We start from the raw sequence: 57671 nt of genomic DNA on the forward strand, positions 1-57671 counted from the left end.
CGGCGTTCGACGTAATGTCGAGTTCGACGGCTTCGAGCTCGCCCCCCTCGTTTGCGGCCGAGCGCACCCGGAGCTTCATCGGGTGACGGAACCGCATCGCGTAGAACTCTTCCCGCCGGGTTACCTCGACTGCGACCGGAACGCCGGCCTTCCGGTGCAGTGCCAGCGCTATCGGCTCGAGCACCATCTCCTGTTTCGCGCCGAAACCCGCGCCGATCCGGGGTTTGATGACCCGAATATCGCGGATCGGGATGTCGAACACGTGTGACAGTTGCCGCCGCGTATGGTTCGGAACCTGGGTTGCCGTGATGAACGTGTACCGACCGTCCTCGTCCGTGTACGCGATCGTCGTGTGCGGTTCGGGGACGCAGTGTGACTGGTAGGGCGTCTCGGCTACTGTCTCGAGGGTGTACTCCTCGTCTGCTTCGGTGATGGCTGCGTCGACGTCGCCGATCTCTCCCTCGAAGTGCGACTCCAGGTTTCGCTCGTAGTCGGCACCCGACTGCTGGTTTTCGACCTCGTCGTCCTCGAACAACCGAGGCGCGTCCGGCTCCGTCGCCTCCTCCACGTCGAGAACGTAATCGAGTTCCTCGTACTCGACGTCGATCTTGCGGGCCGCCCGATCTGCCGTCTCCGTGTCCTCGGCGGCCACCGCTGCGACCGGGTCGCCGACGAACCGGACGTGCTTCCGGAGCACCCGCATGTCCCAGGGGCTCGGTTCGGGGTACGACTGTCCCGAACTGGAATACAGCGTGTCCGGTACCTCCTCGTCGAACGGCGTGAGGACCGCGTAGACGCCGTCCATCGCTTCGGCCTCGCTTGTGTCGACGTCCGTGACGTACCCGTGGGCGACGTCGCTCCTGACGATCGTCGCCTCCGCGAGTTCGGGGAACCGGTCGCGGAAGTCGCCGGTGTACCGCGCCTCGCCGGTGACGATCTTCCGTGCGTCGCTTTTCTCCTCGTCGTTCGTGATCGCGTCGCGTTCTTCGGGATCCGTTCGGTTGTTCTCTGGCTCGTCCCACTCGAGGGGGTGTTGCTCGTCGTCCGACGCGTCGCTCTCGTGGGTCGGCTCGTCGGGCTTGCTCATCGGTTCTCACCTCCGCCGCCGTCGGCGACGATCTTCGATTCCGCTCCCATGCGGTCTGCGGCGTCCAGCACCGCCTCGACGATCTTCTTGTAGCCGGTACACCGACAGAGGTTCTCCGAGAGCGCCTCGCGAACCTCCGCTTCCGTCGGGTCGGGGTTTTCCTCGAGCAACGCCGTCGACCGCATTACCATGCCCGGGATGCAAAAGCCGCACTGGAGCGCGCTGTTGTCGACGAACGCCTGCTGTACCGGATGGAGATCGTCCTGATCGCCCAGTCCCTCGATGGTTCGGACCGACGACCCGTCGGCCTTCGCCGCCGGCACGACACACGACGTTTCGGGTTCGCCGTCCACGAGAACCGTACAGAACCCACAGGCACCGGTGTCACACCCCCGCTTTGCCCCGGTGTAGCCGCTTTCTCGGAGGACGTCCAATAAACTATCCGTTTTCGATGCCTGGAGCGTGTGTTCGGCTCCGTTGATTTCGAGCGTGACTTGCAATTGGATCACCCGGATCGCATCCGCGACCGTTATGCCTCCCGGTTCGAAGCGAGAGCTTAAAAATCCCTTGCGAGAATATCTCACAATTAAAATCCGTCACACTCGCTGGTCGCCGACGACGACATCGACGTGATCGAAGGAGCCGACGTCGACAAGCCCCCTGTTCGTCAACCGGTATTCCGGGATGACTTCCAGCGCCAGGAACGACAGCTCCATCAGTCCCCCCTCGTGTGTCAATCCAATGTCTCGGGCGGCTGATTCGACGGATTCGAAGACGTCCTTCACCGCTGTCAACTGTTGGTCCGACATCAACCCGGCGACCGGAAGTGCGAGCGAGGTCACTTCGTCCGTGGTCGGGTCGTAGGCCGCGATTCCCCCATCGATGCTTCGGAGATGATTCGCCACCCGCGTCATGGCCTCGTGAGAAGCTCCGGCGACGATACAGTTGTGCGCGTCGTGGGCGACGGTCGAACCCACGGCCCCGCGTTCGATCCCCAGCCGGTGGACGAACCCGCGGCCGATCTCTCCCTGGTTGCCGTGACGCTCGATGACGGCAAGCGGGATGACGTCCGCGTCGGTATCGGCCACCAGTGCGCCGTCGAGGCCCTCAGGGGGTGACGTGGTTTCGACCGGGACGGTCGTTTCCATACGGGCAGTCTGTAGCCCGCCGACCGCGTCGACGACGCGAACCGTGACCGGCCCGGAGCCGGCGTGTTCGATCGCGAGGTCTGCAGGCTCGAGTGGATCGAATCGAACGGTGTCGGTTTCGATCTCCGAAGCGGGGGGCTCGTCGGCACCCTCCGTGGGAATGACCTCGCCGTCGATGACGACGTGGTCGACATCCCAGTCTTCCAGATCGGACAACAGTACCAGGTCAGCGGGAACTCCGGGGGTGATCCGGCCGAACGGTAGATCGTAACTCTCGGCGGTGTTTATCGTCGCCATCTGGACGGCCTCGACGGGGTCGACGCCCAGCGACATCGCCTTCTCGACGACGAAGTCGATCCCCCCCTTTTCGACCAGGTCGACGACGTCCCTGTCGTCGGTACAAAGCGAGAGCCGCCTCGTGTCGACTTCCTCGACCAGCCCGACGAGGTCCTTGAGGTTTCTGCTGGCCGATCCCTCCCTGAGGTACACCCGAAGCCCGGCTTTGACCTTCTCGCGGGCCTCCTCGATCGCGATGCTCTCGTGGTCGTTGTCGAGATGCCGCGCGACTTCCTGGAGGTCGCTTCCCGTGACACGCGGGGCGTGGCCGTCCACGGTCATATCCCGCTCGCGGGCCGCCCTGATCTTCCGCATGACAGTTTCGTCACCGGCGAGCACGCCGGGAACGTTCATGACTTCCCCGAGCGCGACCGTTTTCGGTTCGTCCAGCAGGGCTGCGACCTCCTCCGGGCCGACTGCCGCACCCGCGTCCTGGAGGTGGGACGCCGGCACCGACGACGGAACTGTAAACCGTGCTTTGAGCGGAGTGTGTTCCGCGTCGGAAAGCAGTGCCCGAACCCCGTCGGCCCCGAGGACGTTTGCTATCTCGTGGGGATCGTGGATCACGCTCGTCACGCCGCGTGGAACGACAGCGGCACCGTATCGAGGGAGCGTCACCATCGACGATTCGACGTGCATGTGTGCGTCGATCAGCCCTGGCGCCACGTACGCCGTCTCTATCTCGCGCTCTGCCGGACGTTCTTCGAGCGCAACGATCTCCCCGTCGTCGACCGCAACCGCACCGTCGTCGAGCGTTCCCGCGGTCACGTTGACGAGCCTGCCCCGTATGAGGAGGTCGACGGTGTCACCCATGACGACCACCTGCCGTTTCGCCGCAGCACCTGTAGGCGCTGGTATCCAGCATAGTAAATGCTGGAACAACCGCGCACATATAATTTGCCTCCGGGGAGATCGACGGTGGAAAACAAGACCCAAAAACGCCGGGTGCGATCTCAGTCGGAGCGTTCGGATCCGTCGAGGCCGGCCTTGATCTTCTCTGCGGTGATCGGCATCTCCGAGATCCGGACTCCGACGGCGTCCCTGATCGCGTTCGACAGCGCAGGGGGGACGGTGTTCGTCGGGACCTCCGCGACCGACTTCGCGCCGAACGGACCGGTCGGTTCGTGGGTCTCGACCAGGATCGCCTCGATCGACGGCGTTTCGCTGGCCGACGGGATGTCGTACTCGCTGTAGGCAGTGACTTCCGGGCGCCCGTTCTCGTCGAAAGTGACCCCTTCACCGACCGCCATCTCGTAGCTCATGTGATTGGCGCCCTCGATTTGCCCCTCCGCCATGCCGGGGTTGATCGCGACGCCACAGTCGACCGCGACGGCGAGGTCGTTCACTTCGAATTCGCCCGTGCGCTCGTCGACGGTGACGTCGACGAACTGTGCGGCGAACGGTGGCGGGCTCTCCTCGGTGCAGTGGCTTCCCTTCCCGAGAATGTGTTCGCGCTCGTCGTCGCCGTACGCCGCCTCGAAGCCGACTTCCTCCAGGGGCAGCGACCCGCCGGTCTCCTCGCTGTACACCTCGCTGTCGGCGGTTTCGAGGTTCTCCACCGGCTCGTCGAGGAGTTTGCCCGCCCACTCGAGGATCCGCTCTTTGGCATCCTCCGCGGCCTTCTTCACCGCCATGCCGCTGATGTAGGTCGTCGACGAGGCGTACGCGCCGTAATCGAACGGGGTGACGTCGGTGTCGGCTGCCTTGATGACGATGTCGTCTTCGGGGCAGCCGAGCACCTCCGCCGCGATCTGAATCATCGCGGTGTCTGCTCCGGTTCCGATGTCGACGCCACCGACGTGCAGGTGGAACGACCCGTCTTCGTTCATCATGATCTGGGCCGCCCCGAGTTCGTCGCCCGCCACACCGGTGCCCTGGGCCGACAGCGCGACACCCTGGCCTCGATGGAGGTGTGGCTCGTCGGGCTCATCGTACTCGCCCCACCCGATCGCCTCCATGCCGCGCTCGATACATTCGTCCAGCCCACACGAGCGGATTATCCGATCGGCGCCTTCCCCGCCCATGGCTCCGGCGATCTCGTCGACGTCTCCGACCTCCATGTAGTGTTTCTGTCGGAACGCGATCGGGTCGAACCCGAGATCCCTCGCGACTTCGTCGAGGTGCCCCTCGACTGCCAGGGTTCCCTGCGGGGCGCCGTACCCGCGCATCGCGCCCGTCTGCGGGGTATTCGTGTGAACGATGTCCGCAACGAACCGCACGTTGGGAACCTTCGAGTACATCGGCAGGGGCTTTGCGCCGACGTTGCCGGCGACAGTCATCCCGTGGCTCCCGTACGCCCCGGTGTTCGAGAGCGCGTACAGTTCGATCGCCTCGATGTCGCCGTCGTCGGTAACCGCGGTCCGGGTCCGGAGTCGCATTGGATGGCGCCGCCGCATGGCGTGGAACTCCTCTTTCCGACTCGCCTCGTACATGACGGGCCGGCCGATCGCGAGCGATAGCGTCATCGGAATCGGCTCGATGACCATGGCCTGTTTGCCGCCGAATCCACCGCCGACGCGCGGCTTCTTGACCCGGATGTCCCGGATGGGAACGTCGAAGAGGTGCGCGAGCTGCCGGCGCGTGTGGTTCGGCACCTGGGTGCTCGTGATGACCACGATGCGGTCGTCCTCGTCGGTGTACACCAGGGACGTGTGTTTCTCCAGTTGAGCGTGGACCTGCGGGCTCGATTCCCACTCGGTTTCGTGGACGTGGACGTCGTCACGCTCGAACTGCTCGCGGGCGTCCCCGAGTTCGCCCTCGATGTGCGACATCCGGTTCCGCTCGTAGTCGTGTCCGACGATCTTGTTTTCGACCTCGTCGTCGTCGAACAGTTGCGGGGCATCGGGATCGAACGCCTCCTCCGGATCGAGCACGTAGTCGTACTCCTCGTACTCGATGTCGACCGTTTCCGCCGCGCTATCGGCGGTTTCCTGGCTTTCGGCCGCGATAGCCACGATCGGATCGCCCACGTACCGGACGGTCTCGTTGAGCACGTTCATGTCCCACGGACTCGGCTCCGGATACGACTGTCCCGCGCTGGTGTACTTGTTGTCGGGGACCTCCTCGGACCACGGGGTGAGCACGGCGAGGACCCCGTCCATCTCCTCGGCCTCCTCGGTGTGTATCTCCGTCACCTTGCCGTGAGGGATCTCGCTTCGGACGACCGCCGCGTGCGCCAGGTCGGGGAACTGCTCTGCATAGTCTGCGGTAAACTTCGCGTCGCCCGTGACGAGTTTGGGATCGTCGTACTTCGGCGGCGACCGCGAAACGCTCAGTCGTTCCTCCGGGTCTTTGCGGTTGTTCTCCGATTCGTCCCACTCCAGCAACGGCTCTTCTGCGGTCACTTCCTCTGCTGTACCGCCGTCGGACACTGTATCGTTGTCATCCATGGGTCTCACTCTCCGGTCGTGTGTTCGGTTCCCGTTCGGGACGGTTCGTCGTTCGTCTCGGCCACACCGCCGTCCGCCACGACGGTCGGATCGTCCTGTAGCCGTTCGGCGGCGTCCTGGATGGCCTCGACCGGCTTCTGGTATCCCGTACAGCGACAATAGTTGTCCGAAAGCGCTTCACGTATCTGCTCTTCGGTGGGCGAGGGTTCCTCCTCGAGCAGTTCGACCGCCTGGATGATCATCCCGGGCGTACAGAACCCACACTGGACCGCGAAGTGGTCCACGAACGCCTGTTGAATCGGGTGGAGATCCCGCTGGGTTCCGAGCCCTTCAATAGTCACGATTTCTCCCCCGTCGACCTCCTCGACGGTCGTGCCGCAGGCCATCTTCGCCTGCCCGTCGATCAGTACCTTCGATGCCCCACACTCTCCGCCGTCACACCCACACTTGACTCCGGTGTATCCGTTGTGTCGTAACGCGGTGGCCAGATCTGCGTCGCGAGGGGCTGAAAGGGTTGTAGATTCGCCGTTGATTGTAAGTTCGGTATTCACTGTGTGTACCTCCTGAATGTAAAGGTGAGTTAGAGACAGGAACACATATAACTGAGGGTGAGTTCCCAGTGGCTCCGGACACGTTAACGGTCATGCGTAACCTCTTTGATAACGGCGCATCATCTATGTCCCATGCGGATCGCGCTACTAGGCGGTACTGGAGACATCGGTGAGGGACTCGCACTGCGATGGGCACACGACACGGACCACACCATCGTCATCGGGTCACGGAACGAGGAGAAAGCACAACAACGGGCCGAGGACTACCGCGAAACCCTCGACGAACGGGACAAAAGCTACGACATCGAGGGGACACGGAACGCGGCTGCAACCGAGGGGGCCGACGTCGTCGTCGTGAGCGTTCCCCCCGAATACGCGACCGATACCGTCGGCGCCGTCACCGACGCGCTCGACGACGACGCCGTCCTCGTCAGCCCCGCAGTCCGGATGAACCGTGACGGTGCGGGGTTCCACTACGATCAACCCGAACTCGGCTCGGTCGCCGAAGAGATCGCTGCAGTCGCCCCGGAACAGATCCCCGTCGTCGGCGCGTTCCAGAACGTCGCAGCCGGCGCGTTGACGAACCTCGACGGTGACCTTTCGGCGGACATCGTCGTCACCGGCGACGACGACGAAGCGAAACAGACCGTGACCCATCTCGCGGAAGAGATAGTCGGGATCCGGGCGCTCGACGGGGGGCCCCTGGCGACGAGCGCGCTGGTCGAAAGCGTGACGCCGCTTTTGATCAACCTCGCGATGAACAACGACGGAATGCACGACCTGGGCGTCAGGTTCCAGTAGCCGACGGACGACGTTTTTTTCCGACCCGCAGTCACTCTTGCCGACCCGCAGTCACTCTTCGAGGGCACGTTGTGCGACCTGTCTGGGGAAAAGCGCACACCGTCTCCGCATCGGACTGATCTCCACTTGCAGGATATCCTCGATCATCTCCTCGCGGTCGATTTCGAAGGCCCGTTGGACTGGTTCACCCTGGAGTTCCTCGGTGAGCATCGAAGCGGACGCCCGAGTGATCGCGCAGCTATCGCTTTCGAACCTGATGTCGTCGATCGAATCGCCGTCGTCCGTGAGGGCGATATCGAACCGGAGCGTATCGCCGCAGTTGGGATTTTCCTCCTCCAGCGAACGGTCCGGATCCGGCAGCCGTCCGGCGTTGCGTGGGTTCTCGTTGTGATCGAGGAGTCGTTCCCGGTATATTTCCGCGGGGGTGCACATCCTATATAAAAGTAGATATCCTGTCGTGAAGAAAGTTATCCCCCCTCCACGGCGTCGACGACGGTCGTCACGTCGACCCGAGCGACGACCCGAGCGACGACAGTTCGGTAACGCGGATCCTGAGGGCGAACTCCCCGTTTTCCCCTTCGGTCGACTCCTCGCTCACGTCGAACCCGTGCGTGAGACAGGCTCGCCGGATACTGTCCTTTGCTGGAGGATAGTCGCCGACGACGACCAGTTCCTCGCCCGGCTCCATCGTCTCGAGCCGCCGGCGGACTTCGCGTACCGGAACGGGACAGACCAGCCCGGTGACGTCCACTTTCACTTTTCGATCTTTGAGCCGCCCGCCTATAACGTTCACGTCCATACCGCTTCACGTCAGCTCCAGTCACGGCTTGATTGCTTGCCTCACGGCTTGACCTGCCTGGCAGACTCGCGTGCGTCCTCGAGGTCGAGATCGATCTCGCCGGCCTCGCGGCGGATCTCGTCGGCGTCGACAGCCGTCACCTCGCCGTCATCCATGAGCACGTCGCCGTCGACCATCGTGAAGACGACGTCGTCGCCGTGTGCCGCAAACACCAGGTGCGAGAGGACGTCGTGCAGTGGTGTCGCCCGAGTGATATCGGTCCGGAGCCCGATGACGTCGGCACGCCAGTCTTCCTCGAGTTTACCGAGTTTCTCGAAGCCTGCTGCCTTCGCGCCGTTGACCGTCGCCATCTCGAAGATGTCCTGTGCCGGTGCGGCTGTCGGGTCGAGGCGGTCGACTTTCTGGAGGAGACTGGCCTGCCGCATCTCGGTGAAGGGGTCGAGCGTGTTGTTACAGGGGGGTCCGTCGTTTCCGAGCGCCACGTTGATCCCCCGGTCGAGGTAGTCCCAGATCGGCGCGATCCCCGACGCCAACTTCATGTTCGAAGACGGGCAGTGCGTGACGTGAGTACCCGTCTCCGCTAACACTTCCCGCTCGGACTCGTCGGTCCACACGCAGTGAGCGAGAACCACGTCCTCGCCGGTCAGACCGACCTCGTCGAGCCAGTGGATGTTGCGCATCCCGGTGTCCGCCTCGACGGTTTCGATCTCGCTTCTGTTCTCGCTTGCGTGGGTGTGGATGCGGACGCCGTCGTATTCGTCGGCCAACTCCCGGGCACCGCGCAGACACTCCTCGGTGCAGGAGACCGCGAACCGTGGCGTCACGGCGTACCGGATCCGGTCGTCGAACGCACCGTGGTACTCGCGGATGAGTTCCTCGGTCTCGTCGAGCGCGCGATCCGTCTCCTCGAGCAGCCCGTCTGGAGACCGCCGGTCCATCAGCACTTTGCCCATCAGCCCACGGATACCGATCTCTCCTGCGGCTTCGAACGCCCGGTCGGCGTGGGCGACCGACAGGTGATCGATCGCGGTTGTCGTCCCGCTCTCGACGAGTTCGAGATAGCCGAGTTTGGCGGCGATCTCCATCTCCCGTTCGGTCAAGGTCGCCTCCATGGGGAGGACGTAGTCGAACAGCCAGTCCAGAAGCTCCGTGTCGTCCGCGATCCCTCGCCCGAGGCTCTGGACGGAATGGACGTGTGCCCCGACCGTTCCGGGCATCAAGACGTCACACTCCACCCGTTCGTGGTCCGGATACGTCTCGACAAGCTCGCGCCGTTCCCCGACTGCCTCGATACGCGATCCCGTCGTGACGAGGGCGCCGTCGGGTATCACTGTCGACGCGTCGGCGACCACTGTTCCGGAGAGTAACATACCATCACCGACAATGCGGGGCTCGATTAAAGGCTTTTCTTCCGGCCGGTTTCGGGATGGCGTCGGCAGTTCACTCCGCGGCTTTCTGTCGAACCACCTCACACAGCACTTCGACCCCCGCGACGACGTCCGACCACTCGGTGAACTCGCTTTCCCGGTGGCTGACACCCTCGAGGCTCGGAACGAACACCATTCCGGTCGGACAGACGTCGTCGAGGTAGCTCGCGTCGTGTCCGGCCCCGGAAACCAGCCTGGTACCCTCGTATCCTGCAGCTTCAATGGCTGCCTCGACCGTTTCGACGCAGTCGGTGTCGAACGTGCGTGGTTCGATCCGCATCAGCTCCTCGAGCCGGTAGTCGATCCCCTCGCGCTCGGCTGCCCACTCGACCTCCCGTCGGATCCGGTCGACCGCCGACGAGACGACGTCATCGTCGTGGGATCGGAGATCGACGGTGAGTTCGACAGTCTCCGGGATGACGTTGATCGCGTCGGGCTCCACCTCGAGGCTCCCGACGGTCCCGACCAGATCCTCGCCCCCGCTCGCGGTGAGCCGGCGGACGGCACCGACGACGTCGCTTGCGGCCACCAGCGCGTCTTCCCGTTCGTGCATCGGCGTCGGGCCGGCGTGGTCGGCCATCCCCTCGAAGGTGACGCTGAGCCACGCGAAACCGTAGACCCCTTCGACGGCGGCGACCGACAGCCCACGGCGTTCGAGCCGCGGTCCCTGCTCGACGTGCAGTTCGAAATAGCAGTGCAGGTCCCGCGGCCGACACGGCTCGTCGCCGGCGTAGCCGATCCGTTCGAGCTCTTCGCCGAACGTGTTCCCCTCGCCGTCCGCACGCGAGAGTGCGAACTCGAGGTCGAAGGCGCCGGCGAAGACGCCGCTGCCGAGCATGTCTGGCTGGAATCGGACCCCTTCCTCGTTGCTCCAGGAGACGACCTCGATAGGCCGCCGGGTCCGTTCTCCGGCGTCGGAAAGTGCCTCGACGATTTCGAGACCGCCCAGAACCCCGATCACCCCGTCGTACTGACCGCCGTTGTACTGGCTGTCGACGTGGGAGCCGATCAGTACCGGTGGGAGGTCGTCGCGTTCGCCCTCCCGTCGACCGAAAACGTTGCCCATCTCGTCGATAGTCACTTCGAGACCGGCCTCCCGGAACCATTCGCAGAGTCTGTCACGGGCGCTGCGGTTGGCGTCCGAAAGCGCCGGACGGTTCACCCCACCCTGCTCCGTTGCACCGATTCGATTGAACTCCTCGAACCGATCGTACAACCTGTCTGGATCGATCTCGACGTCGTCCATACCCGGGTCTCGACGCCGACACCCTTGAACGTTCCACCCGGGAGGCAGAACACCACTGTCTGGTCGCCGCGGAACAGTAGTTATATAGTGCCCACCGGAATAGATTCTCCCGTCTACGATGAGCCTAGAGACAGCCAAGCCGCAGTTCGAAGAGTGGGTCGAACAGCACCGCGATGACTGCATCGAGTTCCTCCGCGATCTCGTCTCGATCCCGTCGGCGACCACCGTCGGCGAGGACGAAGAAGAGGTCGCAAAGCGCATCAAAGCCGAGATGGAAGAGTTGGGCTACGACGAGGCGTACATCGACGACTTCGGCAACGTCCACGGCGTGATAGAGGGCGAAAAGGACGGCGCCGTCATGCTCAATTCCCACATCGACACCGTCGGCTACGGCGACCGCGACCAGTGGGACTACGATCCCTACGAGGGCGAAATCGATGACGGAGAGATGTACGGCCTCGGGACCGCGGACATGAAATGCGCCATGGCCTCGATGGTCTACGGCGGCGGCGCACTCGCGAACAGCGACGTCACGCCCGAACACGACGTCTACGTTACCGGCGAGCTCATGGAGGAAGTGAGCGAAGGCCACGCGATGCGGTACGTCATCGAGGAGACCGACATCGACCTCGAGGCAGTCGTCATCGGCGAGGCCTCCGAGATGAACGTAAAGCGGGGCCACCGCGGCCGGTGTGAGCTCAAGATCGAACTCGATGGCTCCTCCTGTCACGCCAGCGCCCCCGAACGCGGGATCAACCCGCTGTATCACGCCTCCAACATCCTCGAGCGGATCGAGGAGCTCAACGAGGAAACGGAAGTCCACGATTTCCTCGGCAAGGGAACGATCGCCGCGACGAAAGTCGAGACGGACACGCCGTCGAACAACGCCGTCCCCGCCGCCGCGACGATCTACGTCGACCGCCGGCTGACCATCGGCGAGGACGAAGACCGCGCTTACTCGGAACTCCAGGACGCGATCGACGCCGCCATCGAGGAGTACGGCGACGAGGTCGAGGCCGCCGTCGAAACCCTGACGTTCGACACCCCCACCTGGACGGGATACGAGATGGAGTCGAAGAAGTACTACCCGACCTGGCTGCTCGAGGAGGATCACCCGCTCGTCCAGGACACCTACGAGGTGGTCGACTCCGTCCTCGACAGCGACGTCGAGATCACCAAGTGGACCTTCTCCACCAGCGGGAACTACACGATGGGCGTCGCCGAGATCCCGACGATCGGGTTCGGCCCGTCCGAGGAGAAGTGGGCACACGCGTCCGACGAACGGGTCGACGTCGAGAACGTCGTCCGCGCGTGTGAAGTCTACGCGGGCCTCGGGCTCGAACTGTAACAGACGTCGATCCCTCGCACAATCGAACTCCTTGCGAAAAACGCTTTTTAAGTCGGCTCGACGACGTGGGTGCCCTCGCCGTCTTCGAGTGCCGCGACCGCTTTGTCGAGGGACGTGATGATCGCCGTCCGGTCGCGGCGCGACTCGCCTTCGACGAACCGGAGGGCCGCCTCGACCTTCGGACCCATACTCCCCTCGGGGAACTGGCCGTCATCGTAGTACTCGCGGAGTTCGTCCGCGTCGACGGTATCGAGCCGTCGCTCGTCTTCGGTCCCGAAGTCGACGTACACGCCGTCGACATCGGTGAGAACCAGGAGGTAGTCCGCGTCGAGCCTGTGGCCGATCACCTGTGTCAGTCGGTCCTTGTCGATGACGGCGTCGTGGCCGGAGATCTCGCCACGGCCGCGTGTGACCGGAACGCCGCCACCGCCGCCACAGATCACGAGGTCACGTTGGTCGATCAGTCGCTTGACTGGAACCTCCTCGACGATTCCCTTCGGTTCGGGGGAGGGAACCACGCGACGGTAGTCGCGATTGCCCGTGTCGCGGACCTTCTTGACCTGCATCCCCTCGGCCCGCATCTCTTCGGCGCGTTCGGCGTCGACGAACGGGCCGATCGGTTTCGTCGGCTCCTCCAGTGCCGGATCCTCGGGATCGATGATCGTCTGAGTGACGATGCTCGCGACGGGGACGTGTTTCCACTTCCGCTCGAGGGCCTGGTACATCTGCTGGGTGAGCATGTACCCGATCTGCCCCTGGGTCATCGCCCCGCACACTTCCAGCGGCTGGGCGGGGGGTTCGCCCTGTTCCTGCTGGAGCAGCAGGGAGCCGACCTGGGGGCCGTTACCGTGGGTGAGTACGACCTTGTAACCTGCCTGCATCACGTCGACGATGCCCTCTGCGGTTCGCCCGACAGCGCTCATCTGCTCTTCGAACGTCCCCTCGGAGTCGGCGGGGTCGATCGCGTTGCCGCCCAGCGCGATCATACACAGTGGTTTTTCCCGTGGCGTCCCCCAGAACTCCGGCGCCTCGACGTCCAACTCGAACTGCGGCGACTCGGAGATGGGCTTGAATTCGCCGTCCTCGCTCATCGTCCGCTTCCGTAGCCGCGGCCGCCCATCGTCAGGAGCATGAGCCCCTTCTGGGCGTGCATCCGGTTTTCGGCCTGGTCGTAGATGACCGACTGTGGGCCGTCCATCACGGCGTCGGTTGCCTCGAACCCGCGCTTGGCGGGCAGACAGTGCATGTAGTTGGCGTCGTCGTTGGCGTTCGAGAGCATCTCCTCGTCACAGATCCAGTCTTGGTTCTGGTCGTGGATCTCCTTTTCCGCCTCGGTCCCGCGCTCGCCGACCTTGTAGGAGACCCAGTGTTTCGGGTAGACGATGTCGGCGTCGCGGAAGCCCCGCTCCATGTCGTGTTCGACGGTGAAGTCGACGTTCGCCTTGTCGGCGTTCTCTTCGGCCTGCTCGACGATCTCTGGGTCGAGTTCGATGTCCTCGGGATGTGCGAGCGTCACGTTTGCACCCATCTTCGTGAACCCGAGGATCGACGAGTGCGGGACGCTGACGGGCCGGCGGACCTCGGGCGCATAGGCGTACGAGATCGTGAAGTTGATGTCCTCGATGCTTCCCTTCCGTTCCCGGACGGTCTGGAGGTCGGCCAGCGTCTGACACGGGTGGTAGGTGTCACACTGCATGTTGTACACCGGGATGTCGGCACCCTCCTGGTAGTCCCGGATGATCTCGGTTCCGCGGGGATACTCGAAGTCGACGGCCCCGCCCAGGACGCGCACCGCGAGTGCGTGTCCGTACCGCGAGAGGACCTTCGCCGTCTCCTTTGCGGATTCGCCGTGTTCCAGCTGGAGCTGGTCCGGCGACATGATGTGCGGGTAGCCCCCGAGCTGGTTGATTCCGGCCTCGAAGGAGTTGCGCGTCCGCGTCGAGGTGTTGTAGAACAGTTCGAAAAGCGAGTAGCCGGTCAACGCGTCGTGATGCGCCCACTGGTCGGCCGCGAATTCGGCCTTCAGCTGGTCGGCGACATCCAGTACCGATTCCAGTTCCGCTTTGCTCCACTCCTGTGTCGTGATCAGATCCTTTCCGCGTAGGTCAGTTTTCATGGTGGTTGCACTCCTGGTGCGAGGCTGTGCACTCTGTGCGTCTCTGCGCCCTTCAATAAAACTTCCGCCAGCAGGGCAACCCAGACACCCCGGTGATACGTCCGCAGTTCGTTACCGTTCGACGCCGCGGCGGAGATACCAGGCTCCATACGCGATCCCGACTGCCAACCCGAGAACGGTGCCCACCTGCCAGTCGATTCCGTAGTAGACGTACCCGCCGAAACCCCCGAGGACGGTGAAACTCGCGATCGCGACGACGGCGATTGCGCGCGGATCTGTCATCGGTACTGTCCTCTCGGAGGGGGATAATCACGTTGCCGGTTTCGGTCAAAAAATGCCCCCTACGTCGAGGGCTTCGTCCGCCTCAGTCGTCGTCTTCGACCTAATCTGCCAGGGTCGGATCCTCAGTGTCCTCGGGTTTGTCGAACAGCGGGCTCGACTCGCCGGGCACGAACGTATTGAGGATCAGCCCGGACAGTGCAGTCATGATGACGGCCTCTCCGAAGAACGTCTGTGCTGCCTGGGGGAGCCCCTGCAGCGCGTCCGGACGGACGGCGACGCCGAGGCCGAGTCCGATGGCCGTCGCGATGATGACCATGTTCCGCCGGTTCATCTCCACGTTCAGGAAGATCAGCCGCATCCCGCTTGCGGCCACCATGGCGACCATGATCAGCACGGCGCCGCCGAACACGGGGTCCGGCGTCGCCGCGACGGTGGCACCGATCTTGGGGATCAGGCCGAGTACAGCCAGCACGATGCCGCCGATAAGGACGACCCAGCGGCTCATCACGCCGGTGAAGTTGACGATCCCGACGTTCTGTGAGAAGGACGTCACCGGGAACGAACTGAACAGCGCGCCGATCGAACTCATGATACCGTCGGCAAAGATGCCGCCGCGGAACTCATCCCGTGTCGGGTTACGTCCCTCGGCTGCAGTAATGCCGGCCATGTCTCCGACCGTCTCCATCGCGGACACGAGGAACAGGAACCCGAAGGTGATTATCGCGATCGGCTCGATCACGAACCCGAACTCGCCGGGGCGCGGAATCGCGAACCAGGACGCCTCGAAGATCGGGCTGAAGTCGACGATGCCGAGCGCAGCAGCGACGACGTAGCCGACCGCGATCCCGATAATGATGCTCAACAGCCGCCAGATCCCCTTCAAGAAGAGGTTGAACAGGACGGCGATACCCAACACCAGCGAGGCGAGCGCGAGGTTCAGCATCGAACCGTAGTCCTCGGCTCCGACACCGCCCGCGGAGTAGTCCATCCCGACCGGGATGAGATACAGCCCGATCACGACCACGATCAGGCCGGTCACCAGCGGCGGGAAGTACGGTTTGATTCGGTCGAACTGCCAGCCGATGATCCCCTCGACGACGATTCCCGTAATCGCAAGCGAGGCGAACACAGCTCCGAGACCGTGTTCGCCACCGACGGCGATGGCAGCGCCGACGAAAGTAAAGCTCGTCCCCATGACGATCGGGAGCTTCGCCCCGACCGGCCCGATACCGTACGCCTGAACGATCGTCGCGAGACCGGCGAACAGCAGCACCATCTGGACGAGGTACGCTGTATCGCCGGTTCCCAGTCCGATCGCGCCGGCAACGATGAACGCCACCGCCGTCGACGGAACGATCATCACCGAAACGTGCTGGATTCCCAGCAGTATCGATTTGGGTAACGGCGGCTTCTCCTCCAATTCGTATGACAGTTCTATCTCTCCACTCGTTTCGCCGCTGGTCTCTTCTGTCATGGAATAGCATGGGCAACGTCACCGACGAGTTATTTAATATTTATGCAGGTAATTGTAGCCATATATTGCTTCGTGGTTCGCCCGGCAGGAGCGCGTCACTCGTTCCTCCGTTTCGTTGCGGTGCGTGGAATACAGTCGAGAGCAACCGGAGCGTTCTGTCGCACTGTCGCGGACATCCAGAGAGACTCTGTCGAACACCATTATTATATATGAGGTGTTCGACGTTACCAACGGAGCCCATGAGCGACACCAAGAGAGTCAGCGACAGAGGCGATCGAGTCGGGATCTACCTCCAGGACAAGCGGCCGTTGGAGGAGAACCTCGAATTGGTTCAGTATGCAGAACAGCAGGGGTTCGACGAGGTCTGGCAGGCGGAGTCCAGGCTCGCCCGGGACGCGATCACCCCGATGGGGGCCTACGCCGCCGTCACTGACGACATCAAGATCGGTGCCGGGGTCATCAACAACTGGACCCGCAACACCGCCTTGATCGCCCAGACGATGAGTACGCTCGAGGAACTGGCCGGCCGCGACCGGATCCTCTGTGGGATCGGCGCCTGGTGGGAACCGCTGGCGTCGAAAGTCGGCGTCGACCGACGCAAACCGCTGCGCGCGATGCGGGAAACCGTCGAGGTGACGAAGCGTCTCCTCGAGATGGAGAACGTCACCTACGACGGGGAGTTCGTGAACGTCGAGGACATCGAACTCGATGTCGTCCACGGCGACACCGGCCCCCGCTCGGTTCCGGTGTACGTCGGCGGGACCGGCTTCAAGATGCTCGAACTGACGGGTCATTTCGCCGACGGGGCATTGCTGAACTACCTGGTGAGTCCGGAATACAACCAGAAAGCCCTCGACGCGCTCGAAAACGGTGCCGAACGCGGCGGCCGATCGCTGGAAGACATCGACCGCCCGCAACTGGTCGTCTGTTCGATGGATCACGACGCCGACAAGGCACTGGACAACGCCCGGGAGCTCATCACCCAGTATCTCGGTCAGCAGCCCCACATCATGAAAGCCAGCGGCGTGAGCCAGGACCTCATCGACGAGGTAGGGGAGGCGATCGGCGGGTGGCCGGCGGACGCCGACGACATCGAGAAGGGGATGGATCTCATTCCGGACGAGGTCGTCCACAAACTCACCGCCAGCGGTACCCCCGAACAGTGCCGCGAGAAGGTCCGGGAGTACGCCGAGAACGGCTGTCAGTGTCCGGTCCTCTACCCGCTGGGCGAGGATCGCGAACTGATGATCGACGAGTTCGCCGACGGCTACATGTAATCACCGAGCGGTTTCATCCGCTCGAACAGCGTCCGTTTTTTCAGGTTCGGTGCATCCAGCGATCGCTCCGGGCGTTGTGAGTGGCTGCCGCCGTTATCGGATCGGTCCCCGCTCGATGAACTCACCGTCACCTGGGTCGGACAGCACCTCGTGATCCCTGGCGGCGACCTCTCCGCCCGCGATGACCGTGTCTACTCGGTGACTCCACTCTCTGCCCTCGTAGGGCGTCCACCCGCCGACGAAGGCAAGCTTCGAGGCGGTTACCTCGTACGGTTCCTCCCGAAGCAAAACAACGTCGGCGTCCGTGCCGGGTAGGAGCGACCCTTTCTGCGGGTACAGTCCCGCCTCGCGTGCCGGGCGAGCGCACACGAGCTCCAGCAGCCGCTGCCAGGAGAGCGGCCCGTCCCGGACGCCTTCGCTCGCGAGGAACTCCAGCATCGTCTCGATGCTCGGGAGCCCGGCGTACGGCTCCCAGATGTTTTCCCACCCCCGTTCTCGTTCCGCACGGTGAGTCGGGAAGTGTTCGCTCGCCACGAGGTCGATCGTCCCGTCCGCGAGGGCATCCCAGAGCCGATCTACCTCGGCAGGCGACTTCAAGCTCGGATTCACCTTCAAAAACGGACCCAGCTCCTCGACGTCCTCCTTAGAGAACGCCAGATAGTGGGGACACGTCTCGAGTGTCACCGGGACCTCCGCCCGGGATTTGAACCGCGCGCCCTCCCGGGCGCCGCTACCGCTGGAGACGTGGACCACGTGAAGCGGACAGTCGGCGTATTCGGCGAACCATCCCATCCGGCCGATCGCGTCCAGTTCTGCCTCCACTGGGCGAGAGTCCATGTACACGCCCGGATCGTCGCCGTCGATCTGTGCTCGTGCGTGATCGAGTATACCCTGTGTCTCACAGTGAACGCGGACCTTCCCCCCTGCTTCGCCGACCGCAGAGAGGAGTTCGACGATTTCGCGGTCCTCGGCGAGGTACGGCTCCGCCGTGAAGGTCTTGAAATCCCTGGTCCCTTCCGCAATGATCTCCGCGACGTCGACGTCGGCGTCCTCGAAGTTCCCCGCCACGAGCCCGAAATCGACGTGGGCAAGCTGTTCGCAGTCGTCTCGTTTCTGCCGGACCGCTTCGGGTGTCGTCACCGGCGTCTGGGTCGGGAGTTCGACGACGGTAGTCACCCCGCCGGCGACGGCGCTCGCCGTCTCGGAGGCGAAGTCGATGTCTGCGGGAAAAAGCTCGTCGTCGTGCATGTGATTGTGAACGTCGACGACCCCGGGAATCGCGACCATTCCGTCGGCGTCGAGGCGCTCGGGGTCGCCAGCACACTCCCGTGCCGCAGTCGGACCGACTGCAGTGATCCTCCCGTTTTCGATCACAATATCTCCCTTCGTTACTCCCGACGGGTCGACGATCCGCGCGTCGGTGACGAGCAGGTCAGCCATACGTTGGGCCACGACCGAGTCGTAGAAAACTGTTGGGCTGACGTGTCGCCAGTTCGGCGGTCCCGCTATCGACAGCAACGATCCCAGTTGTGTCCGGATTGTGGCCGGACCGGAGGCAGAGCGCAACGACCAGTTTCCCGGCACGTATAGTTTTTTGTAGGGCCCCGTTCATCGTTCCAGCGTGAAACTGAATGCAGGCACGCTCGTCACGATGAACGACGAGCGCGAGGTTCGAGAGGAAGCGCACGTCGTCGTCGAGGACGGCGAAATCGTCGAGATCGCGGACGGCCACGCCTCCGGCGAGGACGTCGTCGACGCGACCGACGAGGTCGTCATCCCCGGTCTCGTCAACTGTCACACGCACATGTACGCGCTCCCGATCCGGGGTGCGCCACTGACCGTCTCCCCCCAGAGCTTCTATGAAGCGCTCGTAGACATCTGGTGGGAGGTAGACGAGGCGTTCACCATGGAAGACGCGCGCCTCTCGTCTCTCGGATCCTGCGCCGAGATGCTCGAGGCGGGCGTTACGACGTTCTGTGACAACTACTCGGGGCCGAACACCCTCCCCGGTGCGCTCGACGCCGTCGCGGAAGGTGTCGCACAGACCCCGATCCGCGGGATGATCACCTTCGAAACGACGGCCCGCAACTCAGAGGAGGAGGCCTTCGACGGGATCGAGGAGAACCAGCGTTTCATCCGGGACGGCGAGTCGGAGTACGACCGGATCGAGGGGCACTACTGTCTCCACACCCTCTTTACGAACACCGAACCCGTCGTCGAAGAGTGTGCGAGCAGGGCGACCGACGACGACCGCCCGATCCAGATCCACCTCGAGGAGGGTCTCGTCGACGTCCACAAATCCATCGAAGAGTACGGCATGCGCCCAGTGCCGGCACTCGAATCCATGGGCTTTTTCGACGCGGACGTGATCGCAGCCCACTGCGTTCACTCGACCGACCGGGAGATCGAGATCCTGGCAGAACACGACGTCGGCGTCGCCCACAACCCCTACTCGAACGTGAACAACGCCGTCGGGATCGCCAACGTAGAGAAGATGGAAGAAGAGGACCTCACGATCGGCATCGGTGACGACGGCTGGGATCCGGACATGTTCGAAACCATGCGCACCGCAGTCGGGATCCACAAACTCAAAAAGAACAACCCCAGCGGCTTCGACATGGCCAAAGCCCTCGAGTGGGCGACGATCGGCTCCGCGGAGGTGCTGGGCATGGAAGACGCGGTCGGGAGTATCGAACCTGGAAAGCGAGCCGACTTCGTCACGCTCGATCTGGGTCCCAACCCGGTTTTACCGGGAAGCGCCCCCTACTACGTCGTCAGCGCAGCGAGCCGAGGCGACGTCACCCGGACGATCGTCGACGGCGAGGTCGTCTACGAGCGCGGCGGCCGAGTCCGCGGCGTCGACGACGAGGACCTCCAGGCGGTCGGGGAAGCGAGCGAGGCGCTGTGGGATCGTCTCTGACTGACTGACCTCCTACCGATTCTCGGTCACTTCGGGACACGTGTTTCCCGTCCTCGTGTCCATGCTACTGTGAACGGGAGCGTATACGCTTTTGTGACAGAGTGACACGGTCGCTCGGATAACATTCTTAGGGCGTTAAAGTATTTTAATACACTAAGCGAGTTAATTTTGCTCTGGTCGAGGCCATGTGGGTAGGTATCATTATGCTAGCCCCCGCCACAAGATCTCGTCTGATAGATGCGTTCAGTGGCTCCAAGCGACCCTTCGCCGAGTTAGTCACAGTCTGCCTTCGACTACAATCGGTAAACTGTGCGTATCCGAGATACGGAAACTCGGGGGCTATCCCCCGAGTGCGTAAATTTAAGTGCGAGCATAAGATTTTACGGGTGATGAACGATCGTATCGCCTCCAGGCCGGGATTAGGGGACAGTGAGTTCGAGCACGTCCCAGAGACGGATCAGACGTTCCAAAACGCGCTCGAGAAAGCGCGAAACGGGGAGCGACTTTCCGTCGACGACGGCATCGAGCTTTTGACTACTGGCACTGACGTGGAGGGCATCGATCCGCGCCGAAAGGAGTTAGTTCTGGAAGTTGCAGATCGACGGCGGGCAGAACGCGTCGGCGACGAGGTCACCTTCGTCACCAATCTCAACAACAACGTATCAACTGCGTGTAACGTCGGCTGTCTCTTCTGTAATTTCAAAAACACCGCCCACAAGTTCGAAAGCGATCACGAGGGGGAACACGCAGGGTTCACGCGAACGCCTGCTGACTCGCGACGGGCGGTCGAGCGAGCCCTCGACAGGGGAATCTCGGAGGTGTGCTCGGTTTCGGGACTACATCCGGCGTTCGCATTGAACGAGGAGCATCGGGAGATACTGGAGGCGTACGATCGACCGGCACGCGAGGTCAACTACAAACCCCCCGAGGTCTATGACACGAGTCCGGGGACGTACGTCGAACAGATCCGGGCGATGTCGATCGATGGCGTTCACGTCCACTCGATGACTCCCGAGGAGGCGTACCACGCGCGGCGTGGCACCGACTGGTCCTACGAGGAGGTGTACGGGAGGCTCCGGGACGCCGGTCTGGATTCGGCACCGGGAACTGCCGCGGAGATCCTCGTCGAGGAGGTACGAGACGCCATCTGTCCCGGAAAAATTTCCTCCGAGGAGTGGATCGAGGCGATGGAGGGCGCCGTCGCCGCCGGACTCGACGTCACCGCCACGATCATGTACGGCCACGTCGAAAACGCGGCACATCGGATCCTCCACCTGGATCGGGTCCGCGATCTCCAGGACCGGACTGGCGGGATCACCGAGTTCGTGCCGCTCTCGTTTGTCCACGAGAACACCCCGCTGTATCGTCACGGTATCGTCGATGGCGGCCCCACCGACGCCGAGGACGAACTGATGATCGCCCTCTCGCGGCTCTATCTCGATAACATCGACAACATCCAGTCCTCCTGGGTCAAGTATGGGAACGAAAAGGGACTCAAACTGCTCAACTGCGGTGCGAACGATTTCATGGGGACGATCCTCTCCGAGGAGATCACGAAGCGTGCCGGTGGCAAGTACGGGGAGTATCGGACGGTGGGAGAGTACGTGGAGATGATCGACTCCATCGGTCGCCCTCCCGTGGAACGATCCACCGACTACCGAACGCGCCGGGAGATCGACATCGACGAGGAACCCTACGGTCCCATGATTGGCCCCAGAGCGGACGGTTCGCCGATGTTCGGGTCCGACCACCGGTCGGTCGGTGACAGCGGCGATCCGACCGCCGCCGACGACTGACTCAATTCGGAGCCCCGAACAGCTGCGTTCTGGTGGCGATTCGACGGTATTGCCGTCCGGTTTCGTCGGAAGCGAACAGTGCCTCGGAAACGCGATCGGAGATCCAGCGTCGGTTCCGGTCGTTCCCGGCGGCCGGGACGTCAGAACTTCGCAACTCGTCGGGCAAGTACCGTCGGTAGATCGGGAGACGTTCGTAGAGGGGAAGACCCGCGGATTCGGCGATCTCCTGTAACTCCTCGAGGGCCGGCCACTTGTAGGCGGGGTTGATGTGGTCGTCCGTGACTGGAGACACTCCCCCCAGATCGTCGACGCCGCAGTCGAGCAACTCGCGCGTCGGAGAGAGGTTCGGGGGCACCTGTACCGACACAGCCTCCGGCAGCGCAGCCCTGGCCATGGCGACCGTCCGTCGCATGGTTTCGACGGACGGCTGCTCGAAGTCCGACCGCTCGTTCGGCACGACGTTCTGGACGATCACCTCCTGTACGTGATCGTATCGCTCGTGGAGTTCGGCGATGGCAAGCAGGCTTTCGGCCCTGTCACGTTCGGTTTCGCCGATGCCGACGAGGATACCGGTCGTGAAGGGGACGCCGGCTCTCCCTGCGGCGCGGATTGTGTTCAGTCGCTGTCCCGGTGACTTGCGTCTGCCTCCACTGTGGGCTTCGATGTCGGCTGTCGTCTCGAGCATAACGCCCATCGACGCGTTGACCTCCCTGAGCCGTCTGAACTCCTGTTCGGTGAGATCTCCGGGGTTCGAGTGCGGTAACAGTCCTTCCTCCAGTGCAATTTCACATGCGCGGTAGAGATACGCCAGGATCGAATCGTATCCCCACTCGTCGAGCTGTGCATGAATCGCCCGATACCGGCTGTCCGGCTTGTCGCCGAACGTGAAAAGCGCCTCGGTGCAACCCGCTTGCGCGGCCGAACGGAGCGTTTCCCGTATCTCTTCGGGGGACATGAGGGTGGCGTCACCAGGAACGTCGTAGAAGGAACAGTACGTACAGGTGTATCGACAGGCGGTCGTCAGCGGGAGAAAGACGTTTCGCGCGAACGTGAGCTCGGAAGGCGTGTCGACGTCCTGGGGTGCGGTAGATAACACGCGCTCGACGTCCGCCTCGTCGATGGTGATATCGATGTCGTACTGTTCCTGGTCCGTGATCATACTGTCCGATTCGACCCGACCGACAAAAAGCTTCTACACGATACAGACGACCATAGAGTCCGGTGAACCAATCCGAAAATAGGGAAACACCCTGTGAGTTCCTACACTCAGTTGGTTTGCTACCCCCCCCCCCCCCCGGGGCTCGGTAGATCGCCACGAGTACCCAGAAGAGAAACGAGATCACGTTGGCGAACGCCGTCAGCCAGAGTTCGAGGCCGGTAAAGCCAATAATGAAAAGGAAGACCGCGATCGAGCCGGGGATACTGGTGGACCGTGGAACTGTCGCCCGCGAGTCGAGCAGCGTCGGAACCAGCACGAACGCGATCAACAGTGTCCCGAACAACAGCACGTAATCCTGCCAGATCTGGTCGGTAAGGAGGTATGCGGGGATCCACATCGCTATTGGGATGACGAATACACCCCACGTCCGGACTAGTTGACGCCGGAGGGTGGGGATCTCCGACAACGCTCCGATCATACATCACGTGTGGTTTGTGACTGTTTTATACCTGCCCATCGATGCTCCCGTGGGGGATCGGGAGGAGGATATCGTATCAGCAAACACCCGGGTTTTTATCTGTCGGATCCGAACTCCCGACCATGACAATGGAGCACGTCGAAGCGCTGAAGTGTACTGTCTGTGGCGAGGAATACGAGGCCGAGGGGATCACATACACGTGTCCGAAGCACGATGGCCCAGTCGAGGGCGTCCTCGACGTCGTCTACGACTACGACGAAGTACTCGATCGGTTCGATCACGACGTCGACGGGGATATCCCCGACATGTGGAAGTATCGCGCGTTCCTGCCGGTCGAAGACGACGCCGACCCGATCACGCTCGGAGAGGGTGGAACAGACCTCTTCGACGCCCCACGACTCAGCGAGGAGCTCGGGGTCGAAGTTCGGGTGAAAGACGACAGCCGAAATCCCACGGCGAGCTTCAAAGACCGGGCGACGTCAGTGTCGGTCACGAAGGCGAACAACCTCGGCCACGACATTGTGGTGTGTGCTTCCACGGGCAACGCCGCGGCCTCTCTCTGTGGATACGCGGCACGTGGGGGGATGGATGCGCGCATTTTCGTCCCGGGGTCGGCACCGGAGGGGAAACTCGCGCAACCACTCGTCTACGGCGCCGACGTCCTCCAGGTCCAGGGAAGCTACGACCAGGCGGCCAAACTCAGTCTGGAAGTAACCGAGCAGTACGGGTGGTACAACCGGAACGCCGCGTACAACCCGTATCAAGTCGAGGGGAAGCGGACGGCTGGACTCGAGATCGCCGAACAGACCCGCCACGATGTCCCCGACTGGGTGGTCGTCTCCGTCGGCGACGGCTGCACGATCGCGGGGGTATGGAAGGGCCTCAAAGAGTTCGAAAAACTCGGGTTCATCGACGAAGCGCCACGCATGCTCAGCGTCCAGGCGGAGGGCGCAAGCGTGGTTCACGACACCTTCCACGGTGACGAGGACGTCGACGAAGTCGCAGAGACGCTCGCCGACAGCATCGCCGTCGCCAAGCCGGCCAACCTCCGGAAAGCTGTTCGAGCCGTCGAGGAAAGCAACGGCGACTCAGTGGTCGTGTCCGACGAGGCGATCCTCGAAGCCGAGGTTCGCCTCGGCAGCACCGAAGGGCTGTACGCCGAACCGGCAGCCGCCGCGACCGTCGCCGGCGTCGAGCGCGCCCTCGAACAGGACATCATCCACGAGGACGACTCCGTGGTGGTCGTCTCCAGCGGCTACGGCCTCAAGGACACGAAAAACGCCAAGCGGGCGACGGGCGACCCTCACAGGATTTCCCCCGACATCGGGGAAGTGGAACGGATCTACGGAGCCGGTCCCGACTACTGATCCCCTCCTCTCCTGACTACCGATCCCCTCCTCTCCTGACTACCGATCCTCTCTTACGCCGCCAATTGACTGTTCCTCCGGACGGATCGAAAACAACACCTCCCGCCGAAGTGGCTGGCGATGTATGTGGCAGGGGCCATCACTAGCAGGAGGCGGATACAAATTGTAATTCATCTCAAAAAAAGTTTTTGGAATCGAACGGAAGCGCACCATCAACACGTGATCTGGTCCGATCCCGATCGGTTGGTAAGCCCTATCCGTCGGTCGTCAAGTTCTCGACGCCGCCGACCAGGGTCTCTACTGTCGTCTCCTGTTTTTCCGCTCGTTCGACGACCGACCGTGAATTAGCTTGCCCCTCGTTGGCCTCGGCAACGACAGCAAACCCATCGCCCGCCTCGTCAGCGCGTGCGGCTTCGATGGATGCGTCGAGCGCCAGCATGTTCGTCTCTAACGTTCTGTTCTTTTGGGACATGGCGGTCGAGTTGACGCACAGGGTAGTTGTAACTCCTGAATCGGGGACTGGTGAAGGTGACCCACGCGACAGTTGAATTTCCGGACGAACGACAACATTTAACGTGAGTGTCCGACCAGTAGGAAACATGGAGTTCGACCAGATACGGGAAGCCGATACAGCAGTTGCCAACGCGATGGAGGGAGAACTCTCCCGGCAGCAGGAGACGTTCTCGCTGATCGCCAGCGAAAACTACGTCAGCGAAGCGGTCCTGGCCGGCCAGGGGTCCCCGCTCACGAACAAGTACGCCGAGGGATACCCCGGCGAGCGGTACTACGCCGGCTGTGAGTACGTCGACGAAATCGAGCAACTCGCCATCGATCGTGCAACGGAACTGTGGGGCGCAGATCACGTCAACGTCCAGCCCCACTCCGGAACGCAGGCAAACATGGCGGTGTACCTCGCCGTGCTGGAACCCGGCGACAAGATCCTTTCGCTGGATCTAAACCACGGTGGTCACCTCAGTCACGGTCACCACGTCAACTTCGCCGGCCAGTTGTTCGAGGTCGAACACTATGAGGTCGACGCAGACACCGGCTACCTGGACTACGAGAGCATCCACGAACACGCCGAACGGTTCGAACCCGACATCATCGTTTCCGGTTTCTCCGCGTATCCACGCGAGGTCGAGTGGGAGCGGATACAGGAGGCTGCCGACGCCGTCGACGCCTACCATCTGGCCGACATTGCCCACATCACTGGGCTGGTCGCCGCCGGCGTTCACGAGTCTCCGGTCGGCGTCGCCGACTTCGCCACCGGCTCCACACACAAGACTATCCGGGCGGGTCGGGGCGGAATCATCATGTGCGACGAGGAGTACGCCGACGACATCGACAGCGCCGTCTTCCCCGGAAGCCAGGGTGGACCACTCGCGCACAACATCGCGGGCAAGGCCGTCGGCTTCGGCGAAGCGCTCACACCGGCGTTCCAGTCGTACGCAGAACAGGTCGTCGCCAACGCAAAGGCCCTGGGCGATGTCCTGACAGACAAGGGCCTCTCGCTCGTGTCCGGGGGCACAGACACACATCTCCTGCTCGTCGACCTCCGGGAATCCCACCCAGACGTGACCGGGAGTGACGCCGAAGACGCGCTGGCGGACGCGAACCTCATCCTCAATGCGAACACCGTGCCGGGAGAAACTCGCTCCGCATTCGATCCCTCCGGCGTTCGCATCGGAACCCCGGGTATTACGACCCGCGGGTTCGACGAGGCGGCGACCCGCGAACTCGGGGAACTCATCTACGAGGTCATCGATAACGTCGACGACGATAGCGTGATCGAATCCGTCCGCTCGCGGGTCGAAGAACTGAGCCGCGAGTACCCGCTCTACGAATAGTGTCTCGACCGCCAGCATAGCGCAGTCCTGCGGTCCCTTTTCTGTTCCGTCCGCCTTCAGGATCAACTGTTTTCTCGGACCGACACCATCCGTCTACTCCAGTTCCCCGGCCTGTTGGATCGCTTTCGACCGTTTCCGATAGTACTTGACCCCTGCTCCCATGACGACGAGCCCTGCGGCCACACCGGCTATCCAAACGTCTTGTATCCGTCCTGTGTAATGACCCCAGACGAACCCCACCGCGACGACGAATCCGAACACAACGAGCGCAATCGCCCATCGACGCGTCATGACCGCCTGCCCGCAGTGTGGACACCGACGGTCCGAGGGACTGATTTTTCGTCCGCAATTACTGCAACGAAGGGACGTCATAGTTGGGGACAGCAGCCTCGGTTACTTAGCTCTGGCGTCAATCGGTTCCGCGTCGCGTGCCAAAAAAGAGTTGGCTGGTCTATCCTACCCGATGAGGCCCGACGTCTGCGTCCAGAGGTAGAACACGAACGCGAGTGCCAGGAGCCACTGGCCCAGGTGCACTTCCGTCGCCTTGCCCTGGGCGAACTTGAGTACCGGGTACACCATCAGTCCAGCAGCGATACCCCACGCGATCGAGTACGTGAGCGGCATGATGAGGATGGTGAGACCTGCAGTGATCGACCACGCTGGGTCGCTCCAATCAATGTCAGTCACTCCTTCGAGCATAATTAGCCCGACGATAACCAGCGCAAGGTAGATTGCGTAATCGGGGATCGCAGCCACAATCGGGACCGCGATCAGTGCGACTGTAAACAGCGCCGCGATGACCAGTGCAGTCAGACCGGTCCGACCTCCCTCTTCGATACCGGTCGCGGATTCGATGTACGTCGTCGCCGTGGAAGTCCCGACCATGGCGCCAGCAGTCGTGGCAATTGCGTCGGCCATCAGGGGCTTTTCCATTTCCGGAAGGTCCCCCTCTTCATCGAGGAGATCCGCCTGTTGTCCGACGCCGAGCAGGACACCTGCCGTGTCGAAGAAGTCCACGAAGAAGAACGTGAACACGACCAGCGAGAACGTCAGTGGCTCGATGTCTGCAAGTCCCTCGATGAACGCACCAACGAGCGGGGTGATGTCGTAGTGTGGCGACGGCAGTTCGGCCGGGGTGATGACACCGCGTTCGAAGAATCCTGCAAGCGTCAACGCCCAGCCCACGATTCCGGTCGTGAGGATACCGATGATGATCGACCCCTTGATCCCTCGCGCGAACAACATCAGAGTAAACAAAAGACCCAGCAGGCCGAGTATCGCCCAGGGGTTCTGAGCGACCATTCCGAGTTCGACCAGCGTGCCTTCGTACCCGACGACGATTTCCATCTCCTGGAGTCCGATGAACAGCAGGAACGCACCGATACCCGCACCGACCGAGAACTTGACGGGTTCCGGGAAGATCGAGATGATGTATTTCCTCGCACCGGCCGCAGTCAGGAGGATGAAGATGACCCCCTCGACGAAGACTGCGGCCAGCGCGGTTTGCCAGGATATCCCCATCCCGATAACGACGGTGAACGCGAAGAAGGCGTTCAGTCCCATCCCGGGTGCGACGCCGAATGGACGCTTCGCATACAGCGCCATTACAAGACCCCCGATGACGGCGGAAATGATCGTCGCGATAGCGATCATCTGGAAGACCTCTCCCTCTGTGTAGCCCGGGATTTCGATCGCGGCACCCAGGATCGCTGGGTTGACCACGATGATGTACGACATCGTTAGGAACGTCGTCGCCCCGGCGATCAACTCCGTCGATAAGTCTGTGTCGTACTTATCGAACTCGAAGAACTCGGCTATCCCGGATGAACCAGTGTCAGATTGTCCTGACATACACTGGCCATCAATTCATGGGTATTTAAAGGTTAGGTCCAAATTAATACCTTTAAATTACAGCAGGTCTCCGTCTGTCGATCATGACCTCCGGAGTTCACAATTGATATCAAAATGGGCTCATCATCATCCTCCGGTAATTGTCAGACTATTGTGGCAGGTGCGCCGTGTACTCCGTAGGCCTCTCCGACAGAGCATAGGTGTTCCCAAAACCGGAATCACGATATAATTCCGCCATCGAATCGTGCCGCTCACGAAAAGTGTGTGTTAAATACGTTCATCCACTATCACGGATCATGTCGGAGGCAACGGATCTCGAGGAGCTGGAGCACGGGACGGAACTCATCAAGCGCGGGTTTGCCCGCATGCAGAAGGGCGGCGTGATCATGGACGTGGTAAACCGCGAGCAGGCTCGCATCGCCGAGGACGCCGGCGCGGTCGCGGTGATGGCCCTCGAGGCGGTGCCCGCCGACATCCGCAAGCGCGGCGGTGTCGCCCGGATGCCCGATCCCCAAAACGTCATCGAGATCATCGACGAGGTTTCCATCCCGGTGATGGGCAAATCCCGCATCGGCCACCGCAAGGAGGCCGAAATCCTCCAGGCGCTCGGCGTCGACATGGTCGACGAATCGGAAGTGCTCACCCCCGCCGACGAGGCCTACCACATCGACAAACGCGCGTTTACCGCCCCGTTCGTCTGTGGCGCGCGCGACCTCCCCGAGGCGCTGCGCCGGATCAACGAGGGCGCTGCCATGATCCGGACGAAAGGCGAGGCCGGCACCGGCGACGTCAACCAGGCGGTCACACACCAGCGCACCATCCAGGAACAGATCCGCACGCTTTCGGGACTCCAGCACGAGGAGCGCGACGCCTGGGCGCGCGAACACGGCGCCCCCCGCGAGCTGGTGCACGAGACGGCCGAGATGGGCCGACTCCCGGTGGTCAACTTCGCCGCCGGCGGGATCGCCACGCCCGCCGACGCCGCCCTGATGATGCATCACGGCTGTGATGGGATCTTCGTCGGCTCGGGCATCTTCGGTGCCGAACGCCCCGAACAAATGGGGAACGCGATCGTCGAAGCTGTCACCAACTGGGACGACCCCGACACGCTGGCGGACATCGCCACCGACGCCGGCAGCGGCATGCGCGGGGAATCCACCGCCGACATGCCCGAGGAAGAACGCCTCCAGAGTCGCGGGGTCTAAGAGTCACTTCTCAGCAATGTAACACCGGTGGGTTTTTTCCGACGCTCGGGTATCATCGGGCATGAAACTGTTCGCCGTTCCGGACCTACCAGAGATCGAGCCCGGGGACGACATCGCGTCCCTGATCGACGAACGAGTCGATCTCGAACCGTCGGACGTCGTCTGTGTTGCATCGACGATCGTCTCGAAGGCTGAAGGTCGACTCGCCGATCTCTCGGCGTTTCCGGCCGGCCCCAGAGCCCGGGAGATCGCTGCCAATCTGGAAGACGCAACAGGCGAACCGAAGGATCCCCGATTCGCCCAGGCGGTGCTCGAGGAAAGCGTCGGTCTGCTGATCGAATCGCCATTCCTCCTCACGGAAACCCGATTCGGTCACGTCACCGTCAACGCAGGTATCGACCGGTCGAACGTTCCCGGTCACGACCTCCTGTTGCTTCCGCGCCATCCGAGCGCGAGTGCGGAGGAAATTGCCGGTGGGCTCGACGCCGACAGGGTGATCGTGACGGATACGTGTGGCCGACCGTTCAGGCACGGTCAACGCGGCGTCGCGATCGGGTGGGCGGGGATGCCGGCCAGCCGCGACTGGCGGGGCGAGCACGACCGGACCGGACGAGAACTGGGCGTCACAGTGCAGAACGTGATCGACGAACTGGCGGCAGCGAGCAACCTCCTTGCAGGGGAAGGCGCCGGCGGGACCCCGGTCGTCGTTGTCCGCGGGTTCGAGTTCGGCGACCACGAGGGGTCGGACGAGCACTTCCGGGAGATCGAAGGCGACCTGGTACGGCAGGCGCTCCGCGAATGGAACGACGGATCGTGATACCTATCCACTAAACCAGCCCAGTTTTGGCTGCGAGGTGCTGGCCCACCAGCGGAACATCATCCGTCTTCTATCACCGTGAGACGACGATCTGCGATCAACTCGACGACCTCATCTGCAGACAAAACCTCCGGATCCACACCGTTCGAATCGGCGGAAGCGCTCTCGAACCGCCGGATCCGATATGAATTGATCTGGTTGTTGTCCGCACTCACGAGTTCGAGGACCTCGAGCGTCTCACCGGTCACCTCGTCGCGATAGCGACGGCCCGCCTGGATACTGACGGCTGGATATTCCGTCGAACACGCCCAGTTGAATTCTTTACAGTACTGATCTATTGCCCACACCAGGTCTTCGACGTCGGCCGCCTCACTCGACTGTTCGGACGTGGATTCGAGTGTTCTGTCCCAGTAATCGACGACACACCTCTTCAGGTCCGCTTCGACTGCCTCCTCGACGAGTTTCTGTTCGATCGGATACCCGATCTCGATCGCGACCAGCGCGTGTTGATCGAGTCGATGCAAGCAGTTCTGACACCCGAGTTCGATTTGCGTGATATTCACGCGATCCTCGACAGTGAGATGAGCTATTTCGGAGACACACTGTGGACACCACAGAAAGATGATTCCGTCCTCGGGAGCCTGTAGTTCGCTGAAGACAGTCAGAGACTCGAATTCCTTGTCGACGTTCCGCTCGAGATCGGGGGTGCTTAGTTCCGGTTCGTCCTGTTGCGGACTTGCAAACTTCGCCAGCTCCCTGTCCTTGAGTAACGACTTGATCACGGAATCGTGTGAGGAATGTGATTCCCGGTTTCTGATCTCCTCGATTCGGTCTTTTGTCCATTCGCGTACTCTGATTGTGGGCATGACGTAAACTAAGCGTATTATCCGATAATAAATTTGGGTTGTTGCCACACTGCGGGAACGACAGTGGGTGTCGACGGTCTAGGTTGACGAGGCCCGCTCGGGCGTCCCGACCTCCCATTCGCTCGGATCGATTTCCTGCCCGTCGAACGGGCTGTGTTCCGGAAAGGTCGTGAACACGAAGTAGTCGGTACGCTGTTCGATGTATTCGACTAACGCATGCAGGTTTTCGTCTGCGAGACTACCGATCCCATCCAGGACCATAATCGGTGCGACCTCTGTCGTGTCGAAGGCCTCGTGCCCGGCCAGGCCGGCAACGATACCGAGCAGTTCGAGTTCGCCTTCACTCAGCGCATCGAGTGGGGTTTCGCGTCCGTCCCGGGCAACGACGAGTTCGAAACTGGACGTGAGGCGTGCGGATTCGAAGCCCGTGTTCAACCGTTCGACGAGGTCACCAACGGCTTCGTCGAACGCGTCTCTCGTCCCCCGTTTGATTTCCTCTTTCCGGCTTCGGAGTTCCTCGATCTCGGAGCTGATCTCTTCGTACTCGTCTTCGAGAGTGTCGGCCCGTTGGGCCCGCTGTTCTATCTGCTCGAGTTTGCCCTCCTTGTCCTGGAGTTCTGCTTTCCTGTACTTTATCTCGCCTTCGATATCCGTGATTTCCTCGAGCGTGGTATCCACCTGATCCGAGAGCTGTTCTATCCGTTCTTCGGCTGCTTCCAGTCGATCCCGGGCGTCCGAGAGGCTCTGGCGTCGATCCGACAGTTTGGCCTGGAGCTCCGAGATATTCGTTTTTAGATCCGATTTCCGCCGTTTGGTCTGTTTGATCTCTTCGCGGCGGGCTTCCAGTTTGTCGATGCGCTTGCGGCGGTCGTCGACCTGTGCACGCTTTTCGGAAATCTTCTGTCCGAGCCGATCCAGCCGTTCCTCGATCTGACCGCGGGTGACTCTTTCGCCGCAGGTCCAACACTCGAGACTGTCGTCGACGAGTCCTCGTTCGACGTCCGCAATGAGATCGACCTTGTTCTCGGCCAGAACCATCTCGTTGGCCGAATACACCGACTGCAGAACTTCGTTCTCCTGTTCGAGTCGATCGACGGTATCGCGTACTTCGGCGAGCTCGGCAGTGACGTCTGCGTCCTCGTCGACGCTAATCTCTTCGAGTTCGGCCTCGTACTCCGCGAGTTTTTCCTCCGCCCGTTGAATGGTGCGTTCCAGCCGGTCGATCTGATTTTCCGCCTGGTTTCGGTCGGAGCGCGCCTGGCTCAGTTCCTCGCGTGCCGAACTCGAGTCGGTGTCCTGGTCTGTGACGTCGGACGATAGCTGCTTCCGTTTTTCATTCAGCTCCGAGAGCTCCGACTCGAGCTGAGTGACCTCCTCCTGGACTTTCGGCAGTCTATTCCTCGCCTGCTGGGCCTTTTTGCGTTCGGACTCGACTCGCTCCCGTTCCCGTTTGAGGTCCGATATTTTCTCGTCGATCCGTTGGAAATCCAGCGGCTGCAATAAGCTGTCCTCCAAGCTGTCCCCCTGTCTGACGGCGTCACGAATGGCGTTTCGTTCGTCCAGACAACCGAACAGCTCCATTCGCGCCACGTCGTACTCGTCAGCCAGTACGGGTGTGCCGTTCCTGACGACGGTTCCGTTTTCCCTGACGAGATCGACCGTGTACGTTTCATCTGGTGTGTCGATCCTGACCTGCCCTTCGTCCGCCCCTTCCATCAGCTCTTTCGAGACGCCCAGGCCGACTTTGATGGCCTCGACGAAACTCGATTTCCCTTGCCAATTGGACCCCCGTACGGCGTTTAGTCCAGGTTCGATACTGGCGCTACCGCTGGCGATACCTCCGATACTGTCGATTCGAATCTGCCAGGTCATTGTTTCGAAGCCTGTATTTCCCGAGGCGTATCGCGATGTCGTTCACAGACGAATCCTCTGTCGATTGCTACCCCGATCGGGACCCTGGTCGGACAGTGACCACAGCGCAATTTGACCTGCACCTCGACGCTGGCGTGATCGACTCCGGCGAGTTGACCTTTCGATCCCAGTGCAGATACCGTGCTTTCGACCTTTTCGCGGGCGAAGTTGCGGGCCATATCGATGCTCTTTCGCTCCCAATCAGTCGCGTCCGTCGTGGTCTCCTTGGAGGCGCCAAGACAGTCCTGGAGATGGTTTCGCATCGTCCCCCACGAGACGAAGTCGTCGAGGATCTCGTCGACTGGTATTCCAGTCGAGAGCAGATCTTCCCTCACTTCGTTTTGAAGGAGTTCGTCTTCGCCAGTCAAACTCTCGTAGTCGTGGAGAACTCTGTTTCCGAGCGTCTCTCGCCCGGTATCGTCGTAAACGCTTTTCAGTATCCGCCTGTTGAACCAATCCGTGAGCGATCTGTAGCCCATCTCCTCGTGGCTGTGTTCGCCCTTCCACCGGGAAACGAGACCCTCGTCGATAGATTCGTGCATCGGATCTGCACGCTCGAGGTCGTATTTCTCGACCACCCGGTCGACCTTGCAGGCCATATATGTTCACCCAAAACACCCGGACAAATAAAATTTTGTATTCAATCTGTAAACTCAGTGCGGATCACTGCTCTACTCTCTTCCTGTCTCGAAATAAATTTTAACACCCTTAGTCCATTAATCGAGGGCGCAGTCACAATGCGGGTCTACTCGGTAAACTGTATGCGGTATTTCTCGAGGAACTGCTGTAACGGCTCTGTCACTGCAGCGGACACGAGCAGGCCTTATGGGACTTCCCCTCGGTGTCGGGTTCTCACATCGGGGTGGTGTTCCACTGCATCATGACTTCCTTCATCGCGTTCCGGTTCATGTACTCCACCTCGTATCCGAGTTCTTCGATCGCGTCGACGATCGTTGCGGAGTGTTCGCTGCCTGCAGTTTCGATTTCGAAAGTGAGGAACGCCTCGCCGACGTCGAGGTCCGTATCCGCCCGGTCGTGTTCTGAAGCGTGAATGTTTGCGTCGTGGTCCGCAATAACCCGTGTTATTTCGGCCATCCGGCCGGGCATGTCCTGAATCCGGACCCGCAGTTTGAGCAACTGTTCCCGATGGGTCAACGCGTGGGTCAACACGGTCTGAAGCATCGTCATGTCCAGGTTCCCACCGCACAAAAGCGGCATTACCGTCTCACCCTGGACGTCTACGTCCTCGCTCAACATGCCGGCTACCGAGGCCGCACCGGCTCCTTCGACGAGCTGTTTCGCCCGCTCGAGCAAAAGCAGGATCGCCTGGGCGATCTGGTTGTCGGAGACGGTGACGATTTCGTCGACGTGCGACTCGATCAGCGAGAGCGTCAGCTCCGAAATTCCGCCAGTCGCAATCCCGTCGGCAATCGTATCGACCGAATCGAGGGTCACCGGGATCCCCTTGTTGATGCTGTCGGGCACGGTTGCCGCGTCCGTCGCCTGCACCCCGACGATGCGGGTATCCGGGCTCAACTCGTCGAACGCGAGGGAGATCCCGCCGATCAACCCTCCACCGCCGATCGGGACGATGACCGTGTCGACCTCGGGACAGTCGTCGTGCATTTCGACTCCCAGGGTCCCCTGGCCGGCGACGATCGCCGGGTCGTCGTACGCGTGGATGAACTCGACTCCCGGATCGCCAGCTCGCTGTCGTGCGTCGGCCATCGCCTCCTGGAAGTCGTCGCCGACGAGTTCGACTGTTGCACCGTAGTCCCGCGTCGCATCGATTTTCGTCTGTGGCGCCGTTCTCGGCATCACGATGGTCGAATCCACACCGAGTTTCGTCGCGGCGAGGGCAACGCCCTGAGCGTGGTTTCCGGCACTCGCGGCCACGACGCGGTCGACGTCTCGCGTGTCCAGGGTTTTCGCGATCTTGTTGTATGCACCCCGGGTCTTGAACGATCCCGTCCACTGGAGATGTTCCATCTTGAGACGAACGTCCGCCCCGACGAATTCGCCCAGAGAGGTGCTCTCCTCGACCGGAGTGCGTTTCACGACAGTGTCGTCGTCGAGCCGTTCCCGAGCGCGTTCGATATCCGCAAAATCTACCATGTGAAGTAACTGGTAGCTGACTGTCTAAAAGGTCATCGTGTTCTCAAAACGGGAGCTGCCTCGAAGCGGATAGAAAGTTTTTAAGTCGCTTTCGAACTACCCAACGATATTCATGGTACAAGTCACGGTACTACAGCTCGATAACTACGGTCCCTGGACCGTTACCCCGAACCCCCGCCGTGAAACGGATCTACAGGCGCTACAGGCCCGACTCTACGCGGACCTGTGTCAGCAGTTCGGTCTTTTGGGCGGCTACGTTTTTTACGGGCGGTTCGATAACCTGATCGCGTTTACCGACGGGATCTCGAAGCGAGAGCACGGGCGCATACAACAGTCGATCGACAATCTGTATCCGGTTTCGGTAAGCATGTCGATCGGGAGAGGGAATACACCCAAACAGGCGGTCGAGATCGCGTCGGCGAACCTCCAGGAACAGGGAAGCTCTCAAGACGCCGACCGGTCGGAAGTGCTCGTAGAAGACGAGATTGACGAGTTGCACACGACCGCTGTCGGTGTTGCCCATTTCGACGTGGTCGACGTTACTGACAAAATCACTGACGAAGAGAACGCATACGAGGCGTGCCTGTCGATGGAATCGGTTTACTCCGACCTGATGCGGAGGATGTACGCCGATTACGATGCTCTTTCGTTCTTTGTCGGGGGGGACAACATCATCTCCGTAACGCCGAAACTGAGCGACTCGGCTCTCGACGAAGTGATTGTAAAGACGAAGCAGAACACGAACGTCCAGCTTCAGGTGGGATACGGTCTCGGTGACACCCCCTCCGAGGCGGGAATGCAGGCGAAGCACAATCTGGAACTGTGTCGGGAGAAGGGAACGGTCATCGAGCGAGACAGGGCGGTCGTCGAGCGCTCCAGCGCGGACTGATAGCCGGACTCGAGATGCGCAATAGCTTTTTCAGTACAAACGATGAAAGCGACGAACAGGTATGAAAATCCTCATTCCTTTCGACGGGCGTAACCCGAAAACCCGTCTTTCACAGACACTCTCTCCGGAGGAGCGATCGGAGTTCTCTGCGGCCATGCTCGAGGACGTGTTGGATGCGATCCCGTCCGATTCGCTGGATCCGGAAGTCGTGACGACAGAACCGTTCGATCGTGATCCGGGCGTGGAAACCTCGACCAGCAGCGAACCGCTGAATTCGGTCGTGAACAGCTACATTGACTCGACAGTTCCGGTGGCTGTGGTGATGGCAGATCTCCCGTTGATCCGGACCGAACAGGTCGAGCGTCTGCTCGAAACGCCTGGCGACGTGGTTCTGGCGCCCGGAATCGGCGGTGGGACCAACGCACTGGTCGTTCGAAACCAGTCGTTTTCTGTCGACTATCACGGCGTGTCCGTTCGTGACCACCAACGGATAGCTCGCAACCGGGGACTCTCTACTACCAAAGTCGATTCGTACCGACTGGGTCTCGACGTCGACGAGCCCTCGGATCTCATCGAGGTTCTCCTCCACAGTTCGGGACGTGCCGCCGACTGGCTCGAATCGAACGGGTTCGAAATAGTCGAGCCGGGTGGCCGACCAACCGTCGCTCGCGAATCAGACTGACACAGTGGGTCATACCTCGTCGGAGCCGTCACCGAACGCCGACAGTCAATTATCTCGTCCAAAGCCTCTGGGGAGGCCAGACCGTCTGTAGAGCACGACGACCCAACCGACGATACCGCCGACGATCGAGAGCGCCCCGAAGGCCGGTAGAATGACACGATAGCCGACGACAGGCGTGACGAACATTGTCCCGGCGAGGACGGTAAAGGCGACGGGGCCGACTGTCTGTCCGATGCGGAGCATGCTCGTCTGAACCCCCGCCATACTCGCCCGCGTCTGAGCCGTCGTCAAGGTGACGACTGCAGCGTTCAACGCCGGCATAACGAGGCCGAATCCGGCTCCGAACACGACCAAAAGTAGTGCGACCTGGAATGGAGAGGTAACGATTCCGACACCCAAAAACGAGATCCCGAACAGCACGAACCCGAACGCAACGAGGAGGGGAATACTGAACCGTTGCTCGACGCGGCCGAACTGGGAGGCCACCGCCGCGTTTGTGAAGGAAACGATGGACAGGATCAACCCGAGATACGGTTCGACGACGCCGTACTCGTCGGTGAGCAACAGCGGGATGGCGGTGAGGACGCCACCATAAAACAGGAAAAACACCGCGATGTCGGCGAGGTAGATGCCGAACGCGGCCGGCATAAGCAGGATCTCGCGCGTGTTCTCGATGTAGGTCCGGAAATCCTTCGGACGGGCGAAGGACGGTTCCTCGAGAACGAACACTGCCACGAGGCCGACCAGAATACCCACAGCAAAAAACAGGAACGGAACGTTCCAGCGAATCGCCGCGAGCACCCCACCGATGAGGGGAAATAGCCCTGCCCCGGTACCGATGACGCTGCTGTTGAGACCGATTATCGTCTGTTGTCTGTTCCCGGAATAGTAATCGCCGATCAACGTCACTGCAAGCGGAATGAGCGCACTCGCCCCGATTCCCTGCAGGAACCGTAACCCCAGCACCTGCCGAAACGTCGTCGCTCCGGCGATGGCGGCACCGGCGATTCCGAACAGAAACAGGAGGGGAATCAGGGTCCGCCGTCTTCCGAGCCGATCGGCCACGAGGCCGACAAACGGCGTCAGGAAAATCCCCGGAAGGGTGTAGATCGTGATGATGAGCCCGACCTGCGCGTCGGTGATCATGAACGTCGTTCGCAGCGCGGGAAGAACTGGACTGAGCAGCGAGACGCCCATCACCCCGATGAGTGAGCTTGCAAGAATTGTCTGTAGGCGGGGGGAAGTCCAGGGGACCCCGTCCGACGTCTCGGAAACGGTGTCGCTATCCACCATGGGCACCACGCAAACTCAAATCGACGTCTCGTAGACGTGGCTGTCGTCGCTGAGGTCCAACCGGCCCGGGGCGACAACGGTGGCGTAGCGAAGGAAATAGCAGAAAGGCGAGAAGTGTCATCGTCCTCTACGGGGAAACATGACCCGTGAGAACTACTTTATACTTTTCATCCCGAAGCACTATACTCAGCGACGTTCTCCATTACCGACGATGTCGATGGCCTTCGAAGAGGCGACGGCGGAACAGCGTCAACGTTGTCGTGATCTAGAGCACGGTTCTGTTCCACATATCGACGTCCGGTGATGGATACACTTCCAAAAACGACGATGCGAGAGACCGTCGATAGTTAAGACGGAGTCCGGGTTAGGCAGGTTTTCGATATCAATGAACAGAGTTGGTAGTTCGCCATTGATTCGATATGGATTACTGCTGCTGAAAAACTGGGTACCCGGATAGTTTTCCGCAAGTGGATTTACCGACATATGTATCCATTAAATAAGATAGATTTTATTATAATATTCTAATAAGTCCAATACTATATTATATTTCAAATATTTTTTTACTTACAATTATATATATAATTAGATAATATTTATATTATATTCCAGTATTTTAAAATTATAATGTGATTATAGCTATATATTAACACGAAATTCAAATAAAACCCAATATATTGATTTCAGTCAGCTATAGCAATATAGATTTTACATATAAATAGTATTTAATAGTAGAACAAATTTTCTACCTAAATATTGTTATTATTAGAAAGGCTGACTTCCCGGGAGTTCCGGTCACAACAGTACTGTTGAGTTGGGATTACACTCATAATCTTGTAATTCAATAGTCCACGGGTGGAGGATTACGGAATACTGTGCGACAGTTCTCTCCGGGTATTTCGCGAAGAGACAGGCCCAAGCTCAACCGATACGACAACTGTTCGTCACCGTCGAATCCAATATGCGGCAAATCCTTACCGAGTTTTCAGGTCGCTTTCGATGCGGTAATTCATATCCTGGTAGCTGATGTTGATGTTCAACTTGCCGATCTTGTATCTGAGGATTTCTGCAATCTCCTCGACGCGGTCTTGGTCGAACCGAAGCGCCGGAACGGGAACGACGATTCCTCCATGGAACTGCCCCTGGTTGTCTACTATCGGGGCTGCGACTGTCCCTACGTCATCAACAATTGATACGTTCCCATGTGCGATTCCATCCTCACGGATCTGTTCGAGCTCGGCCAAAAACGAGGCACGGCCGACCCTGTTTTCCAGCGGAAACTCGAGTCCGTCGAGTATTTCGTCTCGACGTTCTTCAGGGAGGAATGCGAGGAGCAGTTTTCCTTCAGGGGTCGTGTGGAGATCCGTACAAAAGCCCACGTGGATGTCGGTGCGGATTCCCTCTTTCCCTCGCCCGATACCCGCAAAGACCATCTTTCCGTCAGTTTCGACGACGTAGTTGACGCTTTCGTTCGTCTCCTCGGCGATTTCCTCTAAAAGCGGTTGCACGTGATGATAGATGGTACGTTTTTGTCGTACGGTCGCACCGAGAGCGAAAAAACGGAGTCCGAGATGGTATTGATTGTCATCGTCCTTGACAACGTACCCTCGGCGTTCGAGCGTCGAAAGATGAGAGTGAATTGTGCTCTTTGCCATATTCAGGTCCTCGGCCAATGTCGATACCCCTGCCCCCTCGACGTATTGAATGTGTTCGATGATATCGAACATTCGATCGATCGCCTGTATTCCGTTTCGGGTCATGGGATCGTATTTTATATGTGATGGCTAAAAGTTTTCCCAAAGGAAGAGACCTCAACCCGATGAAATCACAACGTTCAGCGCAACCGACGCGTAATACGATCAGGGGGACACCGACGTTCGAGAACCAAAACCCTCATCAAACGCGGGTATTCGACGAAGACGAACGCTACTCCCCATGTTCGGTGTCAAATAATCTGTGCTCGAAAAGTAACGTACTTGTGTGCGATCTGGATAGGCCGCCGAGCCATCTCACTCCCCGGACGGTTCCGATAGTATGGGTGACGGACCGGGTTCGGAGACAGGTTCTCCAGGGTCGTACCGTTCGACCTCCCGAACGCTTTCAGGTTCGCCGAGGATCCGTTCGAGCCGAGAGAGATCGGCCTCGGAGACCGAAAGCGACGCGCTGGCTGCGGCCGAGTCGTCGCCGCCTACCCCGATTACAAACTGCCGGAAGGACTCGGCGTACTCCCGGTGGAAGGGATACAGGTTTCCGGTGTCCAGGAGGACGACGTGGTGATAGCAGCTGACCACGTCGCGGACGAGCGCTTCCGGCGGGGTTTGCATTCGTTCGCTCCGCGTTGCAGCCTCCTGGACTCGTTCACTGTGAGGCCAGTTTACCCACATGTCGGGATGGTTCTCCTGTGCCTCCTCGAACCGGCGAACCAGCCCGTCGTACTCTCCCGCGTAGGCGCTATACACTTTGAAACAGTCCAGCCCGACGTCGATCCAGCCCCGGGTGAGGTAGTAAGTACCGGCGGACTTCCGTTCCCCGTGGGGGCCCCTGGGTCGGTCGATGAGAAATAGTTCGATGCAATCTCCTCCCCAATAGACGAACAACGGAACCTCGGAACTGCTCACGCCAGCGACGCCCGCAGGGTCGTGATACAGGACGAGGATGTCGTCGACGCCCTCTTCCTCCAGTGTGTCGATACTCTCTTGAACCTGATCGTGTATCCGTTGAGATTCTGGTGCGTGGATCGGGAACTCGTGGTACCACTGCGGGACGAATTCGATCGACGCGTCGGGTGCCAGGCGGCCTAGTTCATCGTACAGCGTTTCACAGGCGACGATGCCGAGCATTACCCCACCGTTGAATTGGGGACGAAATAAGCGTTCGCACCTTGCTAATTGGCGGTACGGACCGGCCGAGTGCTCTCCGTTACGTTCAAACGAGACTAAAATTCGGGATCGCGGCGGTCTCGGGATGTATGTCTACGTTTCCGCTCCGAGCCACTCTTTCGCCAGGTTGACGCCGCCGGGTGCGTCGGTCTCGTATCCGTCGGCGCCCACGTGTTCGCAGACGTCGTCGGTGATCTGCCCGCCGCCGATCATCACTTTCGTTCCCTCCCGGAGTCCCTCCCCGTCGGACTCTTCGAGGAGACCCGTCTCCTCGAGAGCGTCGACGGTCTCTTTCATCGAGTCGAACGCCGCGGTCAGGAAGCCGCTCAGGGCGACGATATCCGGATCGTGTTCCTCGACGGCGTCGACGAAGTCCTGAACGGGTACGTCGATCCCGAGGTCGTGGACGATGAACCCGTTCAGATCGAACATGAAATACACCAGATCCTTCCCGATGTCGTGGATGTCGTCTTTTACCGTTCCCAGTACGACGACCCCTGCAGCGTCGTCCTCGTCGGCGTCGGGCATCTCCGTCTGGAGGCTCTCGGAGATCTGCTCGATGATGTCACCGGCGTACATAAGGTCCGGAATAAAGTAGTCTTCGGCCTCGTACCGATCGCCGACGATCGCCATTCCCTTCTTGAGGTCGTCGAGGATGTCGAGGGGGTCCTCGCCGGCCTCCAGCCGCTCTTCGGCCATCTGTACTGCTTTTTCCTCCTCTAACTCGGCCAACGCCTGGACAAATTCATCTGACATCGGTAACCAGCTAAAACGTCCAAGTACGATTCCTTAAAGATTGCGGGGATGAGGCGCTGAGAGCGGCGAATTAGACATATTAGTTTTAATTACCACAACTTCGTTTGTTCTTCTCGGAGGTTCTGGCGCCGGCCACCGGATCCTCTGACAGCCAGTAGTCCTCCCTGGGACTGCTCTAAGGTAACACAATCCTTTTACTGGCTCGCTGGGACAGTCTCAGGTGACAGCATGTCACTCCAGACGACAGTGGAAGGAGCCGGCGAATCGGTGACGCTCGATCGGACCCAGCAGGTGCATCTGATCGGAGAGCGAATCAATCCCCGTCCCGAGTCGGACCTCGCAGAAGCGCTGAGCGAGGGGAACCTGGAACCGGTGCGGGAACTGGCAGACGAACAGGTCGAGAACGGCGCGGACCTGATCGACGTGAACGTCGACGCCGACGGAGTGGACAAAGACGAAATGCTCCCGAAGGCAGTCGAGACCGTGGCGGACGCGGTCGACGTGCCGATCGTGATCGACACGAATTACGAGGACGCCGACGCGCTGGAGGAGGCGCTGGATCTGTGTCCGGGCAAGCCGATCGTCAACTCCGTGAACGGGGAACTGGAGTCCCTCGAGACGATCCTTCCACTGGTGGACGAATATGAAACCGCGGTGATCGGACTCACCATGGACGACGATGGGATCCCGGACGACGCCGATACCCGATTCGAGATCGCTCAAGCGATTCTCGCGCGTGCTGACGAGCACGGTATTCCCAAAGAGGACGTGATCATCGACTGCGCGGCGCTGCCGCTGTCGACGGATTCAGAGGCCGGTCGGACGACCCTCGACACGATGGAGATGGTCCGGGACGAACTGGGCAACAGCATCACGCTCGGTCTCAGCAACGTCTCCTTCGAACTACCCAATCGAGAGGAGATCAACAGCGTGTACCTGGCGATGGCGATCCGGGCGGGCCTGAACGTGCCGATCGTTCGCGCCGAGACGACCAAAGAAGTCGCACTGATCGCCGACCTCGCGATGGGCCGCGACGACTTCGCGAAACGGTACCTCGGGTACTACCGCGGACGGTAATCCGTATTCTTGCGGATATACAGTGGGGAGATTCGAACAACGGGATCCGGATTCCCTTGTCGATAGTCGTTAGGTATATATCTCGGGGTGGAAATTTAATTCGTGTGAGTTGAGATGTGGGGCCTGCAAACCGTGTCGTCGATAGTGGATAGGCCGTTCAAAAGTCAGCTGAACCGAAGACGGACGAGGTGGATCACTCATGACGAGTAAGGACTATCCCAAAAAGCGATGGACTGTACTTGGACTCGCGTGGGGTGCGTTTTTCGCCGTTGCAATGGCGTGGTACATCATGCCGACACTCCAGCCGGATATCCTCGAACTGTACGGGATTACCGGCAGCCAGTTCCAGCTCGCGTTTACCCTCCCGTTCGGTGTCGCGGCAGTGCTTTGCATCCCGGGAGGAATGCTTGCCGATCGACTCGGGATACGGCGTGCGGCAACCCTCGGTATGGCGATTTCGGGCGTCGGCTTCCTCCTGCGATCTCGGACTGGAAGTTTCGAGATTCTCTTGGGATCGATGCTGCTTGTTGGAGTCGGTCTGGGACTGGTAATGCCGAACCTTCCGAAGCTCGTAAGCGTGTGGTTCCCGTCGGACGAGACAGGTCTCGCCACCGGGATTTACAATACCGGACTGATGGGTGGACTGTCGACGGGAATGGTCATCGCGCCGTTCCTCCCGGCGTGGCAATCAGGAAACGTGCTACTCGGTGGAATCGTGCTCGCGTTCGCTGTCGTGTTCTTTGTTATCGTCCGAGACACACCACCTGGGAAAGAACTACCCTCCACTCCACTCGTCGAAGGGCTTCAGCGCGCGGTGAAGAGCAAGAACGCCTGGGTCGCGGGCTTTGCTGTGTTTGCCGGTCTCGCTGGGATGGTTGCGATACAGGGTGAACTCCCTGTTGCGCTCTTCGAGATCCACGGGATCGATACCGCTACCGGCGGTCAGATCGCTTCGATGATAACCTACGGTGGGATCCTCGGCTCGCTAACCATACCGGCGATCGCAACGAAACTCGACCGGCGTAAAGGAACTCTGGTTTCCGTGGCCGTCGGATTCGGAGTGATCATGTTCCCGGTGTGGCTGACGGGGAACACGACGATTCTCTTCGTCGGCACAACCGTCGCCGGTTACCTGGCCGGCGGCGCCCTCCCCATTATCATGGAAGTCCCCACCTGGCTGCCGCGGGTCGAAAGCGATCCGGTGGAGCCGCAACACGTCGGCGGCGCCTCCGGGTTAATGACTGCGATGATGAATCTTGGAGGATTTATCGGACTCCCGTTCATCATTGGGCCGATCATCGGCTGGCAGGGATACACGATCGGCCTCCTCGCTGCGATGATCATCTTCTCCTTTCAGGGGATTCTCGGAATCTTGTTCACGCTTCCTGAACTCGGTGACTGAACCCCCCCGCACGTCATAACGTCTTGAAGAAGGTGAAAGTATAAGTGTTATCACAGAGAACCGCCGCTGTGGAAGAGACCGCCAAAAATCCGACGCTATACTGATAATAAACAGATGACACACGACACGGACGTCACGCTGGAGAACTGGGAGACGGGAGTTGGAATCGACTTCGAGGACGAAGCGGCCCGCGAAGCGTATCAGGAGCGTGCAGGACGGTTCGCGACTGCGATTCGCGGCGGGGAGCCGGACCGCATTCCGACGGCGCTCAGTGCGACGTTCTATCCGGTCTTCCATGCCGGGATTACCCCGGAGAAAGCGATGAACGATGCTGCAGCGTTGGCCGCCGCCTTCGAGGAGACGGCCTACGACCTCGAGCCCGATGCCCATCAGTTGTCGGCCGCGCTGCTCCCTTCGGCGAAGATGCTGGAGATCCTCGATTACCAGCTGTACGCCTGGCCCGGTGACGGTGCCTCCCCGGACACCGGCTATCAGGCGCTCGAGGACGAATACATGGGCCCGGAAGACTACGAACATCTGATGCGGGATCCCACTGATTTTTGGCTGCGAAACTACATGCCCGAAATCGTCGGCGCGCTGGAACCGTTCCGGGAGTTGCCTCGCTTCACCGACCTGGTGGAGATCCCGAGCATCCACTACATGGCGATCCCGTTCGGGTTGCCCCACGTCCAGGAGGCGCTCGAAACGCTCATGGAGGCCGGGGAGGAGGCGCTCAGGTGGCAAGAGATCGTCGGCGGGACGACAGAAGAAATCATCCAGTCGGGGTATCCCACCTCGTTCGGCGGCTTCACCAAGGCCCCATACGACACGCTCGGGGACACGTTGCGGGGCACCAAGGGTGTCGCCATGGACCTCAAGCGAAACCCCGACACCCTGCTGGAGGCGGTCGACCGGCTGACCCCGATCATGACCGAAATGGGGATCCGCTCCGCACAGGCCGCCGGCAACCCCATCGTGTTCATCCCGCTGCACAAGGGCGCGGACGGGTTCATGTCCGACGAGGAGTTCCGAACGTTCTACTGGCCGCAGCTCAGGGAAGTGATCGACGGTCTTACGGACGCCGGATTGGTCCCCTGGTTGTTCGCAGAGGGGAGCTACGACAACCGACTCGAGGCCGTCTCGGATCTCCCGGACGGCAACATGGTCTGGCAGTTCGATCGGACGGACATGCGGGACGCGAAAGCAGCCCTGGGTGATCAGGCGGCGATCGCCGGTAACGTCCACAGTTCCCTCCTCAACACGAAGGAGCCGGAAGACGTCGACGAATACTGTCGCGAACTCATCGAGGACGTCGGCCCCGATGGGTTCATCCTCGCGCCGGGTGTGGCGATGGACGAGGCGGAACCCGAAAACGTCCGGGCGATGATCGAGGCACCCCGAAAGTACTAGCACTTCCCCGTTCTTTGATCGCGGTTCGATGTGTTAGGCCTCCGACCGCGTCCGGTCGGGATCGACAGAGGATGCCTCTCAAAGCGATCGGTCGACGCCGACTTCTTCCAGACGTGCTTTCACGTCCGGATACCGGTCGAGATCGCGGTGTGGAAGGTACATCGCTTCCATGAACTCGTCGTGGAATCCGTCCCAGGCGGCGAGTTCGACGTAGTCGACTTCCTCGACGATGCGTTCGGCTTCGGCCTTCGCCGCTTCCTCCAGCAGCGCGTAGATCGCCCCGTAGCCGGCGGCGTTTCCGAGGAACTCCACCTGATCGGCGCCGACCTGCGGGTACATCCCGAGCAGCTTGGCCGACTCGGGATCGAGATAGTTGCCGAACCCGCCGGCCATCACCAGCCTGTCCACGTCGTCGATGCCGGCCTCCGAAAGCAGGATGTTCGTCCCGGTCTGGATCGCCGCCTTGGCGTTTTGAATGTCCCGAACGTCCTCCTGGGAGACCACGATAGCCGAGTCGCCGTTCGCCTCGGTGGCCTCGACGAGCACGAACTCCCGGTCGCCGTCATCGGTTTCCCGAACCCGACCCCGGCCGTCCTCGGGAGTCACGAACCGACCGCGCCGGTCGATCGCACCCACGAGGAACAGTTGGGCGACGACGTCGACGATTCCGGAACCGCAGATCCCGACCGGCTCCGCGTCGTCGATAACCTCGAGTGTCGGTTCCCAGGTGTCGGGATCCAGCGTCACCGCCTCGATCGCGCCGGGTTTGGCACGCATCCCGTGGGAGATCTCTGCGCCTTCGAGTGCTGGGCCGGCGGGCGCCGACGCAGTCCACGCCGTTTCGCCGTCGTAGACCGCGATTTCGCCGTTCGTCCCGATGTCGATACAGACGACCGTCTCCGTCCGATCGAGAATTCCCGCCGCGAGCAGGTCCGCCACGAAGTCCGGGCCCACCCAGCCGCCGATGATCGGCAGCCACGAGAGGTAGCCGGAGTCGTTGATCTCCACGTTCAGCTCTCTGGCTTTCACTGTTTCCGAGGCCTGCATCGCTGGAACGTACGGGCTGGCCGCGACCGCGCTCGCGTCGATCCCGAGAAAGAGGTGATGCATGGCGGTGTTCCCGACGAACACCGCTTCGAAAATTTCGTCGGGTTCGATGCCTGCCTCCGTCGTCACCTCGTCGATGCTCTCGTTGATCGTATCGACGATCTCCGACTGGAGCTCTTCCCGGCCCCCTGGCTTCTGGCTGTGCTGGACGCGACTGATGATGTCGCCGCCGTGTCGCCGCTGCGGGTTGAGCGTTGAGCTAACGCTTTCGACGGTGCCGCTTCGAACGTCCAGGAGGTACACGGCGACCGTCGTGGTCCCGATGTCGACCGCAAGCCCGTACGCTGATTGAGCGGTTCCCGGAACGACCGAAAGTAGCTCCTCCGTTCCAAAAACCACGGCAGTACAACGAAGCGTTCCCTCGGTTTCTTCCGCTCGAATCCTCGAGGGAAGTTCCGTCGTCGCGAGACGATCGGCGGAGGTAACCTCAATCCCGTACTGTTCCTGAAGAGCATCGAAGAGACGTTTCCGATCCGCGGTGTTGTCCTCGAGCGTGGGCGCGGCCAGTTCGAGCCGGTAGAGGCGGACGGACGGGTCCAGATCGAAATCAACCTCGACGCCTTCCGTCATCACGATCTCGCCTTCGCTCCGTGAAGAAGCGGGAACGTGCACCGAAACGTCGCCTTCAACGACGGCTCGACAGCCCAGTCGATAGCCGTCATCGAGTTGTGCCTCGGTGAGAACGCTTTGTTCCTCGTCGGTCACCGACGAGAGGTTTTCTGCCCCCGATTCGATCTGCACTGCACAAGTCCCACACAGGCCGTTCCCCCCACAGAGTGCTTCGATCCGGGCGTCGGACCCGTCGGCCACCTCCAACACGGTTCGACCTGCCTCGGCCTCGACGTCGATGTCCCACGGACTGAAGGACACGACAGGCTCTTGTGCCATAGCGTGAAATACGGGCAACAATATATAGTAGTTGCGAGAGATGGGGTCTCCCCACTCTGAGAAAACGAACAATCCGTGTCGGAGAACAGAATTTTTATCTCACGAAACACACTCAATATACAGACAAAGTATTTATGAATAGTTATAATTTTAATATAAGATAATACTACTATTCCATTACTCTATCGTAGTACTACCGCTGGGATTGCAACAAAACTGATGCGTCCGTTGAAACGGACCGAACTCCGAACTGTGTACGGGTTTACTCCGGAAGCGCCGTTATAAGGGCCTCTAACACCGTTTTAAGATCATGGATACAGTTTTAGGATCTCGGATACCGTTTTAGCGCTCTCGAGGTGCATTTGCGAATTTTCGCCAAGAAGCCGCCGAATTATGCCCAAATCATGGAAATTTGGGCGTGAAACTCCAGAAGCGTACTATCGAACTGTGAGATCTCCCTCCTGAAGATGACGTGTGCCCGATACCCTCACACGTAATTACTCGGCGCAGTATCACCCGCTATTTATTATATCAGTATTTATATTATTTCTATATCAATTATAGTATCTATATTCGAGTCGACCGCGACTCCACAGTGATTCGAGGCGAGTGCCTCGAAACGTTCGGAAATCTTCGATTCCCGTGGTGGCGAAACGCTCGGTCATCAGTCCGTGCAATAGTTGCGGAGGTCGTGAACGGTGTCCGCGAGCGCACGCTACAGTTCGGATTCGTCCATCTCGTCGTAGATGATCTCCTCCGTTTTGCGTCGATCCTCCAGATGACCACCACCACTGGTGGGCAACTGTTTTGTGCCGCTCGAAACGACCTCCGGTATGCAGGCGAACGCCCTCTCGGCCGAACGCGATGTTCCCGTTGCGGTCGCCATCGCCGTCCTCGTCGCGTTCGGCGTCCTGGTCGGCATCGCGATCCTCAACAACAGCTGGCGGATCTGGGATACGGCTGCCTTCTGTGGTTCGTACGCCGACTTCTACGATCCACCGGTTCCCGAAGTCTGTCTGTCGTTCCCGGTTTACCTTCGACTCTCGCTCACTCACGCACCACACGTGGTGCCAGCAGTACTGCTCGGGATACTCGTCGCGATCGGATACGTCTGGCGACGCGCACAAGCAGGGTCATAGACGTTCACACAACGTGTGCGTCGGAGTTGTACAGCTCTCGCAATAACACGAACGCCGACATTCCTCGCGCGTCTGCTGGATCACCAGTCCGTGAAATGGTTGCGGAGGTCGTGAAAGGCGTCGGCGAGGGCACGCTGCAGTTCGGAGTCGTCCTCCATCTCGTCGTAGATTATCTCCTCCGCTGTGCGTCGATCCTCCAGGTCGTGGATGTCGTGCGTCTCGAAGAACTCGCTGTACTCGCTGTCGTCTGGAATCATCTCGACGGTCTCGTGCCACTGTTCGAGAACCGCGTCTTTCGCCGAGGGAGGTGGTCCGGGTGTTGGATCCGACATGGTGTTTCACGTCCGTTGATACGACCTTAGACTGCCGAGTACAAAAGAATCAACCGATCGGAAAAGTACCACCGTCGAAATCAGGGATTCGATTTATAGTATTGGTTGAACAACTATTTACCATGCAGTCTGCAGTATTCCACGGCCGAGAGGACATCAGGGTCGAATCGATCCCGGAGCCGACGGTCGGTAGCGACGACGTGTTGATCGACGTCGTCGCGTGTGGGATCTGTGGTTCGGACCTTCACGAGTACGTCGCCGGTCCGATCTTCATCCCCGGCGAAGAGCCCCACCCGATCACCGGAGAAATGGCACCCGTTCCGATGGGCCACGAGTTCGGCGGTGAGGTCATCGCAGTCGGCGACGACGTCGAGGACGTCGCTGTCGGCGACGTCGTCGCGGTCAATCCGATCATCTACTGTGGGGAGTGCCGATACTGCGAGGCCGGCACCTATCACCTCTGTGAATCGGTCGGCTTCGTCGGCCTCGCGGGTGGCGGCGGTGGCTTCTCCGAACAGGTTGCCGTGCCTGCAGAGCAGGCCATTCCGCTTCCGGACGGTGTGCCTGCGGAGTACAGCGCGCTCGTCGAACCCTTCGCAGTCGGGCTTCACGCCGTCCGGAACGCCGAGTTCGAGCCCGGGGATTCCGTCGCGGTCTACGGGACCGGGCCGATCGGTCTGACGGTCGTCCAGGCGGCGGCCGCCGGCGGCGCAGGGACCATATTCGCCGTCGAACCCCAGGACTCCCGCCGCGAGATGGCCGCAGACCTCGGCGCGGACGTGACGATCGACCCGACCGACGAGGACGCAGTCGAGACGATCGTCGATCAGACCGATGGCGGCGTCGAGGCTACCTTCGAGGTCGCCGGCATCGGTCCGACCGTCCGTGACGCGATCGCGTCGGCAAAAAAGGAGGGATCGGTCACGATCGTCAGTATCTTCGAAGAGCACGTCGAAATCGACCCGAACGCGATCGTGCTCGGGGAGCGCTCGGTGGGCGGAACGCTGGCCTACGAGGGCGGTCCACGTTCCGACGTCGAGTTCGGTGCCGTCCTGGACATGTTCGCCGACGGCACCCTCGATCCGGAGCCGCTCATCACCAGCCGGATCGGCCTCGACGCCATCGTCGACGACGGGTTCGAAGCGCTGCTCGACGACGACCGCGAGGAGGTCAAGATCCTCGTCGAGCACTAACGATTCTTCGACGTTCACCGCAGGAGATAGTTGATCAATTTTCGGCCGCCCTTCCGATATGGCTGATGACGCGATCAGCCGGTTCGAAGACCGGATCGAACCCAGTGACGAACTGAACGAGGTCGACGGAGATCTTTTTGCACTTCTCCGGCGAGTGTCAAAACAACCACGACCGCACGTAGATCGCTCTGATCTCCGGTGCAGGCCCGCGTGGGGGAGAACTCGAAACCAACCAGGTTGATGATCTCGAACCCAGCGAGCACGGGTTGCGGCTCACGTTCGAGGACAAGCAGTGCCGGTCGACTGTCGGGTTCATTCTCGCGTCGCCGTGGTGTCCGTCGAAAGCGACGTCTGCTGTCTTTATCCGAACCCGCTCAGTCTACGAGCCAGCCACCGTCGACGTCAACGGCGGTCCCGTGGACGAATGAGGCGTCGTCACTCGCGAGGAACACGGCGACAGCCGCTATCTCTTCCGGCTGCGCGTACCGCTGTGCTGGCGTGTCGGCAGTCATCGCTTCCATCTCCTCGATCATCTGATCGGTCATCCCCGTTTCGACGGCGCCCGGACAGATCGCGTTGGCTCGGATCTCGGGGCCGTAATCGTGCGAGAGCTGTTTCGTGAAGCCGATCAAGCCGTGTTTGGAAGTCGTGTAGGCGGCGCCCCCGCCCCCGGCGACCTTGCCGGCGATCGAAGCGGTGTTGATGACGACACCCTCGTCGTCGCCCTGCTGCAACTCCGGCAGCGCGGCCCGCGTCAACAGGAACGGACCGTGAAGGTTCACGTCGATGACGCCATACCAGAGTTCGTCGGACGCATCCCCGACTGGAGTGAAGTCGTCCAGTACACCTGCATTGTTGCAGAGGACGTCGATTGTCCCGAACTCGTCGATTGTACGATCGACGACCTCGTCCACGCTGTCAGCATCCGTGACGTCTCCAATTACAGCTATCGCGTCCCCGCCGCCCGATCTGATATGTTCGGCGACGTCGGTTGCCCCGTCTTCATCTACGTCAACCACGACGACTGATGCCCCCTCGTCTGCAAACGCTTCCGCCATTGATCGTCCCATTCCCGACGCCGCACCGGTGACGACCGCAACGCTATCTGGTAGTGACACCATATCTTAAGTATCACTATAATTAATAAAGAACCCTCCGACGATTCTCGCACAGCCAGAACATCGCTGTATCGTTTTGCTACCGCGGAACGGTCCAGATCGTCACGTACCCATCGTCGACGATCGCCTCGGACAACTCATCGAACGCCTCGAAACCGAGCAACTGTCACTCCAGCAGGCCGACCGCCTCCACGAGGAGGCAACAGAACTGCTCGAGGAACTCGAAGCCGAACTAGACGTTGGCGACGGGCGCGTCACGCCACTCGATACCGATGAGTGAAACCCGGGTCACGATGCCAACGCCGCTCGTGGAGCAGGCCCTTCGTGCCTGGTGAGCTGGCGCGTCGAATAGTCATCGATACTCGCGTTCGTGCAGTTTAGCACCGATCGACGAACGCAGTCAACACCCGGTTGAATCGATCGGGCTGCTCGAGGAACGGACAATGACTGCTCTCCTCGAATCGTTCGAGTTCCGCACCCGGCGTCCGGGCTGCGACGTACTCGACTCCCGCCGGATCGACGAGCGCGTCGTCTACACCGGTACAGACCAAGGTCGGGACAACAACATCCTCGAGGACGTCCCGATAATCTCTGACCGACTGGTCGAAGAGGATCGCGCTTTTGATCGCCGGTGGAACACGAGAAATCTCGTCGAACATGAGTCGGTCGAGTTCCTCGTTTCCCTCGCCGTGGATCATCTGGTCGACGAACAGGCCGGCGAGGGCGTGGGGATCCCTCTGGGCGAGTTCCATGAGATCCACCAACTCGTCGAAGTCGAACACGCCGTGTTCGAAGTCCTCCTGTTCGAGATCGACCGGCTGCTGGTCGACCACGACGAACCCCGAGAGACGGTCCGTCCCGAACTGGTCGATATACTCCCAGCCGACCAACGATCCCATCGACCACCCCACGAGCACGATGTCGTCGAGCGCCAACTCCTCGAGGAAGGCTTCGAGGTCGGCCGCATAGGCCGGCACCGTGTGTCCCGTTTCGGTCTTCTCCGAGCGGCCGTGCCCACGGAAATCGAGCACGACCGACTGATATCCCTCTGGTAAGTCCTGCTGTTCGGTGAAGAATCGCCCACCCATCATCACCCCGTGCAAGAACACGATCGGCGTCCCGTCACCTGACGATTCGTAGTACAGTTCGGCACCGTTGACAGTTACCGTCGGCATACGCGGTAGTTGCAGTCCGTGTGACTTCTCTTTTCCCCCATGTGTTCTTTGGTGTGGCCGTTGACGGCTGGCTCGAACAGCGTACCGACCGCATCGAAATTCAGCAACCGTCTCGCCAGGACGTCGGTCACCTGTACGGGGACGGGGAAGAGTTGCTCGAAGATCCCGGATCCGAGTTGGACGTTGGCGAGGGGGGCGCAGGCGAGTTCGACGGCAAGGGTAAGCCACACTCGTGTGAGACTGAGTTGTCCGGGTACAACTCCATCACCGACTCCGTACGTTCTTGGCTGAGTTCTCGGACAGTCGCCTCCCGAGCCGGGCGAGTCGCTTTTGAGCGCTCTCGCGGCTCTTCGACTCCACTTCGTTCCGTCAGAAGAGCCGGAGGAGGGATTTGAACCCTCGACCTAATCCTTACGAAGGATTCGCTCTGCCAGCTGAGCTACTCCGGCGCGCATTGGTTCGTATCCAGATGACGGCAATAAGGGTTCCGGATTCGAGCAAGGGGTCACCGTTCACTCAAGCGGACATCCAGGCAGACGTTGAGTTCGTGTGGCGCGTACGACCGGACCACGTGCTCGGTTTCGACCCGAACGTCGTACTCCTCGCCGGCCGCCTCGCGGATCGCCTGCAGTCCGGGACCGAACGGATCGTCCTCGTGTTGAATGTCGTAGTAGTGGAGCAAACACTCCTCGCCGGCGAGCGCGACCGCCGTCTCGAGGAACTCCCCCGCCGAGTGCGGGAGGTTCATGAAGATTCGCTCGGCCCAGCCCTCCCAGTCGTCGGCGACCTCGCGGACATCGCCGTGTATCGCGGTGATCCGATCGCTCACGCCGTTCCGGCGGGCGTTCTCCCGGAGGTAGTCGATCGCCCGTTCGTTGAGATCGCAGGCCACCACCACCGCCCCTCGGTCGGCCGCAGGGATCGCATACGGCCCCACGCCGGCGAACATGTCGAAGACGTGCTCGCCCGAGTCGACGTTCTCGAGCACGCGGTGTCGCTCCGTCGCGAGCCGCGGCGAGAAGTACACCTCGTCGACGTCGAGCAGGAACTCGTAGCCGTACTCGCGGTGGACGGTCTCCGTGGGAGAACTGTAGGGATTCGGCGCCCCGATATCGTCCGGGGAGACGAGCACCTCCCAGTCTCGAACCCGCAACTCGCCCCGGATCTTCGAGGCGCGATTCAGAACCGTTCGAACGGGAATGTCGGAGTCGACGACCGCGTTCGCGATCTCGCGTGCTCGATCGAGGTCGTCCTCGTCGAGGATGACGATGTCCCCGAGTCGTTCGTAGGTCGGATCGTAGCCCAGAAGATCCGCCGGGGTCCGCTGTGGCTCCTGTTCGGGAAGCTCGCGAGTCGTCACCGAGTCGGCGTATTCCTCGGGAACGCCCGCCTTGTCTGTGATCGGCAGATAGATCGTGTCTTCATCGACGACGATCCGGTGGCTCCCGTCGAGCACGCCGGCTTCCGCAAGCGCCTGACGGACGGCCTCGCCTTGCTCCCTGGAGACCGCCACGCACGGAACGGACATACCGGGAGAAGTCAGCCGACCGGCGAAAGCGCTACGGTTCGTCCGTCCCGCTGTGATCCTCGAGAACCGCTTCCCCACCCGCCTCGTCGCTGGCCTCGACATCGACGTCGGCGAGACGTTTGTCGATCGCACACGCGACGGACTCCGGCTCCAGCGATCGGGCGTCGACGACTGGCGGGAACTGATCGCCGGTGGACTCTTCGAGAAGATCCTCGACTGGACGCGGCACGTCGCCGGCCCGGACGAGACAGTCCGCCGACGAGACGACCTCCCCAACCCGTTCGATCGTCGCGTCGGACAGCCCCGAAAACGGCGGGACTGTCACCGTCTCGGCCCCCACGTCGTCGGCCAGCACGGCGGCGTCGTCGCCATCGTGGACCGGGCCCAGCGAGATCGTTGCGTCAGTTGCCGCGAGGCGGGCCAGAACCAGTGCCGCCGGATGTCCGTTGCCGAGCACGTGGACGCGCAGATCAGTACCGAGGTCGGTACACGCCGCCGGCGAGAACGCCGTCACGCCCGGCGCGTTCGCGGCCGGCTGTCCAGTCACGACAGCCGTCGCGTCAAATGTTTCCTTCAGGCTCTCGGCGGTGAGCACCTCCGAAGGGGAACCGGACGCACGCACGCGCCCGTCGGAAAGCAACACGAGTTCGTCGCAGTACCGCGCCGCGAGGTCCAGATCGTGGATCGCGGCCACCACGGTCTTACCCTCCTCGACAAGTTCGTCGACCATCTCGAGAGTTCGAACCGCGTGGTTCACGTCGAGGCTCGCCGTCGGCTCGTCCAGAAAAAGGACGGGCGTCTCCTGGGCGAGCGCCCGGGCGAGGAGGACTCGCTGACGCTCGCCGCCCGAGACCTCCGTTATCGACCGGCCGGCAAACTGGGTGATCTCGGTTCGTTCCATCGCCGTCAGGATCGCCTCCCTGTCGTCGGATCCGAGCGTGCCGAACCGGGAGACGTGCGGGGTCCGTCCCATCTCCACGGTCTGCTGGACGCTAAAGGAAAACGACAGTGTCGTCGTCTGGGGGACAGTCGCGATCGTGCGGCCCACCTCCCGGGCGGGCCGATCGTGGACCGGGACACCGGCCACCCGAACCTCCCCTGAGTCGATGGGGATCAACGCGCGCATCGCCCGAAGCAGCGTCGACTTCCCCGCTCCGTTGGGCCCAACGAGACCGACCAGCGTCCCGGACTCGACTGTGACGTCGACGTCTTCGAGGATCCGAACGCCGCCAAGCGACACGTCTATTCCCCTGGCTTCGACGACTGGCTCACCGACTGACCCACCTGCTGTATCACCGACTGTATCACCCCCGGAAGTCTCATCCCCGGGGAGTTCGAGCGGGAGGTCGCTGTCGCCGTTTCCGTTGTGTTGCTCACCGTTCCGTGTTTCGTTCGCGTCCCCGATCCGTCGGTCCGGATCGAACTCGCCGCGGTTCACAGTTCGTGCACCTCCCGTTTCCGGAGCAGATACAGGAAGAAGGGCGCGCCGACGGCGGCAGTGACGATCCCCACGGGGATTTCCGTCGCGCCGGCTCTGGCCACCGTGTCGGCGACGACCAGGAACGCCGCCCCCGCGAGCGCCGAGGCGGGCAACAGCACGCGGTGATCCGGACCCACGACGAGCCGGAGCATGTGTGGAACGATCAGCCCGACGAACCCGATAACGCCGGCGACGGCGACCCCGGCGGCGGTGATCACGCTCGAGGCGGCAAGCAGAACCCGTTTCGTCCGTTCGACCTCGATGCCGAGCCCCTTGGCGTCTTCCTCGCCAAGGAGGAGCACGTTCAGATCGCGGGAGTAAGCCAGCAGGACGACGAACAGCAGCGGAACCACGAGCAGCGTCGCCTGCACCTCTGCCCAGGTCGACCCCTGGAGATGGCCCATGAGCCACGCGACGACCTGCCTGAGGCTCTCGCCCGCCTGGAGCTGGAGATACGAGATCATCGCCCCCAGGAACGTCTGCACGGCCACCCCCGCGAGCAACAGCGTGGCGACCGGTGTCCTGCCGTTTTCGGTCGCGATCGCGTAGACCGCAAACGCAGCGAGCAACGCGCCGGCGAACGCCGCCCCGCGAAGCCCGAGCCCGAACGGGAGCGCCAGGGGCGCGACGATGAACACCGTCGCGCCCAGCGCCGCGCCCGACGAGACGCCGATGATCGACGGATCCGCCATCGGATTGCGGAAAAAGCCCTGCATCACGGTGCCGGCTGCCGCCAGCGAAAAGCCGACCAGCCCAGCGAGAAGAATCCGTGGGAGTCTGACCTGCATCACGATCCGTTCGTGTGTCTCATTTACCGGGTACGCCGTCAAGGACTGCCAGCTCACTTCGAAGCCGGGATGCTGTAATAGCCCGCCGGCCAATGCCCCACCCCACGTCAATTCGAGCCCGACAGGGACCGCGATCGAGTTGAGCAGGATTTTGGCGATTTCAGCGGGCGGGATCGACACGGGGCCGATCCCGGCGGCAATCGTAATGACGACCGCAAGCAGCGCGCTCAACAGCACAGACCACGCTACGGCACGCGATTTCGCCGTCCGAGCGGCTGGCTCCCACCGCGTAATGGTCCGGACGAGCCGATCGACTCCCTCAGTGCTCACAACTACAAGCCCACTTTCAATAGATAAATACTTATTGGGTTAGCTCCTCGCCCAAATCGATGCGACGGACAACAATACTGATTTCGATACTTGTTCTCCTGGCCGGTATCGGCGCCGCTCCAGCGGCCGGGGCGGCGTCTTCGCCGGTTGCGGACATGGACGAACCGAACGCGACGTACGAACCGTGTGAATTCCCGGTCGAGATGACCGATGCGACCGGCGAGAGGATAACGCTCGACGAACAGCCCGAACGGGTGACCACGATCGGACCGAGCGCCGCCCAGACGATGTGGGAGATCGGCGGCGATGAACAGGTCGTCGGCGTCTCACAGTTCGCCCACTATCTCGATGGCGCAGAGGAGAAGGCGAACGTCTCCGCAGAGTTCGGTGCCAGCGTCGAACAGGTCGTCGCGACCGATCCAGATCTGGTTCTGGCCCCGAACGTCAGTGCTCAAGACGTCGAACCCCTGCGCGAGGCCGGTCTGACGGTGTATCACTTCCCCGAAGCGACTGACACGCAGGATGTCGCCGAGAAGACGGAAACGATCGGCAAACTGACCGGGAACTGCGAGGGTGCCGCCGAGGCGAATGCGTG

52 protein-coding genes, 1 tRNA gene and 2 pseudogenes (2 of these 55 running past the window's edge) are annotated in these 57671 nt (G+C 61.1%); 19 read left to right on the forward strand and 36 right to left on the reverse strand.

Translation table 11 applies throughout. The annotated features are described in order from the left end of the window. The 5 genes from AArcSl_RS12595 to AArcSl_RS12615 form a co-directional block, all read right to left on the reverse strand. On the reverse strand, window positions 1-1087 hold the beginning of the coding sequence (locus AArcSl_RS12595; protein WP_119819840.1) for a xanthine dehydrogenase family protein molybdopterin-binding subunit. The gene continues 1343 nt to the left of window position 1, outside the view; 1087 of the gene's 2430 nt are visible here — the first part of the coding sequence; its start codon is at window positions 1085-1087; its stop codon lies beyond the left edge, outside the window. Beyond that, complete coding sequence (locus AArcSl_RS12600) at window positions 1084-1587, reverse strand: (2Fe-2S)-binding protein (protein WP_119821978.1); 504 nt, start codon at window positions 1585-1587, stop codon at window positions 1084-1086. The genes AArcSl_RS12595 and AArcSl_RS12600 overlap by 4 nt, the downstream gene beginning before the upstream one ends. 96 nt (window positions 1588-1683) lie before the next feature. After that, window positions 1684-3384, reverse strand: a complete 1701-nt coding sequence (ade, locus tag AArcSl_RS12605) for an adenine deaminase (protein WP_119819843.1) — start codon at window positions 3382-3384, stop codon at window positions 1684-1686. 140 nt (window positions 3385-3524) lie between these two features. Beyond that, complete coding sequence (locus tag AArcSl_RS12610) at window positions 3525-5960, reverse strand: xanthine dehydrogenase family protein molybdopterin-binding subunit (RefSeq protein ID WP_119819845.1); 2436 nt, start codon at window positions 5958-5960, stop codon at window positions 3525-3527. 5 nt (window positions 5961-5965) lie between these two features. Beyond that, window positions 5966-6511: a (2Fe-2S)-binding protein gene (locus AArcSl_RS12615; RefSeq protein WP_119819848.1), complete on the reverse strand. Its 546-nt coding sequence runs from the start codon at window positions 6509-6511 to the stop codon at window positions 5966-5968. A 132-nt stretch (window positions 6512-6643) separates the two neighbouring features. Here AArcSl_RS12615 and npdG point away from each other — a divergent pair, with 132 nt between their 5' ends. Beyond that, complete coding sequence (gene npdG / locus AArcSl_RS12620) at window positions 6644-7312, forward strand: NADPH-dependent F420 reductase (protein ID WP_119819851.1); 669 nt, start codon at window positions 6644-6646, stop codon at window positions 7310-7312. Between the two features lie 51 nt (window positions 7313-7363). Here npdG and AArcSl_RS12625 read toward each other — a convergent pair whose 3' ends face one another. The 4 genes from AArcSl_RS12625 to AArcSl_RS12640 form a co-directional block, all read right to left on the reverse strand. Then, the gene (locus AArcSl_RS12625) at window positions 7364-7744 is read right to left on the reverse strand and encodes an iron-sulfur cluster assembly scaffold protein (protein WP_119819854.1); all 381 of its coding nucleotides are present in this window, start codon (window positions 7742-7744) and stop codon (window positions 7364-7366) included. A gap of 67 nt (window positions 7745-7811) precedes the next feature. Next, a complete protein-coding gene (locus tag AArcSl_RS12630; protein ID WP_119819857.1) occupies window positions 7812-8111 on the reverse strand; it encodes a sulfurtransferase TusA family protein in 300 nt (99 codons plus the stop codon). A 41-nt stretch (window positions 8112-8152) separates the two neighbouring features. Then, the gene (locus AArcSl_RS12635) at window positions 8153-9481 is read right to left on the reverse strand and encodes a 5'-deoxyadenosine deaminase (protein WP_119819859.1); all 1329 of its coding nucleotides are present in this window, start codon (window positions 9479-9481) and stop codon (window positions 8153-8155) included. Window positions 9482-9551: 70 nt separating this feature from the next. Beyond that, window positions 9552-10784 carry a Zn-dependent hydrolase gene (locus AArcSl_RS12640; protein WP_119819862.1) on the reverse strand — a complete coding sequence of 411 codons (1233 nt, stop codon included), beginning with the start codon at window positions 10782-10784 and terminating at the stop codon, window positions 9552-9554. Between the two features lie 118 nt (window positions 10785-10902). Here AArcSl_RS12640 and AArcSl_RS12645 point away from each other — a divergent pair, with 118 nt between their 5' ends. Then, a complete protein-coding gene (locus AArcSl_RS12645; protein WP_119819865.1) occupies window positions 10903-12132 on the forward strand; it encodes a YgeY family selenium metabolism-linked hydrolase in 1230 nt (409 codons plus the stop codon). 47 nt (window positions 12133-12179) lie between these two features. Here the strand turns inward: AArcSl_RS12645 and arcC are convergent, their stop codons facing one another. From arcC to AArcSl_RS12660, 4 genes are all read right to left on the reverse strand, one after another. Beyond that, complete coding sequence (gene arcC / locus AArcSl_RS12650) at window positions 12180-13223, reverse strand: carbamate kinase (protein WP_217563451.1); 1044 nt, start codon at window positions 13221-13223, stop codon at window positions 12180-12182. Continuing rightward, window positions 13220-14248: an ornithine carbamoyltransferase gene (locus AArcSl_RS12655; protein ID WP_119819868.1), complete on the reverse strand. Its 1029-nt coding sequence runs from the start codon at window positions 14246-14248 to the stop codon at window positions 13220-13222. The genes arcC and AArcSl_RS12655 overlap by 4 nt, the downstream gene beginning before the upstream one ends. Before the next feature lie 111 nt (window positions 14249-14359). Beyond that, window positions 14360-14530 carry a hypothetical protein gene (locus AArcSl_RS16860; RefSeq protein WP_154670820.1) on the reverse strand — a complete coding sequence of 57 codons (171 nt, stop codon included), beginning with the start codon at window positions 14528-14530 and terminating at the stop codon, window positions 14360-14362. Between the two features lie 100 nt (window positions 14531-14630). Next, window positions 14631-16004: a uracil-xanthine permease family protein gene (locus AArcSl_RS12660; RefSeq protein WP_119819871.1), complete on the reverse strand. Its 1374-nt coding sequence runs from the start codon at window positions 16002-16004 to the stop codon at window positions 14631-14633. A 239-nt stretch (window positions 16005-16243) separates the two neighbouring features. Between AArcSl_RS12660 and AArcSl_RS12665 the strand changes: the two genes are divergently transcribed. After that, window positions 16244-17281 (forward strand): LLM class flavin-dependent oxidoreductase, encoded by a 1038-nt coding sequence (locus AArcSl_RS12665; protein WP_119819874.1) that lies wholly within the window; start codon window positions 16244-16246, stop codon window positions 17279-17281. 93 nt (window positions 17282-17374) lie between these two features. Here the strand turns inward: AArcSl_RS12665 and AArcSl_RS12670 are convergent, their stop codons facing one another. After that, window positions 17375-18721, reverse strand: a complete 1347-nt coding sequence (locus AArcSl_RS12670) for a dihydroorotase (RefSeq protein WP_119819877.1) — start codon at window positions 18719-18721, stop codon at window positions 17375-17377. 181 nt (window positions 18722-18902) lie between these two features. Here AArcSl_RS12670 and AArcSl_RS12675 point away from each other — a divergent pair, with 181 nt between their 5' ends. Beyond that, window positions 18903-20201, forward strand: coding sequence for an amidohydrolase family protein (locus AArcSl_RS12675; protein ID WP_119819880.1), 1299 nt, complete (start codon window positions 18903-18905; stop codon window positions 20199-20201). A gap of 389 nt (window positions 20202-20590) precedes the next feature. Beyond that, on the forward strand, window positions 20591-21997 hold the full coding sequence (gene cofH, locus AArcSl_RS12680) for a 7,8-didemethyl-8-hydroxy-5-deazariboflavin synthase subunit CofH (RefSeq protein WP_119819883.1): 1407 nt from the start codon (window positions 20591-20593) through the stop codon (window positions 21995-21997). Between the two features lies 1 nt (window position 21998). Here the strand turns inward: cofH and cofG are convergent, their stop codons facing one another. After that, a complete protein-coding gene (gene cofG, locus AArcSl_RS12685) occupies window positions 21999-23156 on the reverse strand; it encodes a 7,8-didemethyl-8-hydroxy-5-deazariboflavin synthase subunit CofG (protein WP_119819886.1) in 1158 nt (385 codons plus the stop codon). A 230-nt stretch (window positions 23157-23386) separates the two neighbouring features. On the opposite strand from cofG, the gene AArcSl_RS17640 reads away from it, so the two are divergent. Together AArcSl_RS17640 and AArcSl_RS12690 are read left to right on the forward strand one after the other, a co-directional pair. Beyond that, entirely contained in the window at window positions 23387-23509 is a 123-nt protein-coding gene (locus AArcSl_RS17640) for a hypothetical protein (protein WP_281259883.1), read from the forward strand. A 247-nt stretch (window positions 23510-23756) separates the two neighbouring features. Next, window positions 23757-25001 (forward strand): threonine synthase, encoded by a 1245-nt coding sequence (locus tag AArcSl_RS12690; RefSeq protein ID WP_119819888.1) that lies wholly within the window; start codon window positions 23757-23759, stop codon window positions 24999-25001. Window positions 25002-25254: 253 nt separating this feature from the next. Here AArcSl_RS12690 and AArcSl_RS17645 read toward each other — a convergent pair. Further along, window positions 25255-25449 (reverse strand): annotated as a pseudogene (locus AArcSl_RS17645) (methyl-accepting chemotaxis protein); the annotation flags it as partial. A 151-nt stretch (window positions 25450-25600) separates the two neighbouring features. Between AArcSl_RS17645 and glyA the strand changes: the two are divergent. After that, window positions 25601-26848 (forward strand): serine hydroxymethyltransferase, encoded by a 1248-nt coding sequence (gene glyA / locus AArcSl_RS12700; protein ID WP_119819893.1) that lies wholly within the window; start codon window positions 25601-25603, stop codon window positions 26846-26848. A gap of 93 nt (window positions 26849-26941) precedes the next feature. Here the strand turns inward: glyA and AArcSl_RS12705 are convergent, their stop codons facing one another. The 3 genes and pseudogenes from AArcSl_RS12705 to AArcSl_RS12710 all read right to left on the reverse strand — a co-directional run bounded on the left by AArcSl_RS12705 (window position 26942) and on the right by AArcSl_RS12710 (window position 28699). Next, window positions 26942-27139, reverse strand: a complete 198-nt coding sequence (locus AArcSl_RS12705; protein WP_245883248.1) for a hypothetical protein — start codon at window positions 27137-27139, stop codon at window positions 26942-26944. A 6-nt stretch (window positions 27140-27145) separates the two neighbouring features. After that, window positions 27146-27220: pseudogene (locus AArcSl_RS17810) on the reverse strand (zinc ribbon domain-containing protein); the annotation flags it as partial. An 84-nt stretch (window positions 27221-27304) separates the two neighbouring features. Continuing rightward, on the reverse strand, window positions 27305-28699 hold the full coding sequence (locus AArcSl_RS12710; protein ID WP_119819899.1) for an NCS2 family permease: 1395 nt from the start codon (window positions 28697-28699) through the stop codon (window positions 27305-27307). Between the two features lie 296 nt (window positions 28700-28995). Between AArcSl_RS12710 and pdxS the strand changes: the two genes are divergently transcribed. Continuing rightward, on the forward strand, window positions 28996-29904 hold the full coding sequence (gene pdxS, locus AArcSl_RS12715; RefSeq protein ID WP_119819902.1) for a pyridoxal 5'-phosphate synthase lyase subunit PdxS: 909 nt from the start codon (window positions 28996-28998) through the stop codon (window positions 29902-29904). A gap of 61 nt (window positions 29905-29965) precedes the next feature. Continuing rightward, the gene (locus AArcSl_RS12720; RefSeq protein WP_119819905.1) at window positions 29966-30721 is read left to right on the forward strand and encodes a coenzyme F420-0:L-glutamate ligase; all 756 of its coding nucleotides are present in this window, start codon (window positions 29966-29968) and stop codon (window positions 30719-30721) included. 59 nt (window positions 30722-30780) lie between these two features. On the opposite strand, the gene AArcSl_RS17125 is transcribed toward AArcSl_RS12720, so the two are convergent. From AArcSl_RS17125 to ilvA, 4 genes are all read right to left on the reverse strand, one after another. Continuing rightward, the gene (locus tag AArcSl_RS17125) at window positions 30781-31587 is read right to left on the reverse strand and encodes a hypothetical protein (protein WP_119819908.1); all 807 of its coding nucleotides are present in this window, start codon (window positions 31585-31587) and stop codon (window positions 30781-30783) included. 78 nt (window positions 31588-31665) lie between these two features. After that, window positions 31666-33459 carry an archaea-specific SMC-related protein gene (locus AArcSl_RS12730; RefSeq protein WP_119819911.1) on the reverse strand — a complete coding sequence of 598 codons (1794 nt, stop codon included), beginning with the start codon at window positions 33457-33459 and terminating at the stop codon, window positions 31666-31668. After that, complete coding sequence (gene rdfA / locus AArcSl_RS12735; RefSeq protein ID WP_119819915.1) at window positions 33456-34097, reverse strand: rod-determining factor RdfA; 642 nt, start codon at window positions 34095-34097, stop codon at window positions 33456-33458. Before rdfA ends, AArcSl_RS12730 begins: the two co-directional genes overlap by 4 nt. A 253-nt stretch (window positions 34098-34350) precedes the next feature. Then, complete coding sequence (ilvA, locus tag AArcSl_RS12740) at window positions 34351-35613, reverse strand: threonine ammonia-lyase (protein ID WP_119819919.1); 1263 nt, start codon at window positions 35611-35613, stop codon at window positions 34351-34353. A 106-nt stretch (window positions 35614-35719) separates the two neighbouring features. Between ilvA and AArcSl_RS12745 the strand changes: the two genes are divergently transcribed. Then, complete coding sequence (locus AArcSl_RS12745) at window positions 35720-36502, forward strand: GTP cyclohydrolase IIa (RefSeq protein ID WP_119819922.1); 783 nt, start codon at window positions 35720-35722, stop codon at window positions 36500-36502. Window positions 36503-36563: 61 nt separating this feature from the next. After that, on the forward strand, window positions 36564-37184 hold the full coding sequence (cofC, locus tag AArcSl_RS12750) for a 2-phospho-L-lactate guanylyltransferase (protein ID WP_119819925.1): 621 nt from the start codon (window positions 36564-36566) through the stop codon (window positions 37182-37184). Window positions 37185-37229: 45 nt separating this feature from the next. Here cofC and AArcSl_RS12755 read toward each other — a convergent pair whose 3' ends face one another. The 4 genes from AArcSl_RS12755 to AArcSl_RS12770 all read right to left on the reverse strand — a co-directional run bounded on the left by AArcSl_RS12755 (window position 37230) and on the right by AArcSl_RS12770 (window position 42109). Continuing rightward, window positions 37230-38477: an MFS transporter gene (locus AArcSl_RS12755; protein WP_119819928.1), complete on the reverse strand. Its 1248-nt coding sequence runs from the start codon at window positions 38475-38477 to the stop codon at window positions 37230-37232. A 971-nt stretch (window positions 38478-39448) separates the two neighbouring features. Continuing rightward, window positions 39449-40234 (reverse strand): IclR family transcriptional regulator, encoded by a 786-nt coding sequence (locus tag AArcSl_RS12760; protein ID WP_119819930.1) that lies wholly within the window; start codon window positions 40232-40234, stop codon window positions 39449-39451. Window positions 40235-40483: 249 nt separating this feature from the next. Further along, window positions 40484-41314, reverse strand: a complete 831-nt coding sequence (locus tag AArcSl_RS12765; protein ID WP_119819933.1) for a DUF1638 domain-containing protein — start codon at window positions 41312-41314, stop codon at window positions 40484-40486. A gap of 132 nt (window positions 41315-41446) precedes the next feature. Continuing rightward, the gene (locus AArcSl_RS12770; RefSeq protein ID WP_119819936.1) at window positions 41447-42109 is read right to left on the reverse strand and encodes a cobalamin B12-binding domain-containing protein; all 663 of its coding nucleotides are present in this window, start codon (window positions 42107-42109) and stop codon (window positions 41447-41449) included. Window positions 42110-42337: 228 nt separating this feature from the next. Here AArcSl_RS12770 and AArcSl_RS12775 point away from each other — a divergent pair, with 228 nt between their 5' ends. From AArcSl_RS12775 to AArcSl_RS12785, 3 genes are all read left to right on the forward strand, one after another. Next, entirely contained in the window at window positions 42338-43186 is an 849-nt protein-coding gene (locus AArcSl_RS12775; protein ID WP_119819939.1) for a dihydropteroate synthase, read from the forward strand. A 199-nt stretch (window positions 43187-43385) separates the two neighbouring features. Continuing rightward, the gene (locus tag AArcSl_RS12780; protein WP_119819942.1) at window positions 43386-44588 is read left to right on the forward strand and encodes an MFS transporter; all 1203 of its coding nucleotides are present in this window, start codon (window positions 43386-43388) and stop codon (window positions 44586-44588) included. Between the two features lie 114 nt (window positions 44589-44702). Next, window positions 44703-45998 carry a uroporphyrinogen decarboxylase family protein gene (locus tag AArcSl_RS12785; RefSeq protein ID WP_119819945.1) on the forward strand — a complete coding sequence of 432 codons (1296 nt, stop codon included), beginning with the start codon at window positions 44703-44705 and terminating at the stop codon, window positions 45996-45998. 78 nt (window positions 45999-46076) lie between these two features. On the opposite strand, the gene AArcSl_RS12790 is transcribed toward AArcSl_RS12785, so the two are convergent. Further along, window positions 46077-47993 (reverse strand): ASKHA domain-containing protein, encoded by a 1917-nt coding sequence (locus tag AArcSl_RS12790; RefSeq protein ID WP_119819948.1) that lies wholly within the window; start codon window positions 47991-47993, stop codon window positions 46077-46079. 833 nt (window positions 47994-48826) lie between these two features. On the opposite strand from AArcSl_RS12790, the gene AArcSl_RS12795 reads away from it, so the two are divergent. Further along, a complete protein-coding gene (locus tag AArcSl_RS12795) occupies window positions 48827-49132 on the forward strand; it encodes a hypothetical protein (RefSeq protein WP_119819951.1) in 306 nt (101 codons plus the stop codon). An 80-nt stretch (window positions 49133-49212) separates the two neighbouring features. Here AArcSl_RS12795 and AArcSl_RS12800 read toward each other — a convergent pair whose 3' ends face one another. Next, on the reverse strand, window positions 49213-49464 hold the full coding sequence (locus AArcSl_RS12800; RefSeq protein ID WP_119819954.1) for a hypothetical protein: 252 nt from the start codon (window positions 49462-49464) through the stop codon (window positions 49213-49215). A 122-nt stretch (window positions 49465-49586) separates the two neighbouring features. Between AArcSl_RS12800 and AArcSl_RS12805 the strand changes: the two genes are divergently transcribed. Further along, window positions 49587-50657, forward strand: a complete 1071-nt coding sequence (locus tag AArcSl_RS12805; RefSeq protein WP_119819957.1) for a 2,3-butanediol dehydrogenase — start codon at window positions 49587-49589, stop codon at window positions 50655-50657. Window positions 50658-51031: 374 nt separating this feature from the next. On the opposite strand, the gene AArcSl_RS12810 is transcribed toward AArcSl_RS12805, so the two are convergent. After that, complete coding sequence (locus AArcSl_RS12810) at window positions 51032-51778, reverse strand: SDR family NAD(P)-dependent oxidoreductase (RefSeq protein WP_119819960.1); 747 nt, start codon at window positions 51776-51778, stop codon at window positions 51032-51034. A gap of 73 nt (window positions 51779-51851) precedes the next feature. Here AArcSl_RS12810 and AArcSl_RS12815 point away from each other — a divergent pair, with 73 nt between their 5' ends. Continuing rightward, window positions 51852-52055: an exodeoxyribonuclease VII small subunit gene (locus AArcSl_RS12815; RefSeq protein WP_217563454.1), complete on the forward strand. Its 204-nt coding sequence runs from the start codon at window positions 51852-51854 to the stop codon at window positions 52053-52055. A gap of 97 nt (window positions 52056-52152) precedes the next feature. Here the strand turns inward: AArcSl_RS12815 and AArcSl_RS12820 are convergent, their stop codons facing one another. The 6 genes from AArcSl_RS12820 to btuC form a co-directional block, all read right to left on the reverse strand. After that, on the reverse strand, window positions 52153-52950 hold the full coding sequence (locus AArcSl_RS12820; protein WP_119819963.1) for an alpha/beta fold hydrolase: 798 nt from the start codon (window positions 52948-52950) through the stop codon (window positions 52153-52155). Next, window positions 52938-53180, reverse strand: coding sequence for a hypothetical protein (locus AArcSl_RS12825; RefSeq protein ID WP_119819965.1), 243 nt, complete (start codon window positions 53178-53180; stop codon window positions 52938-52940). The genes AArcSl_RS12820 and AArcSl_RS12825 overlap by 13 nt, the downstream gene beginning before the upstream one ends. A 146-nt stretch (window positions 53181-53326) precedes the next feature. Further along, window positions 53327-53399: transfer RNA gene (locus tag AArcSl_RS12830), tRNA-Thr, on the reverse strand. Between the two features lie 56 nt (window positions 53400-53455). Continuing rightward, window positions 53456-54478: a class I SAM-dependent methyltransferase gene (locus tag AArcSl_RS12835; protein ID WP_119819968.1), complete on the reverse strand. Its 1023-nt coding sequence runs from the start codon at window positions 54476-54478 to the stop codon at window positions 53456-53458. 31 nt (window positions 54479-54509) lie between these two features. After that, window positions 54510-55916, reverse strand: a complete 1407-nt coding sequence (locus AArcSl_RS12840) for an ATP-binding cassette domain-containing protein (RefSeq protein ID WP_119819971.1) — start codon at window positions 55914-55916, stop codon at window positions 54510-54512. Next, complete coding sequence (gene btuC, locus AArcSl_RS12845) at window positions 55913-56977, reverse strand: vitamin B12 ABC transporter permease BtuC (RefSeq protein WP_245883436.1); 1065 nt, start codon at window positions 56975-56977, stop codon at window positions 55913-55915. The genes AArcSl_RS12840 and btuC overlap by 4 nt, the downstream gene beginning before the upstream one ends. A 158-nt stretch (window positions 56978-57135) precedes the next feature. Between btuC and AArcSl_RS12850 the strand changes: the two genes are divergently transcribed. Further along, on the forward strand, window positions 57136-57671 hold the 5' portion of the coding sequence (locus tag AArcSl_RS12850; RefSeq protein ID WP_119819973.1) for a PGF-CTERM-anchored ABC transporter substrate-binding protein. Its footprint extends 616 nt past the window's final position; 536 of the gene's 1152 nt are visible here — the first part of the coding sequence; it begins with the start codon at window positions 57136-57138; its stop codon lies off the right edge, out of view.

Source organism: Halalkaliarchaeum desulfuricum, from assembly GCF_002952775.1.
Lineage (GTDB): Archaea > Halobacteriota > Halobacteria > Halobacteriales > Haloferacaceae > Halalkaliarchaeum > Halalkaliarchaeum desulfuricum.

Coding starts and splice junctions, on each gene's coding strand:
- ade (WP_119819843.1), bottom strand. CDS start 3,384: ATGGGTGACACCGTCGACCTCCTCATACGGGGCAGGCTCGTCAACGTG.
- AArcSl_RS12610 (WP_119819845.1), bottom strand. CDS start 5,960: ATGGATGACAACGATACAGTGTCCGACGGCGGTACAGCAGAGGAAGTG.
- npdG (WP_119819851.1), top strand. CDS start 6,644: ATGCGGATCGCGCTACTAGGCGGTACTGGAGACATCGGTGAGGGACTC.
- AArcSl_RS12625 (WP_119819854.1), bottom strand. CDS start 7,744: ATGTGCACCCCCGCGGAAATATACCGGGAACGACTCCTCGATCACAAC.
- AArcSl_RS12630 (WP_119819857.1), bottom strand. CDS start 8,111: ATGGACGTGAACGTTATAGGCGGGCGGCTCAAAGATCGAAAAGTGAAA.
- AArcSl_RS12635 (WP_119819859.1), bottom strand. CDS start 9,481: ATGTTACTCTCCGGAACAGTGGTCGCCGACGCGTCGACAGTGATACCC.
- AArcSl_RS12640 (WP_119819862.1), bottom strand. CDS start 10,784: ATGGACGACGTCGAGATCGATCCAGACAGGTTGTACGATCGGTTCGAG.
- AArcSl_RS12645 (WP_119819865.1), top strand. CDS start 10,903: ATGAGCCTAGAGACAGCCAAGCCGCAGTTCGAAGAGTGGGTCGAACAG.
- arcC (WP_217563451.1), bottom strand. CDS start 13,223: ATGAGCGAGGACGGCGAATTCAAGCCCATCTCCGAGTCGCCGCAGTTC.
- AArcSl_RS12655 (WP_119819868.1), bottom strand. CDS start 14,248: ATGAAAACTGACCTACGCGGAAAGGATCTGATCACGACACAGGAGTGG.
- AArcSl_RS16860 (WP_154670820.1), bottom strand. CDS start 14,530: ATGACAGATCCGCGCGCAATCGCCGTCGTCGCGATCGCGAGTTTCACC.
- AArcSl_RS12660 (WP_119819871.1), bottom strand. CDS start 16,004: ATGACAGAAGAGACCAGCGGCGAAACGAGTGGAGAGATAGAACTGTCA.
- AArcSl_RS12665 (WP_119819874.1), top strand. CDS start 16,244: ATGAGCGACACCAAGAGAGTCAGCGACAGAGGCGATCGAGTCGGGATC.
- AArcSl_RS12670 (WP_119819877.1), bottom strand. CDS start 18,721: ATGGCTGACCTGCTCGTCACCGACGCGCGGATCGTCGACCCGTCGGGA.
- cofH (WP_119819883.1), top strand. CDS start 20,591: ATGAACGATCGTATCGCCTCCAGGCCGGGATTAGGGGACAGTGAGTTC.
- cofG (WP_119819886.1), bottom strand. CDS start 23,156: ATGATCACGGACCAGGAACAGTACGACATCGATATCACCATCGACGAG.
- AArcSl_RS17640 (WP_281259883.1), top strand. CDS start 23,387: ATGAAAAGGAAGACCGCGATCGAGCCGGGGATACTGGTGGACCGTGGA.
- AArcSl_RS12690 (WP_119819888.1), top strand. CDS start 23,757: ATGACAATGGAGCACGTCGAAGCGCTGAAGTGTACTGTCTGTGGCGAG.
- glyA (WP_119819893.1), top strand. CDS start 25,601: ATGGAGTTCGACCAGATACGGGAAGCCGATACAGCAGTTGCCAACGCG.
- AArcSl_RS12705 (WP_245883248.1), bottom strand. CDS start 27,139: ATGACGCGTCGATGGGCGATTGCGCTCGTTGTGTTCGGATTCGTCGTC.
- AArcSl_RS12710 (WP_119819899.1), bottom strand. CDS start 28,699: ATGTCAGGACAATCTGACACTGGTTCATCCGGGATAGCCGAGTTCTTC.
- pdxS (WP_119819902.1), top strand. CDS start 28,996: ATGTCGGAGGCAACGGATCTCGAGGAGCTGGAGCACGGGACGGAACTC.
- AArcSl_RS12720 (WP_119819905.1), top strand. CDS start 29,966: ATGAAACTGTTCGCCGTTCCGGACCTACCAGAGATCGAGCCCGGGGAC.
- AArcSl_RS17125 (WP_119819908.1), bottom strand. CDS start 31,587: ATGCCCACAATCAGAGTACGCGAATGGACAAAAGACCGAATCGAGGAG.
- AArcSl_RS12730 (WP_119819911.1), bottom strand. CDS start 33,459: ATGACCTGGCAGATTCGAATCGACAGTATCGGAGGTATCGCCAGCGGT.
- rdfA (WP_119819915.1), bottom strand. CDS start 34,097: ATGGCCTGCAAGGTCGACCGGGTGGTCGAGAAATACGACCTCGAGCGT.
- ilvA (WP_119819919.1), bottom strand. CDS start 35,613: ATGGTAGATTTTGCGGATATCGAACGCGCTCGGGAACGGCTCGACGAC.
- cofC (WP_119819925.1), top strand. CDS start 36,564: ATGAAAATCCTCATTCCTTTCGACGGGCGTAACCCGAAAACCCGTCTT.
- AArcSl_RS12755 (WP_119819928.1), bottom strand. CDS start 38,477: ATGGTGGATAGCGACACCGTTTCCGAGACGTCGGACGGGGTCCCCTGG.
- AArcSl_RS12760 (WP_119819930.1), bottom strand. CDS start 40,234: ATGACCCGAAACGGAATACAGGCGATCGATCGAATGTTCGATATCATC.
- AArcSl_RS12765 (WP_119819933.1), bottom strand. CDS start 41,314: ATGCTCGGCATCGTCGCCTGTGAAACGCTGTACGATGAACTAGGCCGC.
- AArcSl_RS12770 (WP_119819936.1), bottom strand. CDS start 42,109: ATGTCAGATGAATTTGTCCAGGCGTTGGCCGAGTTAGAGGAGGAAAAA.
- AArcSl_RS12775 (WP_119819939.1), top strand. CDS start 42,338: ATGTCACTCCAGACGACAGTGGAAGGAGCCGGCGAATCGGTGACGCTC.
- AArcSl_RS12780 (WP_119819942.1), top strand. CDS start 43,386: ATGACGAGTAAGGACTATCCCAAAAAGCGATGGACTGTACTTGGACTC.
- AArcSl_RS12785 (WP_119819945.1), top strand. CDS start 44,703: ATGACACACGACACGGACGTCACGCTGGAGAACTGGGAGACGGGAGTT.
- AArcSl_RS12790 (WP_119819948.1), bottom strand. CDS start 47,993: ATGGCACAAGAGCCTGTCGTGTCCTTCAGTCCGTGGGACATCGACGTC.
- AArcSl_RS12795 (WP_119819951.1), top strand. CDS start 48,827: ATGCAGGCGAACGCCCTCTCGGCCGAACGCGATGTTCCCGTTGCGGTC.
- AArcSl_RS12800 (WP_119819954.1), bottom strand. CDS start 49,464: ATGTCGGATCCAACACCCGGACCACCTCCCTCGGCGAAAGACGCGGTT.
- AArcSl_RS12805 (WP_119819957.1), top strand. CDS start 49,587: ATGCAGTCTGCAGTATTCCACGGCCGAGAGGACATCAGGGTCGAATCG.
- AArcSl_RS12810 (WP_119819960.1), bottom strand. CDS start 51,778: ATGGTGTCACTACCAGATAGCGTTGCGGTCGTCACCGGTGCGGCGTCG.
- AArcSl_RS12820 (WP_119819963.1), bottom strand. CDS start 52,950: ATGCCGACGGTAACTGTCAACGGTGCCGAACTGTACTACGAATCGTCA.
- AArcSl_RS12835 (WP_119819968.1), bottom strand. CDS start 54,478: ATGTCCGTTCCGTGCGTGGCGGTCTCCAGGGAGCAAGGCGAGGCCGTC.